Source organism: Curtobacterium sp. MCLR17_040 (assembly GCF_003234735.1).
In the GTDB taxonomy this organism is placed as follows: domain Bacteria; phylum Actinomycetota; class Actinomycetes; order Actinomycetales; family Microbacteriaceae; genus Curtobacterium; species Curtobacterium flaccumfaciens.
In genome coordinates, this window is the sequence record NZ_QKTE01000005.1 from 112677 (window position 1) to 169222 (window position 56546).

Consider the following 56546-nt stretch of genomic DNA (forward strand, 5'->3'; position numbering starts at 1 on the left):
AAAGCCCCCGGCCGGACCTGGTGGTCCTGCCGGGGGCTTCGTGGTGGTGGGCGATACTGGGATCGAACCAGTGACCTCTTCCGTGTCAGGGAAGCGCGCTACCGCTGCGCCAATCGCCCAAGTCCCTGCGTGGACCGGAGTCCATCAAGGTCTTGGAGGGTGGATCTGGAGGTGGGGACGGGATTCGAACCCGCGTGGACGGCTTTGCAGGCCGCTGCCTAGCCTCTCGGCCACCCCACCATCGAGGTTCACGTCTCCGTGAGTACCCGAACGGTGGGATACCCTCTGGTGAGTCGCGGGCCTTCGAGAAGACCCACACTCGAGCGGATGACGAGATTCGAACTCGCGACCCTCACCTTGGCAAGGTGATGCGCTACCACTGCGCCACATCCGCACTTGTCGTTCCGCTGTCGCGGCGACGACGTAAACTCTATACGCACCGGGGCACTTCCACCAAAATCCTCCCCGTTCACCGGGCGTGTCCCCCGAGTTCATGCGGATCGGGGCGGTTCGACACCCCCTGCGGGCAGCGCGCCACACCCGGGCCGCGCGACGTGTTCGATGCACCGCCGGACTTCCGCTAGTATCGATCCGCACGAACAGTGCAGGGGGCGATTGGCGCAGTTGGTAGCGCGCTTCGTTCACACCGAAGAGGTCATCAGTTCGAGTCTGGTATCGCCCACACAGCAACACACACCACCGACAAGAGCCCGACGCAGCAGCGTCGGGCTCTTGTCATCTCATCAGGCCGCAGCACGCGGGCCAGACCACCAGCACGATCGGACGAAGGGGCGCATGACCGACGTCGACCTCGAGTTCGCCCGGGTCCGAGCGGTCCTCGACCGTCCGACCCTGCGGCTCATGTCCCGGCCGACCAGCGCCACGGTCCTCGCCGTGTTCCGCACGGTCTTCGACCGCGACGTGCAGTACGTCCCCGCCGACCGCATGCACCTGCAGGTCGAGGAGCACGTCGCGCGCCTGCAGGCGGCGGGTGCCCGCGTGCCCGCCAGCGACCAGGCGGTGCAGGCAGCCAGCGCGCAGACCGACAGCAAGCCGACCGAGGGCGAGCAGGAGGCCCGCCCGAACGGCCGCGCGCTGTGCCGCGAGTGGGTCGGCGCCCAGTGGCTCGTCCGATCCAACTCCCCTGACGGCGACGAGCAGTACTCCCTGACGAGCCACGCGCTCGAGGCGCTGAGCCTCGTCGACGCGCTGTCGGCCGACCGCGCCCTGATCAGTGAGAGCCGCCTGGCGATGATCGTCGACGCCGTGCACCGGTGGGCCGCCCGGGCCGAACCCGACCCCGACGTGCAGATCCGCCGGATCGACGCCCAGATCGCCGAGCTGCAGGCGGAGCGGGAGCGCCTGGAGCACGGCGACGACGTCGTGGCCGTCGACGACGACCGGATGCGCGACGGGTACACGAACATCTCCGACCTGATCCGGCAGCTGCCGAGTGACTTCAAGCGCGTGGAAGAAGCGGTCGCGACGATGCACCGCTCGATCGTCGAGGACTTCCGGCAAGAGGTTCGCCCCATCGGCGAGATCCTCGACGACTACCTGGCGCGCACGGACAACCTGATGGAAGCGACGCCCGAGGGCCGTGCCTTCGAGGGCGCCTTCGAGCTCCTCCGCGACGACGCCCTGCTCCTGCGGCTCCGCGACGACATCGCGACGATCCTGGCGCACCCGTTCGCGCAGGGCCTCGGAGCCGGCGAGCGTCGGGCCTTCCGCAACACCGTGACGATCCTGCGCCAGGGCATCGAGGACGTCCTCGCCCAGCGCCGTCAGCTCACCGCCACGCTCCGCGACCAGATCGTCGCCCACGACGTGGTGCGCGACCGCGAGCTCGACGCGGTGCTCCGCTCGATCAACCGCGGCCTCGCCACCCTGATGGACCAGGGCGGCGCACGCGACCGGATCCCGCTGCCGCTCCTACCGGCGGCCGCCGAGGTCGGCACGCTGCGCGAGCGCTTCTACGACCCGGACGCCGAGTCCGTGCCGCCGCCCATCGAGGAACCCGACGACGACGTCTTCGAGGACCTCGACGTCGAGATGCTCCGCATGCACGGCGGGCCGCTCCTGACCGAGCTGCGCGCGGCACTCCGCTTCGCCGAGGCCGACTCCAGCGTCGACGCGTTCCACGGGCTGCCGCCCGAGCAGCGCCGACCGGTCGAGCTCTTCGGCCTCGCGCACCTGCTGACGGGGCGCGACGACTTCGAGTCCGCCGCGCACGTCGCCGAGCACCGCACGGTCCGCCCCGACGGCACCGCGATCACCTTCCACATGCCCACCGCTGCGCTCGACGACGAGCGCACTCCGGTCGGCGACGCACACGACGAGAACGCACAGGAGGCACGGTGAGCGACACGACGCCGGCACCGGTCGACGACACGGTCCCCTACGACGACCCCGCATCCGTGATGCAGGACGACGAGCGTGACGAGTCCAGCTTCGCCCTCTTCGAGGGCGACGAGGGCCGGCTCGACGAGCACCAGCGACGCGCCCTGGTGGCACTGCTGCGGCACTCGTACGTCAGCTCCCGCACGCACCCCGACGAGTGGCGCGCGGTGCTCGACGCCGAGTACCAGCTGCGGTCCCGCCTGAACGACCTGTTCCTCGAGCTGCACGTCGACCGTGACCGCGAGGTCGCCTGGAAGCGCCAGGCCCGGTCGGAGAGCCAGCGCCGCACGTTCCCGACCCTGCTCCGCGACCTGCCGTACACCCGCGAGGAGACGATCGTCCTCGTCTACCTGCGGATGCGCCTGCGCGCCGACGCCCGACCGGGCCCGGACCAGGTCGTCGTGGACCGCTCCGAGATCCTCGGGCACGTGGCGGGCTTCCGTCCGGCGACCGCGACCGACCGCACCCGCGACGAGGGCCGGGTGGCGAAGGCGATCGAGCGCCTCGTGACCGCACGCATCCTGATCCGCACCTCCGACCCGGACCGCTTCCGCGTGGCGAGCGTCGTCGAGGTGCTGCTCCCCCTGGAGCGCCTGCTCGAACTGGACACCTGGCTGCGGACCACCACCGCGCAGGCTGACGCGACCACCCCGGGCGGCGAGCCGACGGACGGGGACGACCCGGGCCTCCCGACTGACGGCGAAGCCGAGACCGACACCGACGACGAAGGCGAGACGGAAGCGTGACCGACACGTTCGAGATCCCGGCGCTCTTCGACACGGTCGCCCAGTGGCGCGCCGAGTCGATGCAGGTCGTCAACTGGGGTGGGTTCCACGGCCACCGGCAGGTCGAGCTCTCCGGCACGGCGACGCTCATCTCCGGCGCCTCGGGCACCGGCAAGTCCACGCTGATGGACGCCTACCTGGCCGTGATGATGCCGTCCGACGTGCCGTTCAACGGCGCCTCGAACGACGCCACCACCGGCCGCGCCCGCAGCGCCGACCAGCGCAACCTGCTCACGTACCTGCGCGGCAAGGTCGACACCCGGCGCGACCCGGAGACCGGCAGCCTGCGCGACGTGAACCTGCGCGGCGACGACCAGACCACCTGGGGCGCGGCGGCGGTCACGTTCCGGAACGACGACGAGCGGCGCTTCACGGTGCTGCGGGCGTACATCGTGCCGAAGCGTGCCCGCGGGGTCGGTGACATCCAGATGACCATGGCGACGGTGGACGACACCTTCGACCTGCGCCGGCTCGAGGAGTTCGTGCCGTCGCGGTTCCACCACCTCGAGCTGACCGGCCGCGTGCCGGGGCTCGTCATCCGCGACACCTACCAGGAGCTCGCGTACACGCTGCAGACCCGGCTGGGCATCGGTGACTCCGGCGGCGGCAACCGGGCGATGCGCCTGCTCGCCCGGATCCAGGCCGGCCAGCACCTGCCGACCGTCGACGCGTTGTACAAGTCGCTCGTGCTCGAGACGCCGGGCACGTACGAGGCGGCGGACCGGGCCCTCGCGCACTTCTCCGCCCTCGACGAGGCGTACGAGGCGATGGACACCGAGGAGCGCAAGGTCCGCATCCTCTCCCCCATCACCGACCTGCACGACGAGATCTCGCGCGCGACCGAAGCCGCAGCGGCTCTGGACGGCATCGCGACCGGCGCCGAGGTGTCGCCGTTCGCGCACTGGACGGCCTCGCGGAAGCGCGACCTGCTCGACGCCGAGGTCGCGCGCAACGCCCGGGAGCGCACGGCATCGCGCGCCGAGGTCGCCGCGGCGGAGGCCCGGCACGCCGCCGTCGAGATCGAGCTGCGCGACGCCGAGGCCCGGCTCCGCGACCAGGGCGGCAACGCGCTCGCCCAGCTCGAGGACCGCATCGAACGGCTCACCCGTGAGCGCGACGCCGTGGTGCGCACCCGCGCAACGTTCGACGAGCGCACGGCGGTGCTCGGCACGTCGGTCGCGACCGAGGCCGACTTCACCGCCGCGCAGCGTGCCTCGCACGAGTTCCTCGGTTCGTACGCCGACGCGCGCACCGCCCTCGACGAACGCCGCGACGCCCTGACCCGCGAGGAGTACCCGCTCCTCGACCGCGAGCGGTCCCTGCGGCAGGAGCGCCAGTCGCTCGAGCACCGGCAGGGCGCCATGCCGCTGCCGATGCACGAGGCCCGGCTCGCGATGGCCCGCGCCGCCGGCATCGACCCGGCCGAACTGCCCTTCGTGGCGGAACTGCTCGACGTGCTGCCCGGCGAGGAGCGCTGGCGCACGGCCATCGAGTCCGTCCTGGCCCCCGTCGCCCGCACGCTGCTCGTCGACCAGGACCGCCTCGGCGACTTCAGCGAGGCGATCGACGCACTGCGCCTGCCCGTCCGCGTGCAGTTCGAGGGTGTGCCGACCGGCCCGCACCTGGACCTCGACGGCGACCCGGCGATGGTCTCCGGCAAGCTCGCCATCAAGCCGTCGCCGTTCAGCACCTGGGTGCGCGAGCGGATCGAGTCCGACCGCACCGACGCCCGCTGTGTCGCCTCGGCGTCGGACCTCGGCGGAGGTGGCCGCCGGGTCACCGAGTCCGGGCAGCTGCGTGACGGCCGTCGTGGCGCGCACGGTGACCGCCGCCAGTCGAACGTCATCGGCTTCACGAACGAGGCCCGCGTCGCCGCGGTCGAGCAGGAGCTCGCCTCGATCGCGCAGGACCTCGCCACGCTCGAGGCCCGCCGCACCGACGTCGCGCAGGACCTCACCGCGCTCGACGTGCTCCGCGCCGCGCACCAGCACGTGGTCGACGTCACGTGGGCCGCGATCGACGTCGACGGGCTCGGGACGTCCCTCGCCCGGCTCGACGAGGAACGGCAGGCGCTGCTCGCCGCCGACGACGGCCTGCGGACGCTGCGGGCCTCGGTCGCCCGGCTCCGGAAGTCCCTCGACGAGGCGGCCGACCGTCGCTCCGCCGCACGGCTGTCCGTCCAGCGGCTCGAGGAGCGCCACGCGGTGCTCGTCGACGGCCAGGACGCCGCCGCCGAGATCCTCGAGCGCTTCGAGTCCTCGCCCGGTTCGCTGCCGGACGACCAGCAGTCCCGCCTGCTCGAGGAGACCTTCGAGGAGATCGGCGCCCCGGACGGCGTCGACGGGTTCGACGACGCCACTCGACGGCTGAAGCGTCGGCTCGAGGAGCGGCTCACGCAGGCGCTCGACGGTGCCGCGGCGGCCTCGACCTCGTTGACGCTGACGTTCCAGCGGTACCAGGACGCCTGGCCCGACCCGAACCTCGGCACCGGCGTCGCGTCGTACCCGGACTACCACGCGATCCTCGACCAGATCGTGGCGACCGGCCTGCACGCGCGTCGGAGCGAGTGGCGTCGACGCCTGTCGCAGTGGAGCGGCGAGGACCTCGTCCCGCTCGCCGGCGCCTTCGACCGCGCCGTCGTCGAGATCGAGGAGCGCCTCGAACCGGTCAACGAGATCCTGCGGGAGCTGCCGTTCGGTGCGAACCGGGACCGCCTGAAGATCCAGATCCGCCGGGTCACCCGCGAGGACGTCACCGCGTTCCGCCGCGAGCTCCGCGCCCTGTCCGCCTCGGTCGACACCGAGCTGACCGACGACGTGCTCGAGACCCGGTTCAGACGGCTCCGGCGCTTCATGGCGGTCATCCGGCCCGACCCGGACGCCGCCCGGGGCCGCACCACCCAGCGCGACGCGGTGCTCGACGTCCGACGGCACATGGAGATCACGGCCGTCCGGTACGACACCGACGGCAACGACCTCGGCGTGTACTCGTCGCTCGGCGACAAGTCCGGTGGTGAGACGCAGGAGCTCGTGGCGTTCATCGTCGGCGCCGCGCTGCGCTACCAGCTCGGTGACGAGACCCGCCCACGGCCCCGGTTCGCGCCGGTGTTCCTCGACGAGGCGTTCATCAAGGCGGACTCGGAGTTCGCCGGCCGTGCGGTCACCGCGTGGCTCCGGCTCGGGTTCCAGCTCGTCGTGAGTGCGCCGCTCGACAAGGTCACGGCGCTCGAACCGTCGATGGAGCGGCTCCTGTCGATGCGCAAGCACCCCGAGACGGGCCACTCGTCCATCACCGAGATCGCCCGGGTGGAGCCGGCCGCCGTCTGACGCGGGCCGGGGTGGCGGGCGCGGTCGCGGGGCGGTCGGCTGGTCAGGACACCCCGCTCAGGTTCGCCGAGGGGTCACGAACTGTCGGATGGCGGCGCCGCAGCCGACGGTTCGTGACCACTCGACGCGCGGCAGGCGGGGTGTCCTGACCACCCGGCCCGCGCTCTGGACGCGACCGACAGCGGCCTGGAGGCGCGGTGCGGGGCCGCCACGGGCCTCCCGGCCGCCCTTCCGCCGGTCGCAACACCCCGCTCACCTCCGCCGAGCGGTCACGACGCGTCGCCTGGCGGCGCCGCAGCCGACAGTTCGTGACCACTCGACGCGCCGCGGGCGGGGCGTCCTGAGCACCCGGCGGCCGGGCCGTCAGCGTGTCGCCAGGTGCCGCACAGACGTTCCATGACCACTCGCCGCTACGGTGATGGCGTGTTCGGACGCCGCCGCTCCCCCAGTCCCCGCCCCGACGACGCTCCCGGTCTCGGCATCGGTGCCCTCGTGCAGGTCATCGACACCGATCGCGGTGGCGAGCAGTGGGCCGACGAGCCGATCGGGGTGATCGTGGCACCCGGCGGGAGTCAGATCGGCGGGACACAGCGCACGTGGACCGTCGCCTTCGATGAGCCCGCGTACACGAAGGACGGCCGCGGCCCCTTCGAGCGCGCGACCGTCCTGAGTCGTCAGCTGGTGCCGGTCACGACCGACAGCGGCGAGTAGTCCGGGTCAGGGACTCAGTACTCCTCGGAGCCGCTCTTCATCATGGCCGCGACGGCCATGCAGCACCCGACGCCACCGAGGACGCCGACGCCGATGATGATCCCTGCGATGAGTTCGAGCATGGGTGGTGACTCCTTGGTTGCGTCGGCGTGTGGCTCCGCTCAGGTTACCGGATGCCGCGCATGAGCCGCAGCACCGGCTTGGCCAGGAGCAGCAGGACCACGCCCACCACGACGGCGACCAGACCGAGGATCGTGAAGTACGGGGCCTCGTTCGCCGGGTCGTAGTAGCGGGACAGCACCCCGGTGACGGCGGTGCCCAGCGACACCGACAGGAAGAACAGCGCGACCATCTGGGTCTGGAACTTCGGCGGTGCGAGCTTCGTGGCGACGGACTGGCCGACCGGCGAGAGCAGCAGCTCGGCGAGCGTGAAGACCAGCAGGATGCCGACGAGCGCCAGCAGCGGCGTGCCGTTCTCGCCCGAGCCGGTGAACGGCAGGAAGAGCAGGAACGCGAGCCCCATGATCCCGGTGCCGAGGGCGAACTTCGTCGGGGTGGACGGCTGGCGGTCACCGAGCTTGGTCCACAGCGCCGCGAAGACGCCGGACAGCACGATGATGAAGACCGGGTTGATCGACTGCACCCACGACACCGGCATCTCCCAGCCGAACAGCGAGCGGTCGAGACGCTCGTCGGAGTAGACCGTCACGACGGTGAACTGCTGCTGGTACAGCGACCAGAACACGGCACTGCCGATGAACAGCGGGATGAACGCGAAGACCCGCGACCGCTCGTCACGGGTGATGCCGCTCGACAGGATGACCACGAAGTAGCCGATGGTGGCCAGCACGACGACCGCCACCACGACGGTGGGCAGGTTGCCGACGTTGAGCAGGCCGGTCAGCACGGCGACGACGATGACGACGAGCGCGACGACGACGCCGGCTCCGATGAGCGGCAGACGCCGGCGGTCGACGGGGTTCGCCACGTGGCGGACGACCTCGGGCAGCTTCTTCCGCCTGATCGCGTACTGCACCAGGCCCGCCGCCATGCCGACGGCGGCGAGGCCGAAGCCCCAGTGGAAGCCGAGCGAGCTCTGCAGCAGCCCGGTGAGCAGCGGTCCGAAGAACGCCCCGAGGTTCACGCCGAGGTAGTAGAGCGAGAAGCCGGCGTCGCGGCGCGGGTCCTCGCGGCTGTACAAGCCTCCGACGATGGTGGTGGCGGTGGCCTTGAGCCCGCCGGAGCCGAGCGCGATGAGCACGAGGCCGACCCCGACCCCGGCCACGCCGGGGATGAGCGCGAGGGCGATGTGCCCGAGCATCACGACGATCGCGCTGCCGAACAGGGTCCGGTCCGCACCGATCAGCCGGTCGGCGATCCACGCCCCGATGATCGTGAACAGGTAGACCGCGCCGCCGTAGGCACCCATGATGCCGGTGGCGATGCCCTTGTCGATCCCCAGGCCGCCCTGCGTGACCGTGTAGTACATGTAGATGAGGACGATGCCCTGCATCCCGTAGAACGAGAACCGCTCCCAGAGCTCCACGGCGAACGGTGTCGAGAGCTCGAACGGTTGCCCGAAGAAGGTGCGTCCGGGACGGCCTTCGCGGTCCGCGGGGGTGGTACGTGACATGGCGGCCAGTCTGCCCCTGGCGGGGTGGGCACGCCCAATCGTCGAACCCCGCTCATGTCTTTGGAGGGTTCCCACGACCTCGTGACGGCACCGACGACACGGGGTTGTGCGGCCCGCACGGCGTTCCCGCCACTGTCGGCAGGGGTGTCTAGCGTGGACGGTGCAACACGGACACCGCAGTTCAGGAGGACTCCGCCCATGGTCGACACCGCACCCGCCCAGCGCACCACCCCCGCCAGCGGCAGCGACACCGCGCCGGACGTCGACGCGCAGAACGCCTCGCAGCACGCCGCGCCGAACGCCGACGCCGCCGGCGACCCGGCAGCGGGCACCCCGACCGCCGGCACGGACACCGACGTCCGCATCGACGTCGAGCTGGTGCAGGAGCTCCTGCTCGGACGCTGGGCCGAGGACCGCCGGATCTCCCGGCGGCTCGCGCTCGACCCCGCGATGCAGAAGATCGAGGGCCAGCCGATCCCCGAGCACCGGGCACGCGTGCTCGAGCAGCTCCGGACCCTGGTCGACGCCGGGGCGATCCAGCGTCCCTACCCCGCAGAGTTCGGCGGCCAGGACAACCACGGCGGCAACCTGGCGGCGTTCGAGGAACTCGTCGTCGCCGATCCGTCGATGCAGATCAAGGCCGGGGTGCAGTGGGGACTGTTCGGGTCCGCCGTGCACCACCTGGGCACCGAGGCGAACCACCGCGAGTTCCTGCCGGGCATCGTCTCGTTCGAGATCCCCGGCTGCTTCGCGATGACCGAGACCGGCCACGGCTCGGACGTCCAGAGCATCGCCACGACGGCCACGTACGACCCCGCGACCGAGGAGTTCGAGATCCACACGCCGTTCCGCGGTGCGTGGAAGGACTACATCGGCAACGCGGCCCTGCACGGGCACGCCGCCGTCGTGTTCGCGAAGCTCGTGACCGCCGGTGTCGACCACGGCGTGCACGCGTTCTACGTCCCGCTCCGCGACGCCGACGGGGCGTTCCTGCCCGGCGTCAGTGGTGAGGACGACGGCCCCAAGGGCGGACTGAACGGCATCGACAACGGCCGGCTCGCGTTCGACCACGTCCGGGTCCCCCGCACCAACCTGCTGAACCGCTACGGCGACGTCGCCGCGGACGGCACCTACTCGTCACCGATCGCCTCGCCCGGCCGCCGGTTCTTCACGATGCTCGGCACCCTGGTGCAGGGCCGGGTGTCGCTCGACGGCGCCGCGGTCGTCGCCCAGAAGATCGCGCTGCAGATCGCCCTGACCTACGCCATGCAGCGCCGCCAGTTCCCCACCGGTGACGGCACCGAGGGCGTGCTGCTCGACTACGGCCGGCACCAGCGCCGGCTCATCCCGCGCCTGGCGACGGTGTTCGCGCAGTCGTTCGCGCACGAGAAGCTCCTGCGCACCTTCGACGACGTCTTCAGCGGGCGAGAGGACACCCCGGAGCGCCGGGAGGACCTGGAGACCCAGGCCGCGGCGTTCAAGTCGATGTCGACGTGGTCGGCGCTCGACACCCTGCAGGAGGCCCGCGAGGCCTGCGGCGGTGCCGGGTTCCTCGCCGAGAACCGTCTGACCGGGCTCCGCGCCGACCTCGACGTCTACGTGACGTTCGAGGGCGACAACACCGTGCTGCTGCAGCTCGTCGGCAAGCGCCTGCTCACCGAGTTCCGCGCGAAGGCCCCGAAGGACCCGGCGTCCACCGCGAAGTTCGTGGCGGCCGTCGCGGCGTCGAAGCTGGCCGACGCGTCCGGCATCCGCCGCCTCGGCCAGACCGTGGCCGACCGCGGGTCCCTGGCCGCCAGCGTCGCCGACCTGCAGGACCCCCGCACGCAGCGCGAGCTGCTCGCCGGTCGGGTCGACACCATGGTCGCCGAGATCGGCATGCGCCTGGCGTCGGCCGGCAAGGACCGCGCCCGCGCCGCCCGACTGCTGAACCGCTCGCAGCACGAGCTCATCGAGGCGTCGAAGGCACACGCCGAGCTCATGCAGTGGGACGCCTTCACCGAGGCGCTCGACGAGGTCACCGAGGGCGACACCCGCCGCGTGCTCGTCTGGCTGCGCGACCTGTTCGCGCTCGGCCTGCTCGAGCAGCACCTGGACTGGTACCTGCTGCACGGCCGACTGTCGGCGCAGCGGGCCCGTGCGGTGTCCACGTACATCGACCGGCTCGTCGCCCGGGTCCGACCGATCGTGCCGCAGCTGATCGAGACCTTCGGGTACGAGCCCGGTCACGTCCGGGCGCCGATCGCGCTCGGTGCCGAGCAGGCCCGACAGGACGAGGCCCGCGCCTGGTTCGCCGCCGAGGCCGCCGCCGGCCGGCTGCCCGAACAGGAGAAGAAGCCCCGTCCGTGATCGACGAGCAGCCGCGCCCGTGACGGTCGCGCAGCCGCAGCCGCAGCCGTGACGGGCGTGGCTGCGTCGGGCGGCTAGGAGTCGGTCGGTCCCGACGGAGTCGAGCTGTCGGCGGCAGCCCCGCCACGTGCCCCGAGCGCCGCGCGCAGCTGCGCCTCGGCGTCGTCACCGGCAGCGGCGGCCTCGGCGTTCGCCTCGGCGACCGCACGCACGACCTCTTCGCGCTGGATCTTCACACCGCGCGGGGCGTCGATGCCGATCCGGACGCCGTCGCCCCGGGAGTCGAGCACCGTGATGACGATGTCGTCGCCGACGAGGATCCGCTCGCCGACCTTCCGCGTGAGTACCAGCACCCGTTCAGCCTAGCGACACGACGGGGAGCCCCAGCAGGTCCACCGATCCGGGCGTGGCGGTCTCCGCCGCACCGATCGCCACGACACCGACCACGGGCAGCCGCGAGGCCACCGCGGACACCATCGCGGCCGAGTCCTCGGGCTTCCGCCCGACGTCGACCACGACCCACACCTGGTCGGCCTGCAGCGCGTCGCCGGTCGCCCGGTCGTCCCACGCGGCGACGGCGAGCACCGCGTGACCGTCCCGGACACCGTCGGCCCGCGCCAGGATCGCGGCACGGCGGTCGGCGGCGTCCGTCGGGCGGAGCGCGTGCCGCACCGCGAAGAGTCCGGCGGCGGCGTCGACGTCGTTCGGCCGCCCGACCAGGAGCACCAGGTCGCCGTCCGCAGACCGCACGGCCGGTGCAGTGGGCCGGCCCACCGGTGCAGGCGAGGGCGCGTCGAGGACGCGGGACGGGCCTCCCGACCGGGTCTCGACGACCGGCTGCGCGACGGCCACCGCCTGCGTGTCGGCCACCGTCTGCGCGTCGGCGGCGGCCTGGAGGCGCGGGTCGACCCCGGTGGGCGCGTCCGGCTCGGCCGGCGCGCGCGTCGGGCGCGGGGCGCTCGGCGTGATCCCGTCCGCCTGGAACCCGTCGAGCACCGACGCGAAGGCGTCGGCCCGCGTCGTCGCGGTGCCGTCGGTGCCGGCGATGCGGGCCTCGGCCGCCTCGGCGTCGGCGAGCAGCGCGGCGATGCCGACGCGCTGCACGGGCGAGTCGGCGATGACGACCCGGGCGGTGGGCTGGTCCCCCGGTTCCGGCACCTCGACGGTGGCCTCGACGTGCGCCTTGCGGAACAGTCCGCCGAAGCCCGGGGTGGTCACGCGTTCGGCCGCGACGATCCGCGCACCCGCACCGAACTCGGTCCGGACCGCGTCGCGGACGGACTCGAGCGTGGCGCCGCTACGCTGCAATCGGGTCGGCGGCACGGACCACTCCCACGGTCTCGATGGTGGAGCCCGCCGCGGTGGCCTCCTGGTACGACAGCACCGGGAGCCCGTTCGACTGGGCGGCGACCATGCGGTGCACGGCCGGGCGGAGCTGCGGGGCGCAGACCAGGACGGCCGAGAGCCCCTGGTCCTCCACGGAGCGCACGGCGTCGCGGACGGAGCCCAGGACCTGCTCGATGCGGTGCGCGTCGAGCACGATCTGGCTGCCCTGCTCGGACGGCCGGAGCCCCTCGAGCATCGACTGCTCGAGCATCGGGTCGATCATGATGACGCGCAGGGTGCCGGCGTCGGTGTGCCGGGCGGCGAGGGCCGGGCCGAGGGCCGCACGGGCGGACTCGACGAGCCCCTCGGGGTCGGTCGACACCTTGGCGCGGAGCGTGAGGGCCTCGCAGATCCGGCCGAGGTCGTTGATCGGCACGCGCTCGGCGAGCAGGCCCTGCAGCACCCGCTGCAGCTCGGCCATCGAGAGCATGCCGGGGACGAGCTCCTCGACCGCGGCGGGGTTGACCTGCTTGACGCCCTCGGTCAGGACCTTGACGTCCTCGCGGGTGAGCAGGCGCGCGGCGTTGTCGCCGATGACCGCCTGCAGGTGGGTGACGAGCACGGAGACCCGGTCGATCACGGTCGCGCCGGTCATCTCGGCGGCGTGCCGGAGCTCGGCGGGCACCCACTTGCCGGTCAGGCCGAACACCGGCTCGACGGTCGAGGTGCCGGGCAGGCCGTCCAGGTGGTCGCCGAGCGCCAGGACGCTGCGGGCGGGCGCGGTGCCCCGGCCCGCCTCGACGCCGGCGATCCGGATGGCGTAGGTCGACGGCGGCAGGTCGATCGAGTCGCGGGTGCGGACCGGCGGGACGACGATGCCCATGTCGATCGCGATCTTGCGGCGGAGGGCGCGCACCCGGCCGAGCAGGTCGTCGGAGGCGCCGGACACCATGTCGACCAGGTCGGGGGCGAGCAGGATCTCGAGGGCGTGCACGCGCATCTGCTCGAGCAGGTCCTCCGGGGTGTCGCCGGTCGGTGCGGCGGCCGCGAGTGCCTGCTGCTGGGCGGCGTCGGCCTCGGCCCGGGCGGCGTTCCGGCCGATGCGCCAGCCCGTGAAGAGCAGGGTCGCGCCGACGAGCAGGAAGGGCAGGATCGGCATGCCGGGGATGAAGCCCATCGCGATCGCGGCGACACCGGCGATCATCAGGGCGTTCCGCGACTGCGACAGCTGGGTCGCGGCAGAGGACCCCATCTCGGACTCCGCACCGGACCGGGTGACGATCATGCCCGTGGACACCGCCATGAGCAGCGCCGGGATCTGCGTGACCAGGCCGTCACCGATCGTCAGGATGCCGTACTTCGACAGTGCGTCGGTGGCGGACAGTCCGTTCTGCAGCATGCCGATCGCGATGCCGCCGATCAGGTTGATGATGATGATCAGGATGCCGGCGATCGCATCGCCCTTGACGAACTTCGACGCACCGTCCATCGCGCCGTAGAAGTCGGCCTCGGCGGACACCGCGGCGCGGCGCTCCTTGGCTTCCTGGTCGGTGATCAGCCCGGCGTTCAGGTCGGCGTCGATCGCCATCTGCTTGCCCGGCATCGCGTCGAGGGTGAAGCGTGCCCCGACCTCGGCGACGCGCTCGGCACCCTTCGTCACCACGACGAACTGGATGACGATGAGGATGAGGAAGATGACCGCGCCGATGATGATCGACCCGGAGACGGCGACGTGGCCGAACGCCTGGATGACGTCACCGGCGAAGCCCTCGCCGAGCACCAGCCGGGTGGACGCCACGTTGAGGCCGAGCCGGAACAGCGTCGCGACGAGCAGCAGGGACGGGAACACCGAGAAGTCGAGCGGCTTCTTCACGAAGAGCGTCGTGAGCAGGATCACCAGCGCCAGCAGGATGTTGATGATGATCAGGAAGTCGAGCAGGAACGACGGCACCGGCAGGATCAGCAGCAGGATGATGCCGACGATGAACACCGGGACGACGAGCTTCGGCAGGTCCTTGCGGTTCATGCGGGGAGTCCTTCGGTCTGGTTCTCTGCGGTGCGCGGTGTGCGGAGCCTGCGGGGGCGGAGGTCACCGGTCAGGGTGGCGGGGTCGATGACGCTCGCGACCTCGTCCGGGGTGGTCGGCCGTGGCGGCGCGTGCGTGCCGGAGGCGGTGCCGCGGGCCTTGAGCGCCATCACGAAGGACAGGACGCGGGCCACCGGGGTGTACAGGTCGACGGGGATCTCGTGCCCGAGCTCGCACGCGGCGTGCAGCGCCCGGGTGAGCGGGACGTCGCGGACGATCGGCACGCGTTCTTCCTCGGCACGGGCGCGGATCACGTCGGCGACCGGACCGGCCCCCTTCGCCACCACCCGGGGCGCGGACTTCCCCGGCTCGTACTTGATCGCGACGGCGTAGTGGGTCGGGTTCGTCATCACGACGTCCGCGGTGCCGATGGCCTGGATCATCCGGTTGCGGCTCATCGCGAGCTGACGGGAGCGACGCTGCGACTTCACCAGCGGGTCGCCGTCGCTCCGCTTGTTCTCGTCCTTGACCTCGCGCTTGGTCATCATCGTGCGCTTCCGGTTGCGGCGGATCACCACGAACACGTCGAGGGCTGCGAGGACGAGCCCGGCGACGATCGCGGCGCGCAGCAGGGTGCCGGACCCGGCGGCGGCGGCCTCGAGCACGGCCGACAGCGGCAGCGAGCCGCTCGTCATCAGGACCGGCATGAGCCCTTGCACCGCGAACCACAGGACGAGCCCGACGACGGCGGTCTTCAGCAGCGCCTTCGCCCCGTTCCAGAGCGCCTGGGTGCCGAACACGCGCTTCAGCCCGGCGACGGGATCGAAGTGGTCGGGCTGCGGCGTCATCTTGCGGAAGTGCACCCCGCCCTGGGTGACGGCGGCGGCGAGCACCGCGACCGCGACGACCGCGAGCATCGGGCCGAGGGTCGCACCCATCGAACCGAGGGCGTCGGCGAGCAGGGCCTGCACGGCACCGAGCTCGGGGTCCTCGATGACCCGCTGCACGGCGAGCAGCTGGTCCTGTCCGGCGGCCGCGGCGTTGCCGATCGCGGCCGGGATCATGAGCGCCGCGACGGCGATCCCGATCCACGCGCCCAGGTCCTGCGAGCGGCCGATCTGGCCCTTCTCGTGGACCTCGCGCATCCGCTGCTGGGTTGCCTGTTCGGAACGTTCTCCGCTGTCGGACACGTCGTCACCCCCGTCCCGTGATCGCCTCGACGGCGTCGCCGGTCAGCGACGACACCACCGAGGGCAGGGCCATGAAGAGCGCGCCGGCGAACAGGACGGTCAGCCCGATCTTGATCGGGAAGCCCATCTGGAACGCGTTGAGCGCCGGTGCCACGCGGGTCAGCAGCCCGAGGCCGACGTCGGCCAGGAACAGCACGACGACGAGCGGGCCGGCGATCTGCAGGGTGGCGAGGAACATCTGCGACATCGCGGTCACGAGCATCGACGCGAGCCCGTCCACCGCGAAGGTGCCGGTGAGCGGCACGGCGTCGAACGACCGCACCAGGCCACCGACGATGAGCTGGTAGCCGCCCGAGGTGAAGAGCAGCGCGAGCGCGGTCATCTGGAACAGGCGGGTGAACTGGGCGCCGTTGACCTGGGACTGCGGGTCGAACGCCTGCGCGAGCGTGAACCCGCCGAACAGGTCGATGAGCGCACCCGCCGACTGCACGGCGGCGAACACCAGGAACACCAGGAACCCGAGGGACAGCCCGACGACGAGCTGGGTGAGCAGGGCGAGCAGGAACGGCCCCGTGTCGAGCGACTCGTAGCCGACGGCGACGCGCGGGGCGACGCCGATGGCGAGGCCCAGCCCGAGGATCACCTTGACGGTGCCGGGGAACGCCCGGTACGAGAACGGCGGCGCGATGACGAAGAACGCGACGAGCCGGACGCCGGCGAGCATGGTCGCCTCCAGACGGTCGGCGTCGATGCTGAGCTCCATCAACCGGCCCCGAGCAGCTTCGGGATCATGTCGAAGGCGACGTGCGTGAACGCGATCATCTCCGAGATCATCCAGTTGCCGCAGACCACCAGGGCGATCGCGACGGCGACGGCCTTCGGCACGAACGAGAGCGTGACCTCCTGGATCTGCGTCACCGACTGGAACAGCGAGATCGCGAAGCCGACGACGAGCGAGGTGATGAGCACCGGGGCGGCGAGCTTGCCGGACACCAGGAGCGCCTGGAGCACGAGGTCGATGACTGCCTGCTGGTTCATGCGTGCCCCCTAGACAACGTGGTAGCTCTCGATGAGCGACGTGATGATGAGGCCCCAGCCGTCGACCAGCACGAAGAGCAGGATCTTGAACGGCAGCGAGATCATGACCGGCGGGAGCATCATCATGCCCATCGACATCAGGGCCGCGGAGACGACGAGGTCGATCACCAGGAACGGGATGAAGATGACGAACCCGATGATGAACGCGCTGCGGAGCTCCGAGATGATGAACGCCGGGATCACCGTCGTCATCGGCACGTCCGCCATCGACTTCGGGTTGTCGAGCCCGGCGGCGCGGGTGATCAGGGCGACGTCCTCGTCGCGGGTCTGGTGGAGCATGAAGGTCCGCAGGGGCTTCGTGCCGATCTCGACGGCCTGGTTGAAGTCGAGGTGCCCGGCCAGGTAGGGCTGCAGGGCGTCGTCGTTGATGTGCCCGAGCACCGGTGCCATCACGAACAGCGACAGGAACAGCGCCAGTCCGGCGATCACCTGGTTCGGCGGGATGGACTGCAGCCCGAGCGCGTTCCGGGTCATCGCGAGCACGACGAAGATCTTCGTGAACGACGTCATCATGAGCATCAGCGCGGGTGCGACGCTCAGCAGCGTGATGCCGATGAGCGTCACCACGGCCGACGACGGGGTGCCGTCGGGGCCGTTCACGCTGACGCTGAAGTCACCGGTCGCGGGGGCGGTCGGGGTCGCCGGGGCGGTGGGTTCGACGACACCGGCGGCGTGCGCACCGGTCGTCGTGAGCATCAGGAACCCGGCCACGACCGCCAGGCCGAGCAGGACGAGGGCGACGAGTCGACCCGACCGTGCCAGCCGGTGCGGCCCTGCCGCCCTCACCCGGTCCGCCGGTTCCGCAGCGCAGCGGCGGCCTGGCGCCAGGTGTCGACCGACAGGATCGAGCCCTGCAGCTGCTGCGCGCTCGGCACGGCGCGCTGCGGGCGACGGTTGCGCGGGCGCATCGGCAGCGGCGCGACGGCGCTGGTCGCGTCGGTCGTGCGCGTCACGTCGTCCGCGTCTGCCGGGAGGCCCGTGGTGGCGTCCGACTGCTGCGCGAGTTCCCGACCGAACGCGTCGGCCGACGGGGCGGGACGCACCGGCAGCGCCACCGGTCCGGTCACGATGGTGAGTTCCGGCGCGGGCGCCTGCCCGCTGGTGAGCAGGTTGACCCCGTGCTCGGACACGCCGAGCACGAGCCGCTCCCCCTCGACGTCGACCACGACGACGCTCGCCTTGCCGCCGATGCCCTGCCGACCGACGACCTCGACGGTCGCGGCACGGCGGCCCGACGGCTTGCCCGAGAAGCGCTTGCGGCTCGCGCGGTGCAGCACCCACATGAGGGCGAGCACGACGCCGAGCGAGAGCGCGACGCGGAGGGTGACGACGAGGGTGTCCACGCGCGGGTCAGACCGTTTCGGCGACGTCGAGGATGCGGGTGATCCGGACCGCGTAGTCCTGGTCGACGACGACGACCTCGCCGTGCGCGATGAGGCGGCCGTTCAGCAGGACGTCGGCGGGGGCACCGGCACTGCGGTCGAGCTCGACGACGGCGCCGGGCTCCATGCCGAGCACGTCGCGGACCGACATCCGGGTGCGGCCGATCTCGACCGTCAGGGTCATCTCGACGTTGTTGATCCGGCCGAGGTTGCCGGCGGGCAGGTTCGCCACGACGGGCGCCGACACCGTGCCGTTCTCGCGGATCCGGATGCCGAACCACCCGGCGGGCAGGCCACCGGCGGTGAGTTCGAACACGACCGTGTCCGGGTCGGCCAGCAGCGACGCGGCCGACTCGCGGTTCGCCTCGCCGAGCACCCCGACGCCGAGGACCCCGGCCGCGGCCTCGAGCGACGGACGCAGGACGTCCGTGACGGCCACGATGCCGTGGTCGGTGCCTCCGGCGGCCGTGATCGACTCGAGGTCGGTGAGCACGAGCGCCAGGTCGGCCGACAGGCCGCCGACGAACGAGGCGACCACGGCGTCCGTCGCCGCGTCGAGCGCGACCGGTGTCGCGCCTCCAGGCAGGAGCACCGCGGTCAAGGGGGCGGCCGTCGGGAGCTGCGCCGCGAGCGACTCGGCCGCTGCGGTGTGGAGGGTGGTCGTTTCGGTCATCAGTGCTGCTCCGTGCTCGTGGTGGTGACGACGATGCCGGCGAGGCGCGAGCCGTTCGCGCCGACCGCGGCGGTGCCGACGGGTTCGCCGTCGACCGCGATGGTGAGGGGCCGGTGCTGCGGGTGCGGCAGCGGCAGGACGTCGCCGACGGCGAGCCGCAGGACCTGCGTCGGCAGGACCGCGGCCGGGGCGAAGCGCAGGCTGACGCCCACGGGCACGCTCTCGAGCTGCGCGTCGAGCAGGGCTCGGGCGTCGGCGGGCGACACGTGCGCGGCGGCCTCGCCGAGCTGCGGCAGGACGGCCTCGGCCGGCAGGGCCAGCGTGCCGGGCGCGATGCGGTCGCCGACCCGGATCGAGAACGAGGCGACGATCATCAGGTCGCCCTTCTGCGCGGCCTGGGCGAACTGGCTGTTGAACTGGAACCCGCCGACCGTGACGTCCTGCGCGAGCAGCCCGCCGAACGAGTAGCGGAGGTCGTCGAGGGCGTCCTCGACGATCTTGCGGACCAGGGCCTGCTCGATGGGCGTGAAGGTGCGGTCCGGCGTCGGCAGCGGCTTCGAGGCGCCCAGCGCGTGCGACACCCACGTCAGCGCGGCGTCGAGCGGGACCTGCAGCACGCCCTTCGGGGTCAGGCCGGTGATCGGCAGCAGCACCATGCCGGTGAGCGCGGGCAGCGACGCGGCGTACTCGTCGTACGTCGTCATCTCCACCTGCTCGCAGGTGACCTGGCTGACCGCGCGGACCTTCGCCGTCAGCTGCGTGCCCCACTGGCGCGCGAACGTCTCGAAGGCGAGCTCGAGGACCCGGGCGTGCTCACGGGCCAGCGTCGACGGGCGCGCGAAGTCGTACACCTCGGGCGCTGGCAGGGTCTCGGTCACGGGTGCGTCTATCGGTCACCTGTGGGGCACCCGTCAGTGCTGTACCCCGTAGTGGGGCGGTGGCGGCAGCGCTGGTGCGCTCCGCACGCTGCGTGTCTCAGCCCTGCTGTGCTCCGTCCTGCGCCTTGGCCAGCGCTGGCATGAGGGCGCTGACGTCCTGGTCGGCGTTCGACAGGACCACGATGTCGACCCGCCGGTTCAGGGCGAGGTCCCGGTCCGTGCCGCCCTTCGCCAGCGGTCGGCTCGACCCGAACCCGACGCTCTGCACGTGGTCGCCGGGCATCCCGCCCCGCTCGACCAGGTCGCGCAGGACCCCGGTCGCCCGCGCGGCGCTGAGCTCCCAGTTGGTGGCGTACGGCGCGGTCGAGTTCCGCTGGTCGGCGTGCCCCTCGACGCTGACGTCGTGGGCGGAGGTCTTCAGCACCGGCGCGATGGCGTCCATGATCGACCGCGCCTGGTCGGACAGGTCCGCGCTGTTCGTGCCGAAGTACGTCTCGCTGCCGATCAACCGGACGATCAGGCCGCGGGCGTCCACGGTGAACTGGACGTTCTCGGTCTGGCCTGCCTTCGCCAGGTTGCGCTGGATCGCACGCTCGAGCTTCGTCAGGTCGTCGAGCTCGCGCTTCGCCTCGGCGAGGTCCTGCTTGCTCGCCGTCGTCGGCACCACCGTCGACGCGGGGTCGACGTTGGTGTCCTTCGTGCCCGACGACGCGGTCGAGTGGTCGGCCTGGGACTTGTCCGTCGAGTAGCCGGAGCCGTCCTCGACCTGGTCCTTCGTCACGACGGTGCCGCTCGCGGTGTCGATCTTCTGCGAGTCGACCTCGCCGAAACCGGTGGCGAGCGACTGCTTCAGCTGGATGTACTTCTCCTGGTCGACGGTGGACATCGCGAAGAGCACGAGGAACATGCACATCAGCACCGTGATCATGTCCATGTACGACGCCATCCAGCGCTCGTCGGGGTGCTCGGCCTCGTCGTGGGACTTCTTCGCGCGACCGCGGCCGCGGCCCCGGGGGTAGGCGCTCACGGTCAGGCCGCCAGCTGCTGGTCGTCGGCCGCGTCGGCCTTCTTGCCGGCCTTGCCGGCCTTGCCGCCCGTGTCGGCGCGGGCGGCGGGCGGGACCATGGCCTTCAGCCGCTCGCCGAGCAGACGGGGCTGGCTGCCGGCCTGCACCGCGAGCAGCCCCTCCATCAGGAGCGTCTGGCGGTCCGACTCGAGCTGGGCGAGCTTGCGGAGCTTGCCGCCGATCGGCAGCCACATGAAGTTCGCGGTCAGCAGGCCCCACAGGGTGGCGACGAACGCACTGGCGATCAGCGGTCCGAGCTCGTCGGGCTTGCCGAGGTTCGCGAGCACGTGGGTCAGCGAGACCACGGTGCCGATGATGCCGACGGTCGGGGCGAAGCCGCCGAGGCCCATGAAGAACGCACTCGCGCTCCGGGTCGGGGCCGCGTTCGACTCGATCTCGTCCTCGAGCAGGATCCGCAGCTCGTCGCCGTCCGTGCCGTCCGCGATGTTCTGCAGCGCCTTCTTCATGAACGGGTCGTCGTGCTTGTCGGCCTCCTGCTCGAGGGCGAGCAGGCCGTTGGCGCGGGCGGTCTCGGCGAGCCCGACGATGTCGTCGATGACCGACGCCGGCGGGGTGACCTTGCCGGTGAACGCCTTCGGCACGGCCTTGAAGCTGGCGATCGCGTCCTTCAGCGTGGTGCTGGCGATGCCACAGCCGATGGTGGCACCGAACACGAGCAGCATCGGGGCGGGCAGGAAGAGTCCCCCGAGCTCGACGTGCTCCATCTGGACCATGCCGAACAGGGCGCCGAAGGCGAGCAGGATGCCGACGATCGTTGCGATGTCCACGTCAGCGACCCCCGTCCAGCGCGCGGCCGTGCTGCGTGGAGCGGAGCGCGGCGACCGGGGCGAGCGTCGGCTGCGGGCCGGTGTTCGTGCGGGGGGCCTGGTCGGTGCCGTAGGCCATGCCGACGATGCGTGCGCGGTACGCGGCGATCAGGTCGATGACGTCGGCCATCGACTCCCGCACGATGTACTTCGCGCCGTCGACCATGATGAGCGTCGTGTCCGGCGTCTCCTGGATGCGCTCCACGAGATCGGGGTTCACAGCGAATCCGCTGCCGTTCAGTCGTGTGACGACGATCATGGCCCGTCCTGGTTCTCGATCGTCCCGCCGCCGTCCGTGGGGCGGGATGCGGGCCCGTCCGTGGGCCTGCACAGAGGACTATCGGCGCGTGCGACGGGTGCGTTAGCGGCCGTCACTAGCCTGGTTCGGTGATCGATGCCTCGGACCTGCTCGCCCACCCGCGTGGCCGGCGCTTCTGCCTGGAGCTCGTCAGCGGTGTCCAGGACCCCGACGAGCCGGCCGCCGTGCAGCTCGGCCACCTGCTCTTCTGGGCGGAGCACCACCTCGGCGTCGAACGCGGCGACGACCGAACGCTCTTCGGCATCGGTGGTGCGGTCGAACCCGAGCCGGCTCCGGACCTCGCAGCGGTGGCGAGCGCACTCGCGGCGGTGTCCCTGCCGTCCGTGGGCGAGGACGACGTCGTGGTCGCGCTCGAGTCGACTGCGGAGAGCGCGCTGTGGTGGCAGCAACCCGACGCGCTGGACGCGCTCCTCGCTCGGACGGAACTGCAGGCCGCGCTCCGGCGGCTCGCTCGGTGGGCGGTCGGGAGCCCGGTCGTGCGCCGGCTCTTCGACCCGCAGGGCGGAGCATGGACCGTCGAGTTCGACGAGGACGAGCAGCCCCGACGTCCGGGAGCGGCAGAGGCGCTCGCCGACTGGTCCCGGGAGCTGCGCCGCGAGGACGCCGAGGGGAACCCGGGGGTGGCCAGCGGGGTGTGGTGGACGACGCCGCCGTGGCCGCTCGCGCAGCACACGCGAGCGCCGTTCCCGTCCGCCGGGCCGCTGGCGCTCTGGGCGGTCGAGGACTCCTTCGGGCAGGAACGCGCCGTGGTCTCGGCCGTGCCCGCCGATGCCACGGCGCGCGTGTGCACCGTCGACGGTCCCGCCGACTGGGCTGCGCTGTGCCGCCGCTGGCCGCTCGACGTGACGCGGACGACCCGACGGAACGACTGGGCCGTGGCGACCGGACGGCAGGGTGACTGGGTGCTGCCGGACTGGTCCGCGGTGGCCACCGAGTACGACGTCGTGCACCTGACCGTCGCGGGCTGGTTCCGCACTTCCGGGCTCGCCGTGCCGGTCGACGGCCGCCGCGCGAGCGTCGTCGCAGGGTGGACGCCGGACTCCGCGTACCGGCTCACCGACCGGGGAGCCGGGGACGAGGCGGTCACGGGCGATCCGGAGACCTGGTCGCGTCCGGGCAACGCAGGGGTCTGGCGCCGTCTCAGCTGATCCCCAGGAAATCGCTGCATCCGATCGGGGTGCTCCGGCGGTAGTGGGGGTACGACGTCGAGGACGACGTCGTCCGCACCGGCCCGGACAGGCCCGAAGGAGACACGTCATGCGCAAGACACTCGCCACCGGCCTCAGCGCCGGTGTCCTGTTCGCCGCCGCTGCGGCCGTACTGCCCGCGACCGCTGCGACCGCCGCCACCGGTGAGGCGACGCTCTCGGTCCTCCACGCCGTCCCCGACGTCACCGTCGACGTCTACCTCGACGGCGAACGGGCCATCGACGACTTCACCCCGGGCACCCTCGCCGGCCCGATGATGGTGCCGGCCGGTGCACACCAGCTCGCGATCACCGCCTCGGACGCCACCGACGCGTCGAAGCCGATCATCGGCCCGGCGGACGTCTCGTTCGACGCCGGCGGCAACTACACCGCCGTCGCCCACGACGCCGCGGACGGGTCACCCACCGCCACGGTGTTCACCAACGACACCTCGGCCGTCGCGGCCGGCCAGGGACGCCTGGTCGTCCGGCACGTCGCCGCCGCACCGGCCGTCGACGTCCTCGCTGGCGGCAAGGCCGTCGTGTCGAACCTGTCGAACCCCGACGAGCAGGCACTCGAACTGCCGGCCGGCACCGTGTCGGCGACCGTCGCCGCCACCGGGACCACCGACCCCGTGATCGGCCCGGCGGACGTCGCGGTCACCGCGGGCTCGTCGACCATCGTCTACGCCTGGGGCAGCCTGGACGACGACAACCTCGCCCTCGCCACGCAGACGATCGCGGACCTCGGTGGCACGCCGAACGGCGTCCCCGCCGGGAACGCCGGTCTCGTGGCCACGAACGACCAGGACCCCCTGCCCCTGGTCGGCGCAGCGGCGGCCGCACTGGCCGCCGCTGCCGCGATCGGGGCCGTGGTGCTCCGCCGCCGGCACGCAGCGACCCGCCGCTGAACGTGCCACGCCCCGTGCGGTCCGCCACGGTGACGCTCGTCGTCGCCGTGGCGGCCGCCGCCCTGACCGGGTGCTCGTCGGCCGGGACCACCCCCGGCGGGCAGCCGTCCGTCCTGCCGACCACCACCCCCTCACCGGTCCCGTCGGCGTTCTCGACCGAGGTCCCGCAGCAGGCCGCCACGATCCCCCCGGTCCGGGACGCCCCCGCCCCCACCACCATCACGGTCGACCACGCCGGCATCCGCGCGCCGATCCGCCCCGAGGGGGTCGACGAGGACGGCGCCATGGCGCTCCCGCCCGACCCGGCCACCGCGGGTTGGTACCGGTTCGGTGCCGCACCGTCGTCCACCGAGGGCACCGTCGTCATCGCGGCCCACGTCGACGCGGTCGGCTACGGCATCGGCCCGTTCTCCCGGCTCGGCGACGCCCCGACCGGCACCCGGGTCACCCTGACCGACGCGGACGGTGCCGAGACCGCGTGGCGGATCGACTCCGTCAGCATGCTCGAGAAGCAGGGACTCCCCTGGGGCGAGGTGTTCCGTGACGACGGACCACGACGGCTCGTCCTGGTGACCTGCGGTGGGACGTTCGACGCAGCCACCGGACACTACGAGAGCAACCTCGTCGTCACCGCGGTCCCGGCCTGACCGTGGCGACGATCCGCCCCCTACGATCGGATCGTGGTCGACGACGACCGCGCCAGCGACAGGAAGACGTGACGACCATCCTCCCGGACGACAGCGAGCTCTCGGACGCGTTCCGCGCCGGGGGCGAGCACGCCCTGCGAGCCGTCTACGAACGGTGGTCGTCGCTCGTGTACTCGCTGGCCCTGCGCGCCCTGGCCGACCCGGCCGCCGCGGAGGACGTCACGCAGCAGGTCTTCGTGAAGGCCTGGCAGCGCAGCACGAGCTACGACCCCGGCCGCGCCCCGCTCGGCGCGTGGCTGGTCGGCATCACCCGGAACTGCATCGCCGACGCGCAGAACGAGCGTCGCCGGCACGCCAGCGCCGCCGACCCGGACGTGGTCGAGGAGACCACCCCGGCGCCGGAACCGGCCTTCGACCTGGCCGAACGCGCCCTGGTCGCCGGCGAGCTCGAGCGGCTCGACGAGGTCCCACGGCGCGTGATGCGACTGGCGTTCTACGACGACCTCAGCCATCGTGAGATCGCCGAACGGCTCGAACTGCCGCTGGGCACCGTCAAGAGCCACATCCACCGAAGTCTGGCTCGGCTCCGAACACGTCTGGAGGTGATCGAATGAAGCACGTCGACGACGAGACGCTGGCGATGCTCGCGGTCTCCGACCAGGTCGCCGCGGACGACGTCGCCGAGCACCTGGCGTCCTGCGACCGGTGCCGCGACGAGGTCGCCGCGCTGCAGCGGGTCGCCGCGGTGACCCGGGCGTCCGAGGACGTCACGCTGGCCGCGCCCCCGGAGCACGTGTGGGACCGGATCGCGGCCGAGGTCGCCCGGACGCCGCAGCAGGCTGCGGCGCCGGCGACCGACCCCGGACGAGCGGCCGAACGCGCATCCGTCGCCACGCCGTCCGACGCGCAGCACCTCGCCGCGGCCCGCCGACCCCGATCCCGTCCGCGTCGTCGCCGTGTCCTGGCGCTGGTGATCGCCGGCGTCGGCGTGCTCGCCGTCGTCCTCGGCATCGGTGTGGCGTCGGGGGTCGTCCCCGGACTCCCCCGCGGCGACACCGAGACCGTCCTGGCGAACACCGAGCTCGCAGCGCTGCCCGGTTGGTCGGGGACGACCGGCCGCGCCGAACTCGAACGTGACCAGGACGGCCGGGTGACCCTGCTCGTCGACCTGCACGGAGAGCGCGGTCGCTCCGGCACCGGTCCGCTGCGCGAGGTCTGGATGATGCGGTCGGACCTCGGCGGACTGGTGAGCGTCGGTTACCTCGACGGCGACCAGGGCCGCTTCACGGTGCCCGACGGCGTCGACACCGCGGAGTTCCCCGTTGTGGACGTCTCGGCCGAGGCCGACGACGGCGATCCGGCGCACTCCGGTGACTCGATCGTCCGGGGCACCCTGACCGATCCCTGAGCCGTGCGGGGCACTGGTGTCCGCGAGCGGGACAACGGTGCGCGCGGCCACGCGGAATCGTACGGGTGGGACTGCTCAACAGACGGCGTTGATTGGTGCCCCGCCTGTCGTGCAGCGCAGGCAGAAGGCCGATGGCCACTTGACGTCGCAGATCGCACTGCCTTGGGGTACTTCATCGCGTTGCAAGCAACCCGGACACAGGTGAACCGAAGAACGGCAGACTCGCTCGCTGCTTTCGCCGCACGGCTTGAGATTGGCTTCGGGGGACGAGATCGGTTCAAGGCTCGGCTCGAGCACGACGGAAGGACCGTCCCCGAGGAGAAAGTGCAACAGCTGTGGGATGAAGCAATGCGCCCCGAGGGGCCGCCCGTACAAGTCAGTCATGGGGAGTTCGCCGAACAGATGCTGAAGACCGCCGACGGCCTTCTGAAATACGTGATCGGACGACCTTGGACGCTGGTCCGATTCGATCGCAGGTCGCTAGTCACCTCCGACTCCCCGGTGAGCTTGGTCGCACAGCCCGACGCTAACGAGTGGGAAGGGGTCGGATACATGACCGCTTGGGGCATCGCGATGCCCTTGACTCGGAAGCTTGGACTCATCATGGGAGACCCGACGCCGTTCCAAGGCCTGGTCCCCGTCGAGGAGGTGCACCAGGGCCTGCGAGACACACTCGTCCCTGTAGGCACGACCGCCTACGAGCGCTTCTTCAACGAGCACACGATCGGCCACGCAAGCCGATGGCTCTACTGCCACCCCAGCGATGAGCACCGCATCCCGGACGACCTACCCGAGCCCCATCTCGTGAACATGCGCATCCAGAACGACCCTTGGGAGTTCAACGGCGAACCGAACGGTGTTGTCTAACCGCTCGCCGATGCCGAGCACGCCGCGAATCCGGCCCACGCGGACCGTCTCGATAGCCGATCGGCTACCGGACGAGATCAGCGGAAGAGCTCGGCGTTTTCCGCGACCCAGTCCGGGATCGAGCGGGCAGGCCGGCCCAGCAGATCTTCCACAGTGGACGTCTTTTCGGTGCTGGCGCCAGACGCAAGGGCTTCGACGTCGATGCTCACGAGGAGGCCCACGACCATCTCCGGCAGTCCGAGTGACAGCAGCAGGGCTCGCTGTTCGTCAGGGGTTCGGTGCGTGTAGGTCACGGTGCGCCCGATTGCTTCCGAGATGAGCTCTGCAATGGCGTCCATGTTCAGTCCGTCGGGTCCGGTGAGGTGGTAGGCCCTGCGGACCGAGCCGCTCGCTGCACCGCTCAGGATCAGGCGTGTCGCGACGTCTCCGACGTCGCGCACGTCGATGAGGTTCGCGGGAAGCGTGCCGGCAGCGCCTCCCCACAGGTCGCTCTTGATGAGTCCGGCCTGACCTCCGATGACGGCGCTGAAGGTCATGGGGCGCAGCACGCTGTAACCGATGTCGACCGCGCCGAGATGGCCCTCCACCTGCAGATGCCAGTCGATTGGGTGCATGCGGGAGGGCCAGCTCCACGAGCTGACCTTGACGACGTGTTCGACCCCGGCGCGAGCGGCCGCGTCGATGAGGGCGATTTCCTGGTGGGCTTGGTCGTCGGAGCTGCCGAGGCTGATGACCAGCACGTCGGCGCCGTTGACAGCGGACGCGATCGACTCGGGGTCCGCGTAGTCGATGTGGACGCTCGTGGTCTGGGTGCCAGCGTTTTGCGCTGCGGGTGTCCGGCTGAGTGCACGTACCGCGGTGCCGGCAGCGGAGAGCCCGTCGGTGATCACCCTGCCGACACGCCCCGTCGCGCCTGCGATGGCAACGAGCCCCGGTCCTGATACTTCGGTCATGTCGATGTCTGCCTTCTCTTGGTGACTGCGGCTCGGGCGGGCGCTTCGCGCTCCTGGGCGCCCGGGATGAGCGGTGGTCGAGGTGCGGTTCAGCCGTTCGCTCGGACTGAGAACTCCTTCGAGGACTCCCACTCCGCCAGTCGGGCGGCGTAGACCTGGGGGACGACAACGGTGGGTGCGGCGCCGAAGAAGACGCGGAGCGGCGGGGTCGGGTTGTCGACGAGCTCCAACATGGCTGCGCCGACGGCCTCGGGCTTGCCCAGCCACTCGACCGGTCGGTTGCTTTCGGCCGCCTCGGCTGCGCGGTGGGCGTCCTCGTACGCCGAGTTCGGGGTGGCGTTGACAGCGCTCGACCCTGCCCAGTCGGTGCCGTACTGCCCCGGTTCGACCAGGGTGACGTTGATCCCGAACGGGGCTACTTCCTGGGCGAGGGCGTCCGAGAGGCCCTCGAGTGCCCACTTGGAGGCGTTGTACCCGCCGAGGCCGGGGAACGCGATGACCCCGCCGATGGTGGAGATCTGCACGATGTGGCCGCTTCCCTGAGCGCGCAGGACGGGCAGCGCCGCCCGCGTGACGTTGAACGCGCCGAAGAAGTTGACGTCGAACTGCTGGCGGAGTTCGGTTTCGCTGAGTTCCTCGACCATCCCGAACAGGCCGTACCCGGCGTTGTTCACGACGACGTCGAGCGTGCCGAAGCGTTCGGCCGCCGCATCGACCGCCGCGTGGACGGCGGCGGCGTCGGTGACGTCGAGTGCGATGGCGAAGAGGCGGTCGCCGTGGGTGGCGGCGAGGTCGTTGAGTGCGGCGAGGTCCCGAGCGGTCGCTGCGACGCGGTCGCCGCGTTCGAGGGCGGCAACCGTGAACTGCCGGCCGAAGCCGCGGCCGGCGCCAGTGATGAACCAGGTCTTGGAGGTCATGCGTTTGTTCCGATCTGCTGTGTCTGCGGAGTTGTGTTGCGGGGTGTCAAGTTGGAGCGGACTCAACTGGTTGACGAGTTCGTGTCGGTTCGGCTGATGGTCCTGTCTCGGTGTGCACGGACGCGGGCCGCGTTGCCGCAGCGGGCCGACGAGTGCCACTTGGCGGCCCCGTTCTTGGACTGATCGAAGAACGCGACCTGGCAGTCCGGGTTCGCGCACAACTTGAGCCGCGAGAGCGCACCCGTGGCGCGCCCTTCGAGCAGCGCGACTGCGACCTTCGCCTCGATGAAGTCACCGCCGTCGTGCGGCACGGTGATGCCGTCGTCGTCGAGGCGCAGGCGGAGGGCGAGATCCACTGGCTGATGGTGTTCCGCGGGCCCGTCACCGAGCAGTCGCCTGAGGGCTGTCCGTAGGCGACGCAGGCGTTCGAGGGAGTCAACGTCGACGCCGGCCCCGGTGCCGATCGACGCCAGCCAGGTCGTTGCGCTGTCGGTGGATCCCAGGAGGTCAGCCCCGGGGCCGACGCTGACGGTGTTGACGAGGTCCTGCAGGAGCGCGAGGTCACCCGGTGCGGGGTTCGCCTCGTACCGGGTCGTCGCGGTGCCCTCGAGCATCAAGCCCCTCCCCCCAGGAGAGTGAGACCACCGAACCAGACAGGGCTGAGATTGAGGTGGTGGGGGTAGCGGGTGGTCATCTCCTGCAGGAACCGCTCCGGGGTGACACCGTCATCGAGCAGCGCCATGACGTCGCGCAGGTACGTCCGGGTTTCGGCGATGGTTTCGGGGCTGTCCGCCAGTGCCCGGTTCTTGTGGCCTGCCACGACGTGATGGGCTCCGAGTGCTTCGATGACGTCGAGCGCTGCGAGCCAGTGCTCGAAGCCGCCACCAGGCCCCTCCAGGAGGTACTGGTGCACCCCGTTGTAGACGCTGTCGCCAGCGACGACGAGGTCCAAGTCCGGGACGTGGAGCACTGTGGTGCCGTCGGTGTCGGTGTGTCCGACCTCGATGGGGAGCAGCCGATGACCTTCGAGGTCGAACCCGTCGGGGCCAACCTCTTCCGCGATGACAGGTGCCTCAGGGATCAGCCCCGGGAAGATCTGGTCCCACAGCTGTTCGCGGCCCGTTGTCGCCTCCTGGTGCATCATCGCGATCGTCTGCTTCGTCGCGAGCACCGTCGCCGACGGGAACCGCTCCACCAGGGCGTGTCCACCGAACCAGTGGTCACCGTGGCCGTGGGTTGCGTAGATGTGCGTCAGTGTCTTGCCGGACGCTTCGACCCAGTCACCGACCGCCTTGATCTGCTCGTGGGTGAACGGTGCGTCAACGAGCACCGCGTGCTCCGCCCCGGAGATCAGGATCGTGCTGCCTGGGTTCCACACCAGAGGGCGGCCGTCAGGCAGCCGTGCGTCACCAGCCCACTCCGGTCCGTCGGTCACGAGAACGTCGTAGCTCAATTCACTCATGCGACTCACTGTAACGTACAAAAAGGTTTTGCACGTTACAGAACCTCAAGGAGTTCGATGCTGCCGTTCGGCTCGGCTCGGCACGCACCCGCCCGCGCACCCCATCGGTCAGGCTGATCACGGGGCTGCCACAACAGGCCTCACTCACTGAGCATGCCCTCATCGAGCAGGACCCACTTTTCGACATACGGTCGTATGGCGTGATGCGACCGCAGGACCGCGGTCATGCGACCGCGGGCGCTTCGGAACCGAGCGCCGTCAAGACACGACTCGCCGGCGAGGAGCCCCGTGAACCTGTACTTCCGACTTCTTCTTGTGCTCTTCGGACAGCGCTTCCGACGAGACTTCGACATCCACGGAACCGACAACGCAATCTTCCGTGTGACTGTCGGTGACATCGATGTGTACGGCCACATGAACAACGGCCGCTACCTCACGATCATGGATCTCGGAAGACTGCGGTGGCTTCGACGCACCGGGATCTTCGATCGGACCCGAGCCGAAGGCTGGGCAGCGGTCGTGGCGCAGCAAACGGTGACCTACCGGAGGCCCCTCCGAGTCGGCCAGCGCTTCGAACTCCGCACGAGGTACCTCGGTTCCGACGATCACGGCAGCTACACCGAGCAGATCTTCGTTCGACGCGGAAACCTGCACGCGCACGCCGTCGTGCGGACGAAGTTCTTGACGCGACACGACGGCCCCGTCGTGACCGACGATCTCCGCGCTCTCCTCGACGGGGACGATCTCGTTGTGCCCGGCTGGGTCGCTGACTGGTCCGCTTCCGCTCGCAGCGCCGCGGCCGATTCGCCGTCGTGAGCCCGGCGGCCGCGTGACACAGATCCCGCTCAGGACCGCGGGGTGTCAGTCGCCGGAAGGCCGATCGACGATGGCGTCGGCGTGCTCGACTATCCAGTCCATGAGGGGAACGAGTCGAGCTGCCAGTTCGCTACCGCTGTCGGTGAGCGAGTAGTCCACTCGAGGCGGGATCGTGGGCTGCGCGACCCGGTTCACGATCCCGTCGTGCTCCAGTGTCCGCAGGGTCGAGGCGAGCATCTTCTCGCTGATCCCCTCGATGGTGCGTCGAAGTTCCCCCCAGCGCATGCTGCCCGGCTCGAGCGCGAGGAGCACGAGGACACCCCACCGACTCGTGACGTGGGTGAGCACAACTCGCGTAGGACACGCCGCTGGGAAGCGCGCGAACGCATCCGGATCCTGCACGGGCGGTGCAGGGGCTTCCACGATTCCGACATCCATGTAAGTACCTTACAAAAAGGTGCGTACCTTCGTACAGGAGAGTTTCCTGCGATGCTGCGATCACCCGCTGAAGATCGCAGAAGGAGACCTCGTGTCCATCATCGTCACCGCCGCTTCCGGCCAGCTCGGCCGCCTCGTCGTCGAAGCTCTCATCGAACGCGGGGCCGACCCCGAGTCGGTCATCGCGACCTCACGCAACATCACTCGCCTCGCAGACCTCGCGACACTGGGCGTCCGGACCGCCGTGCTCGACTACACCCGTCCGAGCACGATCGCTGACGTCATCGGTGCCGGCGACGTCGTCGTCCTGATCTCGAGCGATGCCGTCGGGCAGCGCGTCGCACAGCACACCGCGGTGATCGACGCCTCCGCAGCGGCCGGCGCCAGCAGGATCATCTACACGAGCGTCCTGGACGCTGGTCGCTCGGAGTTGATCCTCGCTCCCGAGCACAAGGCCACGGAGGAGGCCATCGCCGCATCCGGCGTCCCCGCCACCATCCTCCGCAACGGTTGGTACACCGAGAACTACGCGACCACGCTCGACATCGCACGGCAGTCGGGTGTGATCACGGCGAGTGTCGGAGACGGCCGCGTCGCCAGCGCCAGCCGACGCGACTTCGCTGAAGCAGCCGCGGTCGTCGCGCTCGATGACGAAACCGCCGGGCGTGTGTTCGAACTCTCCGGCGATTACGCATGGACCCATGCCGAGCTCGCCGATGCCCTCACCGACGTGATCGGTTCACCGGTGCACTACCAGGCCCTCAGCACGGACGAACACGCTGTCTCCCTCCGGGGAGCGGGGCTCGACGAGGGCACAGTCGCGTTCTTGGTGGCCCTCGACGCGGGCATCCGCGACGGTCTCCTCGCCCACACCAGCGGGGAACTCAAGGCTCTCATCGGCCGACCGACCACCCCGCTCGCCGAGGGCCTCGCAGCCATCGCGGCGCAGTGACCCGCATCCAGTCCCGTCAACCACACACGAGCAGGAGCACAACCATGACCAACGACCTGATCACGCGCACACGAAGCAGCCGCATCGCCCGCGGCGCGGCGGCCATCGCCGGAGCCGCCCTCCTCACCGGTCTCGTCGTGTCCACGCCGGCAGCGGCCGCTCCCGCAACCCAACCGAAGCCGACCGTGACGGTCGCCGGGAACCGGCAGAACACCAACACCGAACACCGCAACGCCTGCATCGTCCGGACGCTCATCACCCGGACCTTCACCGATCCTGACAGCAGATCCTCCCGGCAGGTCGCGGCACGGTTCGTGTCCCCGAGCGCAGTCACGCACGGCGCAGCAACCACTGCCGGACCGAAGGGTGTCCTTGCCCAGTTCTCGGCGGACCGTACCCGCATCCCTGGTGCTCGAGCAGTGATCAAGCGCACCGCAGCAGACGGCAACCTCGTCGCCGTGCACTGGCAGATCGCACCAGACCCGCGCAACGAACGACGCGGTGATGCCGCCGTCGACCTGTTCCGCCTCCAGCACGGACGGATCGTCGAGCACTGGTCGCTCGAGCAGCCCATCCCGACGGGCACCCCCGCAAGCGGGAACACGAACACCATGTTCAGCGACCTGTACCGGCCGGCACGTCCGACCACCGCGCCGTCGGAACGTCAGGAAGAACGCAACCGCGTCCTCGCGGTGTCGGCGTACAACACACTCTTCCGAGACCACGATGCGTCCGTCCTCGACCGCGCCTTCGACCCCGCGTACTTGCAGCACAACACCGTCGCTCCGAACGGGACAGCAGCCCTCAAGCAACTGTTCGGGAGCGGCGCCCAGTTCCCGGCGCAGCAGTCCGTCATCTCGCTCTCCGACGGTGACATCGTCTGGACCTTCTCCCGCGCGGTCGGGGCGAAGCCCGGCGACCCGCTCCTCGCTGCCGACCTGTTCCGCGTCGACGGTGGCCTCATCCGAGAGCACTGGGATGTCGTCCCCACCAGCTGACCACCGCCCGGGAGGCAGAACCTGCCACCGCGACGAGTTGTCTATGACGACTGCAACCAGTCGGCAAGACGGGGTCTCATCAGCCGATCGCCTACCGGGACAGCGGAGCTAAGGGTGATTCGCTGAGTGCCGTGACGGCCCCCGAAGTGATCCTCGTTCACGGCTTCTACCACCAGCGGCAGCACATGCAGCCACTCCGGGCAGCTCTCGAAGAGCAGGGCGCGATCGTGCACATTCCTCGCCTGCACCGAGGGTCTCTCATCAGCTCCGTCAGCGCAGGACGCCGAGCGCCCGGGCCTCGGACACCGCGGCGGTCCGGGATCCGACGCCGAGCTTGGAGAACACGTGGACCAGGTGTGACTTCACGGTGGCGTCGGTGATGTGCAGGCGTGCTGCCACGTCGACGTTCGAGGCGCCCTCGGCGACGAGCCGGAGGACTTCGATCTCACGAGCGGACAGGCTGACCCGTGGCGCACGCATCCTTGCCATCAGGCGGCTCGCGACCGCCGGCGCGAGGGCGCTCTCACCGGCGGCTGCGGCACGGACCGCGGCGAGCAGTTCGTCGGGCGGCGTGTCCTTGAGCAGGTACCCGCTGGCCCCCGCTTCGACAGCGCCCAGGATGTCGCCGTCGCTGTCGTAGTTGGTGAGGACGAGGACGTACGGCGCGGCGTCGGTCGACCGGATCTGCCGGGTGGCGTCGGCACCGGTGCGGTCCTGCCCGAACTGCAGGTCCATCAGCACGAGGTCGGGGTCCAGGGACGCCACGAGCGCGGCGGCTTCGTCGGGTGTCGCGGCCTCCCCGACGACGTCGATGTCGACCGCCCCGTCGAGGAGTGCGCGCAGGCCGGCGCGGACGACGGGGTGGTCATCCGCGATGACGAGTCGGATCACGGGCGACCGACCTCCACGGTCGCGGTGATGGTCGTGCCGTCCCCGGGTGCGCTGTCGATGGTGAGACGGCCACCCAGCTGGTCGACACGTTCACCCATCGCGCGGAGCCCGAACGCGTCGGACGTGCCGGAGCGGGTGCCGACACGGTCGGGGTCGAAGCCGGAGCCGTCGTCCTGCACCCGCAGGGACGCGTGCGTCGCGGTGACGTCGAGGGTGATGTCGACGGTCGTGGCGCCGGCGTGCTGGGCGACGTTCGCGAGGGCCCCTTGGGCGATGCGCAGCAGAGCGGTCTGCACGTCCATCGTCAACTCCGACGCTTCGGGTGCGGCCGTCACGGTGATGCCGAGCCCCTCGCGGTGCCACTGGTCGCTGAGGCGGCGCAGTGCCGCGGGGAGGCCGGCGTCGAGGGACGGCGGTGCGAGTTCCCGGATGAACCGCCGGGTATCGGCGAGGCCGTCGGCCGCTGTGGCGCGTGCGAGGCGGATGTGCTCGATGCCCGGCCGGCCGCCGTCGGCTGCTTCGGCGGCGTGGAGGAGCATCTGGATGCTCGAGAGGTCCTGCGCGACGGTGTCGTGGATCTCGCGTGCCAGTCGGGCGCGTTCGGTGAGGACCCCCTGCTGCCGTTCGGTCGCGGCGAGTCGGTCGCGGGTGGCGAGGAGTTCCGCCAGCAGCGCCTCCCGCTCGACGGACTCGCGGGCGAGCGCCCGGTAGCCGAGGCCGATGAGCAGCGCGACCCCGGCACCGACGAGGGGCCCGATCACCCCGCCCACGGTGAAGCCGCCGTGCAGGCCCAGGGCGACGACCGCGATCAGGGTCGCTGCGACCACGGCGGCCGGCCCGACGATCCGGGGCAGGACGTGCAGGTAGAGGAAGAACAACGGGAACACCAGGTACGCCGCTTCCGGCACCAGGACGAGCAACGCCACCCACACGGCGGTCAAGGCGGTGATCCAGGCCGCTCCCACCACGGCTCGGCGTGCCTCCGGCGCGGCGGTGACACCGGCGCCGAGCAGGTACAGGACGGCGAACCCGACCACCAGGGCGATCGCCGCCCACATGGTCGGGTCACGGACGACGAGGACCCGGACGACGACGAGTGCCACGAGCGCGGCGAACAGCGCGTGCAGTCCGGTGCGGAGCCCGACGAACACGGGCGTGAGGGTGCTGTGTGCCATGTCCGTTGCAGCGTACGGCGGCCACGACCTACCGGACATCAACCAGAAGTCGGACGACAGCAGTCAACCTCCCGGCGATGGCACCGGGACCCGCGACGGCGAGGCTCGTCTGGACGGCAGGGAGCGTCCCCGCCGTCGGGAAGGAACCATCGTGTTCGTCGCTTGGCGCGACCTCCGATCCGCCCGTGGCAGGTTCGTGCTCATCGGGTCCGTGGTGTCGTTGATCACCCTCCTGGTCGGCTTCCTCGCCGGCCTGACCGGCGGCCTCGCCGCGCAGAACGTGTCCGCGGTCCTCGGCCTCCCCGGGAACCGGCTCGTCCTGCAGGAGCCCTCGATCGGGCAACCATCGTTCTCGCAGTCGACGATCGACGCCGCGACGGTGTCCGCGTGGCGGGAGTCCTCCGGCGTCGAGCACGTCACGCCGATCGGGATCGCACAGGGGCGCGCCGCCGTGCACGCCGAAGCCGCACCAGCGGTCGCCGTCGCCCTGTTCGGCGTCCCACGGGGAGCCCCCACGTCGACGGTGACCGACCTTGCTCCGAGGTCCGACGACACGGTGGGCCTGTCCGCCGGCGCAGCGAAGGACCTCGACGTCGCCGTCGGGGACGCCGTCACGATCACCGGGACGACCTACCGGGTCGCCACCGTCGGCGGAGACGCCTGGTACAGCCACACCCCCGTCGTCGCGCTCTCCCCGACGGCGTGGGCGTCGACCGACCGGCGCCTCGGCGGGGACGGCGAAGCGACCGTGCTCGCCGTCTCCGGTTCGCCGGACTGGGGCAGCACGGCGGACCGCACGCACACCGTCGCCGCGTCACCGCTCGCCAGCCTCACCGCGCTCGAGACGTTCAAGTCGGAGGTGGGGTCCCTCGGACTCATGATCGTGATGCTCTTCGGAGTCTCCGCGCTCGTCGTCGGGGCGTTCTTCACCGTGTGGACGCTGCAGCGTGCCGACGACATCGCCGTCCTGAAGGCCCTCGGCGCCTCCGACGCGTCGCTCGTGGCCGATGCCCTCGGCCAGGCACTCGTCGTCCTGGCCGCCGGCGTCGGGGTCGGGATCGGTCTCGTGTCGGTCCTGGGGACGCTCGCGAACGGTGTCCTACCGTTCCTGCTCAGCCCGCTCACCACCCTGCTGCCGGCCGCCGTGATGGTCGTCCTCGGCCTCGCCGGTGCCGCCGTCGCACTCCGCACCGTCACCAGGGCCGACCCCCTCACCGCACTCGGGAGCAACCGATGATCACCCTCGACGACGTCACCCTCACCTTCCCCGACGGCGACTCCCGCATCACGGCGGTGGACCGCGTTTCCTTGACCGCTCCGAGCGGGGTCGTCACGGGCATCACCGGGCCCTCCGGCTCCGGGAAGTCCTCACTGCTCGCGGTCGCGGCGACCCTGATCCGCCCGGACTCCGGGCACGTGTGGATCAACGACGTCGACGCGGCGACCCTGAGCCGGAACGAGGCGACGACGCTCCGCCGCGACCAGGTCGGCATCGTGTTCCAGCAGTCGAACCTCATCGAGTCGCTCACCGCTCGGGAGCAGCTGCTCGTCATGGCGGAGCTCGGCGGCGGCCACCGTGACCGGACCGCGGTGCGCACCCGTGCCGATGCGCTGCTGGCAGCGGTCGGTCTCGCCGAGCACCGCGGCAAGCGACCCGCGCAGCTCTCCGGCGGCCAGCGGCAACGGGTCGCCATCGCCCGCGCCCTGGTGAACACCCCGTCCGTCCTGCTCGTCGACGAACCCACCAGCGCGCTCGACCAGGAGCGAGGCTCCGAGATCATGGCGCTGATCGAGCGCCTCACGCACGAGCAGGGCACGGCGACGATGCTCGTCACGCACGATCTCGTCCACCGCGACGCGCTCGACCGCCTGGTCACCGTCGTCGACGGCCGCCTGACCGATGCCTGAGCGTTCGTCCCCCGAAATTCCCAACTGTGACGTATTCGAGACCTCGGGACGCGCGACGGGTGTCGATCTTCCACCGCTTTATCTCATGAGCGTGTTAGCGTGGCGCGCATGACCGACACCACCACCGTCGTCTCGCCGGCATCTCCGGCGACCGCAGCACCCCTCCGTGAGGTCGGCGCCCTGATCCGGGGCGCCCGCAAGGGCCGCAGCATGACGCAGGCCCAGCTCGCCGAACGCGTCGGCACCAGCCAGAGCGCGATCAACCGCATCGAGCAGGGCGGGCAGAACCTGTCCCTCGAGATGCTCACCCGCATCAGCGACGCCCTCGACCAGCAGATCGTCTCGATCGGCGGCGCCCCGCAGCGTGCCCACCTGCGCGTGCAGGGCGGCCGGAAGCTCAGCGGCTCCATCGCGGTGAACTCGAGCAAGAACGCCGCCGTGGCACTGCTCTGCGCCTCGCTGCTCAACCGCGGCGTGACCCGGCTGCACAAGGTCGCCCGGATCGTCGAGGTCGACCGCATCATCGACGTGCTCCGCAGCCTCGGTGCGAGCGTCACTTGGTCGGAGGACGGCGAGACCCTCGAGATCGTCGCCCCCGACGACCTGCACCTCGACGCGATCGACGCCGACGCCGCCCGCCGCACCCGCAGCGTGCTCATGTTCCTCGGCCCGCTCAGCGGCCGGTACGAGTCCTTCCGCCTGCCCTACGCCGGCGGCTGCGATCTCGGCACCCGCACGGTCGAGCCGCACCTCATCGCGCTCCGTCCGTTCGGCGTGGACGTCGAGGCGACCTCCGGTTGGTACGAGGTCGACGTCGCGAACCAGGCCGTCCCCACCAAGTCGGTCGTGCTCACCGAGCGCGGCGACACCGTGACCGAGAACGCGATCCTGGCCGCCGCGGCCCGCGACAGCGAGACCGTCATCCGGAACGCCAGCCCCAACTACATGGTGCAGGACCTCTGCTTCTTCCTCGAGCTGCTCGGGGTGCAGATCGAGGGCATCGGCACCACCACGCTCCGCATCACCGGCAAGAGCAAGATCGACGAGGTCGTGGACTACTGGCCGAGCGAGGACCCGGTCGAGGCGATGAGCCTGCTGACCGCGGGCATCGTCACCGCGTCGACCCTCACCGTGACCCGTGCACCGATCGAGTTCCTCGAGATCGAGCTCGCGACCCTGGCCGAGATGGGCCTGCGCTTCGACGTCACCGAGGAGTACGCCGCCGCCAACGGCCGCACCCGCCTCGTCGACATCACGGTGTACCCATCCGAACTGCACGCGCCGATCGACAAGATCCACGCGATGCCGTTCCCCGGCCTGAACATCGACAACCTGCCGTTCTTCGTCGTCATCGCGGCCATGGCCGAGGGCACCACGCTCGTGCACGACTGGGTCTACGAGGGCCGGGCGATCCACCTGCTCGACCTCACGCGCCTCGGTGCGAGCGTCACCCTGCGTGACCCGCACCGCCTCGACGTGACCGGTCCGACGCACTTCTCGGGTGCCGAGATCAGCTGCCCGCCGGCGCTGCGGCCCGCCGTGGTGATCCTGCTGGCGATGCTCGCGGCGAAGGGCGAGAGCGTCCTGCGCAACGTCGGCATCATCGCCCGTGGCTACGAGCAGCTGCAGGAGCGCCTCAACTCGCTCGGCGCGTCCATCGAGACGTTCCACGACTGACGCTGAACCCCCGCAAGACACCGGTGTTCGCCGGTTGAACACGCGCAGACCGCGGTTCAGCACGCGAACACCGGTGTTTTGCGTTTCCCCTGACCGGCCCGTCCCCGCAAGTGGGGACGGGCCGTCACCCGTCTGACGGGGTCCCCACGGGCCTCCAGGCCGATGCCCAGGAGCGCTCCATGCGCCGCCCAGGCCGACCGTGCTGGATGGGCAGATGGCCACGAGATCACTCCTGACCGTCCCCCTGCTCATCACCGTCGCGGCCGCCGCGGCGGCCTGGCTGGTGCTCGGCCCCGCCGCAGCGCTCGCCTTCGTGGCCCTCGCGTTCCTCGAGATCGCGATGGCCGCGGACTCGTCCGTGCCGATGGCCGGCATCGCCGGCCGGCTGCACTCCCCCGCCCGGCGGCTGTTCCTGTCGCTCGGCATCGTCGCGGGCGTGCTCGCGATGCGCCTGCTCCTGCCGCCGGCCGCCGTCGCGGTCGGTGACGCGACCGATCCGGCCAGCTCGGTGGAGGAAGCCGTCTTCGCGCCCGGCTCGTTCTCCGCGCACCTGGCCGAGGTGCGTCCCGCCCTCGCCGCCTTCGGCGCCGCGTTCATCTGGCAGGTCTTCGCCGAGTACCTGTTCAACACCGACCGCGCGTCCCGCAGGTCGTGGCTGGGCAGCCTGGAGGCGCGGCTCGCCTCCGTCGCGCGACCCCGCGTCTGGTCGCTGGTCACCGCTGCGACGGGGGTCGTGGTGACCTCCGTGCTCGTCGGGTCGCGTTCCGGGTGGGCCGCCGGTGCGCTGCTGCCGGTCGCGCTCGGCGGGGTGGCCGGCATCGCCGCGTACCTCGTGTCGAAGCGGACCGCGGCATGCGCGCTGCGCAGCGGCCCCGGCGGCGGCGGGTCGGACACGGCGTCGATCGGGGTCGGCCGCGGAGCCTGGCGCATCCACCTGTACGCGTCGACGGTCGTGTTCGAGCGGGGGCTCGTCGTGTTCATGCTGTTCGAGATCCTCGACGGCGTGTACAGCCTGTCGGGGTCCGGGCCGCTCGGGTCGGACGGGCTCGGGGCGCTCGAGCAGGCCGCGGTCGCCATCGGGGCGATCGGGGTGGGCGCGGTGTTCCTGGCCCGCCTGACCTCGCGGGTCGACCAGGCTGCGGGGCTCAAGCGGCTGCGGTACCTGAAGGCCGGGGCGGCGTACGTCCTCGGGGTGCTGTCGGTGCTGCTGTGGGCGAGTCTGCTCGTGCCGATCCCGGGCGTCGTCGTGGGGTGGTTCGGGACCGTCGTGATCGGGTCGGCGCTGGTGAGCTCCCTGCCGTGGCGCGCGTGGTGGCGGCGGGTGGTGCGGCGGCCGCGGGCGGTGTGAGCGGGCGCTCGTGACGCGTCGTGCGCTGTGGTGCGGCGCGTCGTTCGGCTGTGCGCGGCCTGTCGTCCGGCTGTGCGCGGCGCGTCGTCCGGCTGTGTGCGGCGCGTCGTCCGGCTGTTCTGGAAGGATCCACCGTGGATCGGCGTTGACTGGCGGGTCGGACGACGATCGGAGTGCACGTGCTGGGACCGGAACTGGTGGTCGTGCTCGGCCTCGCCATCGCACTGACGGCGGCCGTGGCCGACCGGATCCGGATCGCACCACCCGTGCTGCTCCTGGTCTTCGGCGCGCTGCTCGGGCTCGTGCCGGAGTTCGCGGACGTCGAGCTCCCCGCCGAGGCCGTGCTGCTGCTGTTCCTGCCGGCGCTGCTCTACTGGGAGAGCCTGACGACGTCGCTCCGCGAGATCCGGAAGAACCTGCGCGGCATCGTCCTGATGGGCACCCTGCTCGTCGTGGTGACCGCCGGTGCCGTCGCCGTCCTGCTGCACCTGCTCGGGATGCCGTGGGGACCGGCCTGGGTGCTCGGCGCCGCGGTCGCCCCGACCGACGCGACCGCGGTCGGCGTGCTCACGAAGATGCTGCCCCGGCGGAACGTCACCGTGCTCCGCGCCGAGAGCCTGGTGAACGACGGCACCACCCTCGTCGTCTACGGCATCGCGGTGGCCGTCACCGTCGGGACGCAGGAACTCACGTTCTGGGGCGTGTCCGGCATGCTCGTCCTGTCGTACATCGGCGGGGTCGCCGCCGGGCTCGCCGCCGCCTGGATCGGGACGATGGTGCTGCGGCGCGTCGACACCGTCGTGCTCGAGAACCTCGTCACCCTGCTCGTGCCCTTCGCAGCCTTCCTGGCCGCCGAGGCCATCGGCGCCTCCGGCGTGCTCGCCGTCGTGGCCGCCGGCATCGTCGTCAGCCAGGTCGGTCCCAAGCTCGACCGTGCCGAGACCCGTCAGCAGGTGCGCGCGTTCTGGTCGTTCCTGACCTTCCTGCTCAACGGCGCGCTGTTCGTCCTGGTCGGCATCGAGGCGATGGTCGCCGCACGTGCACTCGACCCCGCCGACCTGCTGCGCGGGACCGGGATCGTCTTCGCGGTCGCGGTGCTGCTCGTCATCGTGCGGTTCGCGTTCCTGAACGCCGCGGGCGGGACCATCTGGCTCGTCACCCGACGCACCGGCGGAGAACCCCGCGAGGGGCACCGCGACCGGCTGGTCAGCGGGTTCGCCGGCTTCCGGGGCGCGGTGTCGCTCGCGATGGCCGTCGCCGTGCCGCGCACCCTCGAGTCCGGTGGCGGCTTCCCCGAGCGGGACCTCATCGTCTTCGTCACCGCCGGCGTGGTCATCGTCACGATCGTCGGCCAGGCCCTCGTGCTGCCGGCCGTCCTGCGTCGCGCCGCGCTGCCCGAGGACGAGTCCGTCAGCGAGGAACGTCGCTACGCCGAACGCACCGCGATCGAGGAGGCACTCGATGCGCTCCCCCGCCTCGCACGGTCGACCGGAGCCGATCGTGCGACCGTCGATCGCCTGCGGAAGGAGTACGAGGCGCACCTCGACGTGATCGAGGCCCGCGAAGGGGACGACGACGACCACCCCGCGCTGCAGCGGCACGACAACGCGGTCGCCCTCGAGCTCGCACTCGTCCAGCACAAGGCGAACACCCTGTTGCGCCTGCGGGACGCCGACGAGATCGACGACCTGGTGCTGCGTCAGGTGCGTGCCGGGTACGACGCGGAAGAGGCGCGGCTGGACGGCATCGAATCGGTAGCGTCACCGCCCACGTCGTCGTAGGGCGACTCCGGGCGCACCTGGTCGAACCGGGCGTACCCGGTCGGTCGTTCCGATCAGGTATGCCCGTTCCGCGTTCCCATCGCACCGGGAACGCTAGCCTGGCCGCAGTGATCCTCCGTCTCTCTCGGTGACCCACCGGCCACCCAGCACCACCGGTTCGCCCCGCCGACGCGCGGGGGTGGTCTCGTGCGCCCGGACGGGGAACTCCACCAGGAGTTCCCCCGCACCCGGCACACCATCCAGACCACCAGAGGAAGACCACTCCATGACGACCACCGACCGGTCCGCCCTGCGCGCGGACTGCGGCAACTGCTTCGCGCTCTGCTGCACCGCCTTCGGGTTCCAGCGCTCCGCCGACTTCCCGATCGACAAACCCGCCGGCACCCCCTGCGGCAACCTCGCTGACGACTTCTCCTGCACCATCCACCAGGCGCTGCGGCCGCGCGGGTTCCGGGGCTGCACCGTCTTCGACTGCTCCGGTGCTGGCCAGTACGTGTCCCAGACCCTCTACGACGGGGTCAGTTGGCATGACCACCCTGACTCCCGCGCGGAGATGTTCCGGGTGTTCCCGATCGTCCGCAGGTTGCACGAGATGCTCTGGCACCTCGCCGAGGCACAGGACCGTGCGGTGACCCCGGACTCAGCAGACGACGCTGCCCTGCTCGCGCAGGAGATCCGGCGAAGCCTCGACGCCGGTCGGCCGACGCTCCTCGCGCTGGACGTCGAGCCGCTGCACGCTCGAGTGCGCGACGTCCTGATCGAGGTGAGCGCCGAGGTCCGAGGCCGGTACAACGCCGGGGCGGACGACGCTCCGGACGGCCTGTTGCGACCGGGGGCGGACCTCGCCGGTCGCGACCTCCGCGCAAGGTCGCTGCGCGGGGCCGACCTGCGGGGAGCCGCGATGATCGCGGCAGACCTGCGCGGTGTCGACCTGTCCGGTGTCGACCTTCTCGGCGCGGACCTCCGGGATGCGCGGGTCGACGGAGCCGACCTGTCCACAGCGGTGTTCCTCACACAGGCGCAGGTGAACGCGGCGCGCGGAGACGGCACCACGGCGCTGCCCCGTGGTGTCGATCGACCGACACACTGGCCGTCGACGGCCGCCCCGGTTTCGCCCACGGCGCCGCGCTGAGACCGCGGATCGGCCGGTCAAGGCCTCGCGTCGAACCGTCGGCGGTAGCTCGAGGGTGTGCTGCCGAACGCCACGGCGAAGTTCTGCCGCAGCGTGACCGGGTTGCCGAACCCGCACGCTGCGGCGATCCGGTCGACGGGCAGGTCGGTGGTCTCGAGCAGCCGACGGGCCTCGTCCAGACGGCGACTCCGTACCCAGGCCGCCGGGGTGGTGCCGGTCGACGCCTTGAAGGCCCGGACGAAGCTGCGGCGGCTCATGTGGGCCGCCGCAGCGAGTCGGTCGACGCCGAGCTCCTCGTCCAGGTGCTCCACCGCCCAGGCCGATGCCGTCGCCACCGGGTCGTCGCCCCGACGCTGCACGACCGGCCGCTCGATGTACTGAGCCTGCCCGCCTTCGCGGTGCGGCGCGACGACCAGGCTGCGCGCGACCCGGTTCGCCGCCTCGGCGCCCAGCCGCGTCCGCACGACGTGCAGGCACGCGTCCAGCCCGGACGCCGTGCCCGCCGAGGTCAGCACGTCACCGTGGTCGACGTAGAGCACGTCGGCGTCCACGGTGACGTCGGGGTGTGCGGCGGCGAGCCGGTCGACCTCGCGCCAGTGCGTGACGGCGCTGCGTCCCGCGAGGAGCCCGGCACCGGCGACCGCGATCGACCCGAGGCACAGACCGACCACGACCGATCCCCGCGCGTGCGCGTCGACGACCGCCCGTTCCGTCGGTGCCGGCAGTCGGGTGCCGTCGTCGGTCCAGGACGGCACCACGACCAGGTCGGCGTCCGCCGTGGCGTCGAGCCCCTGCACGGGACCGAGCGTCAGCCCCTCGGCGGTCCGGACCGAACCGCGCCGGTCGGAGAAGACGACGGTCTCCCAGTCGGCGAGCCCGAGCCGGGTGACCTCGTCGAACACCATCTGCGGGACCGACAGGTGGAACATCGTGATGCCGTCGAAGGCGTAGATGGCGATCCGCACGCGGGACTCCTCCGGTTTGGCCTGGATCCATCGTACCGACGCACGCGTGCCAATCGCACCGAGGGTGTCGGCGGACGAGGATCGTCGAGTACGCCTACCGACCCAAGGAGCTCCCGTGTCCGATCCCCAGCGCGCCCTCGTCCTCGTCGACATCCAGCTGGAGTACTTCAGCGGTCCACTCGAGGTCCGGTTCCCGCCCGTCCGCGACGCGCTCGCGCAGATCACGACCGCGATCGACGCCGCGACCGCTGCCGGCACGCCGATCGTCGTCGTCCAGCACACCGCCGGTGACGCTGCGCCGGTGTTCAACCCGACGACGGAGGCGTTCGCCCTGCACCCCGAGATCGAGCGACGACGGACGCCCCAGTGGCATCAGGTCACGAAGCGGTTCAGCTCCATCTTCGCCCACACGGACCTGCTCGCCTGGTTGCAGGAGCGGTCGATCGACACGGTCACCCTGGTCGGCTTCATGACGAACAACTGCATCATCGCCTCGGCAGCCGAGGCGGAGGCGCTCGGCGTCTCGGTCGAGGTGCTGTCCGACGCGACCGGCGCGATCAACATCGTCAACGCCGGCGGGGCCGTGTCCGCCGAGACGGTGCACCGCACGCTGATGGCGTTGTTGCAGTCGAACCTCGCCGCGGTCGCACCGACCGCGGAGTGGACGTCGGCACTCACCGCCGGAGTCGCGATCCCCGGGGACGCGCTGCCGACCTCGGCCGTCGCGGGAACCCAGCGGTTCCCGGGCTGACATCCGTTCTCATCTATAAATGTATTGCTACTTCTGCATATGTGATCTACGCTGAGGGCATCCCAACCGACGATCAGCAGGAGGTCACCATGGCCGAGCACGAGAACAGCGCAGAGCACACCGTCGCCGAGCACACCCACCAGGACGGCTGCGGCCACGAGACGGTCCAGCACGAGGACCACGTCGACTTCGTCCACGACGGCCACAAGCACGCCCAGCACGGCGACCACTACGACGAGCACTGATCTCCTGATCAGCGCAGGCCCGTGATCAGCACCGATCGACGGACCTGCACGACGGCCCCGACGCACCGCGCCGGGGCCGTCGTGTTGCATGCACGTATGCGCGTGCGCTTACATGAGTCCATGTCAGACGGGATCGAAGCAGCAGCCGAACTCTTCAAGGCGCTGTCCTCGCCCGCCCGACTCCGGATCCTGTCGGCGTTGATCTCCCAGCCTTCCGACGTCGGCTCCCTCGCCGACGCGACCGAGCTGTCGCAGCCCCTGGTGTCCCAGCACCTCCGCACGCTGCGGCTCGCGGGCATCGTGCAGGTCGAGCGCATCGGGCGGAACGCCGTCTACTCGCTGCACGACGAGCACATCGCGCACATCGTCGGTGACGCGGTGAGCCACGTCAGCGAGTCCGAAGCCGACTGAACCGCCGACCGCGGGCAGAGTCCGTTCAGCAGCAGTCGCAGCCGTCGCCCTCGCGCTCCCCCGTCAGCGCCGACACCGGCTGCTTGCACGCGTCGCCGCGCCAGGCTTCGAGCCCCTCGCGCACGGCGAACACGACCACGACGAGTCCGGCGAGCGGGTCCGCCCACCACCAGCCGAACAGGCTGTTCGCCAGCAGGCCGAGCAGCACCGCCGCCGACAGGTAGCTGCAGATCAGCGTCTGCTTCGAGTCGGCGATCGACGACGCCGAACCGAGTTCGCGTCCGGTCCGCCGTTCGAGGAGGCTCAGGAACGGCATGACCGCCAGGCTCACCGCGGCCAGCACGATGCCGACCGGACTGTGCTCCGGCGACCGGACACCCGTGAAGGTCAGGACGGCATCGACACTGACCACGACGGCGAGCCCGAAGAACGAGACCGCGATCACCCGCAGTGCCGTTCGTTCCCGGGCCTCCGGGTCACGCCCGGCGAACTGCCACGCGACGGCCGCTGCCGACAGGACCTCGACGATCGAGTCGAGCCCGAAGCCGATCAACGCGGTGGACGAGGCAACCGAACCGGCGGCGATCGCCACGACGGCCTCGATCACGTTGTAGGCGATGGTCGCCGCGACGATCCACCTGATCCGTCTCCGGAGCACGCCGACACGAGCCGGTGCGAGCGACACCGCGGTCGTGGTCACCGCTCGACCTCGCATCCGTCGTCGTCGGTGACGTCCACCGCCAACACCACGTCGACCAGGGACTCGAGCGCGCGGGTGAGGTTGCGGTCGGCGATCTCGTAGCGGGTCCGACGCCCCTCGGGCACGGCGACGACGATCCCGCAGCCGCGCAGGCACGCCAGGTGGTTCGACACGTTCGTCCGCGTCAACTCGAGTTCCTGGGCGAGCCGCGCTGGGTAGCCGGGTCCGTCGAGCAACCGGAGCAGGATCCGCGCACGCGTGGGGTCGGAGAGCGCCCGCCCGAGACGGTTCAACACGTCGTGCCGCGAGGCAATGGTCAGCATGCGCTGACCATACATCGGGCCACGCCCAGACCGCCACCGATCCGGACGACGCGTCGCGCTCCCGGGCAGCGTTCGGGCTCAGACCTCCCTGAGCCGACGCCCGGTCAACCCGTCGTTCCAGTTCGTGCGGGTGCCGCCAGCGCCCGATGCGTGGGGACCCGGATGGCCGTCCGGACGCTCACACCGCCAGCGGTCGAAGACGCTGCAGCATCGGTGGTCGGACTGGTGGTCGGTGTCGGGGTTCTCGCGCATCGCACCGATGAGACGTCGCGACGCGCCGATTCGTCACGGACCGGCGTCGAACTCCCTGCACCACGAACGACGGTGAGCAGGAACGGTCGAGTCCCCCTTCAGCACCCGACCGTTCCTGCTCACCAAGCGCCCGCGACCCGAGACGCGAGCGCAGCACCCGCGACCCGAGCCCCCGCGCCTAGCGCTTCAGGTTCGTGAGCTCCTGCAGCACCTCGTCCGAGGTGGTGATGATGCGGGCGTTCGCCTGGAACCCTCGCTGCGCCACGATCAGGTTCGTGAACTCCTGCGACAGGTCAACGTTCGACATCTCGAGCGTCCCCGCCGCGAGCGAACCGACGCCCGCCGAGCCGGGGCCGCCGACCGTCGCCCCGCCCGAGTTCGCCGTGGCGCGGTAGCCCGACGCCCCGGTCTTCTCGAGGCCGGCCGGGTTGGCGAACGTGGCGAGCGCGATGCGGCCGAGCGCGAGCGACGCGCCGTTCGAGAACGTGCCGGTGACGGTGCCGTCCTTCGAGATCGAGTAGCCCTGCAGCGCGCCGGCCTCGCGGCCGTTCTGCGAGCCGATCGCCGCGGTGTTGAGCGAGGCGAACCCGGTCAGGTCGCCCATGTCGACCCGGATGCCCCCGACGGCGAGGGTGCCGCCGGCGGTCAGCTTGCCGTCGGTGCCGAAGGTCAGCGAGGTCGTCGCCGTGGTGCCCTGGCCGTTGCGCCCGGTGACGTCCCAGCCGTCGGCGGTGCGCGTGTAGGCGAGCGACATCGTGTGCTTGGCACCCGAGGCGTCGTACACGGTGGCCTCGCGGGTGATGGTCTGGCCGACGGCGGTCTCGGACGGCAGGTTGCCGGCGACGGTGGCGGCGGTGGTGCGGACCGCCGGGGCCGCTGCTTCGAGCGGCAGCGTGATGTCGGACAGCTGGCCGTTCTCGTTGACGACGCCGTTCGTGGCCGGGTAGCCCTGCACGATCTTGCCGTCGGCGGTGACCAGGCGGCCGTTGGCGTCGAAGTCGAACGCCCCGGCACGGGTGTAGACGGTGTCGTTGCCCAGGCGGGTGACGAAGAACCCGTCGCCCGAGATCATCAGGTCGGTGGCCTTGCCGGTGGCCTGCGCCGAGCCCTGCGAGAAGTTCGTGGAGACTCCGGCGACCTGCACGCCGAGGCCGATCTGGGCGGGGTTCGTGCCGCCGATGCCGGTCTGCGGTCCGCCGGCACCCTGGGTCATCTGCGACAGGGTGTCCTGGAACACGGTCGTCGACGACTTGAAGCCGACGGTGTTCACGTTGGCGATGTTGTTGCCGGTGACGTCGAGCATCTGCTGGTGGGAGCGGAGGCCGGAGATCCCGGAGTAGAGCGAGCGGAGCATGGTGCGTCCTTTCGGAGAGGCAGGAAGAGCGAGGAAGTACGAGGAAGAGCGAGGAAGAACAGAGAAGGAAACAGCGGGCGTCAGGACGCCGGAGCGGTGGTGGTGATGCCGGAGATCACGTCGAGAGCGACCTCCTTCCCGTTCACGGTGACCGTGGGGACGCTGTTCGCGTACGACACGGCCGAGGCGGTCCCGGTGACGGACTTGCCCGAGTCGGCGTCGGTGTAGCTGACCTGCTTGCCGACGAGGTTCGCTGCGGCGATGCGCATCTGGAGCGAGAAGTTCTCGTTCCCCGTCGTGGTCTGGTTGGTGATCTGCTCCATCATCGCGAGCTGCGTCTGCTGGCCGATCATCTGGTTGGTGTCCATCGGCGACGACGGGTCCTGGTTGCGCAGCTGCGTGACGAGCAGCTTCATGAAGACCTCGGAGTCCATCGTCTGGGACTTCTGGGCGGTGGAGTTCGCGGCGAGGGCCGCGGCCTGCGCGGTCGGGTCCACGCTGCCGGTGATGCCGTCGATGGGCATGGTGCGTTCCTGTTCGTGAGCCGGATCAGGCGAGGACGTCGAGTCCCGCGGTGCGGATGGAGGGCGTGTGGGCGGTGGGCTGCGGACGCGGGGTGACCCGCGCCTCCAGGCCGGGGTCACCAGGCAGCGCACGCGCGGCCGGACGCTCGTCGCGACCCGGCGCATCCTGCGGCTGGTTCTGCGACGACAGGTCGAGCGTGGTGCTCACACCGGTGCCGGCCGCATCCCGCCGCAGGTCCGGCAGGACCTGGCGGACGGCCTCGCGGCCGGCGTCCGACGCGGCGAACAGCTCGACGTGCATGCCGTGCGCGGTGACGTGCGCGCGGACCGTGACCGGGCCGAGGCTGTCCGGCACGACCTGCACGGTGACGACGTGCTCGCCGGGGCCGGCCTGTGCGAGCGAGAACACCGGTCGCGCCAGCTGCTGGGCGAGCGGTGCCGGGGCCGGCGCAGTCGCCGCGGCGGGCGCGGCGGTCGGCGTCGTCGACATGACGAACGGCGTCTCACCACCGCGGCTGGGGGCGACGGCCGGGAGGCCCGGATCACCCGGCGTCGACGCCTGCTGCTCCGTCCCGTGGCCGGCTCGGGAGCCGGTGCCGGTTGCCGGGGCGGCGGCCGCAACGACCGGCGCCTGCGCAGGGGTCACGGTGGCGGTGTCGCCGTCGGCGGTGCGGGAGGCGGCGGGGGCCGCGATCGCGGCAGCGGCCGTCGGGGCGGCGGTCGCCGGGGCGGTCGTGGCCGTGGTCGTCGACGCAGCGGTCGTCGTGGGGGTTGCGCCGGCGACGGTCGTCGCGGCAGCGACCGGAGACGCGGTGCCGGCGGGGGTCACGGCGGGGGGCGTCGCGGCGGTGGTCGCCGTGCCCGTCGTCGCTGCGGCAGCGGTTCCCCGTGCCGCGCCCGACGCCGGTGCCTGCTGCGGGGTCGCCATTGTGGGAGCGGTGGTCGGCGCCGGGGTCGACGGGACCGGCGTCGAGGCGTCCCCCTCCACCGACGGCGGTGTCGTGGTCGTGGTGTTGGTCGTTCCGGCGGTCACCCCTGCGGCCACGGCGGCGTGTGGGTCGCGGGCGGGCGTCTCGGCGGCGCGGCTGGCAGGAGCGATCGGTGCGGTCACGGCCACGAGTCCAGCGGCGAGCAGCGCCTGCGCGTCGACGGGCGCTGCCTCGGTCGCGGGCACCGACTGGTCCGACGCGGACGTAGACGTGGACGCGGACGCAGACGGCGTAACGGCGGTGCTCGGCGTCGCAGCCGAGCCGTCCGCCGTGCGGCCGTCGGCGTCGTCCCGCCCGGCAGCACCGTCTCCGGGGTGCCGCTCGGTCGCGACGGCGGCGGTCAGTGCCGCACCGAAGGACCCGGCAGCAGCGGGGTCGGACGATGCACCCCGGCTGGAGCCCGGAGCGGTGGGCACGGACGGCTGGGTGGCGATGGTCAGGCTCATGCGGCGCTCCCGGACTGCATCATGGACAGCAGCGCGGCGGTCTGCAGGTCGGTCGCGGAACGCGCAGCCGAGGCGGTCGGCGCGGCGACGGTCGCCGGAGCCGCCTGGGCGGGGACGATCCGGCGGATGGTCGCGATGTCGGCGTCGGAGTACCAGTTGTCGACGATCCGGACGTCCTTGCCGGGGCGCGGCGCGTGCAGCACCTTGCCGTCGCCGACGTAGATGACGACGTGGCCCTCGCCCTTCGGGATGATCAGGTCGCCGGGCTGCGCGTCCTTCAGTGAGCCGACCTCGACGCCCATCTTCGCCTGGTCCGGCACGACCCGGGGCATCGTGACCCCGAGGTCCTTGAAGACCGTCTGCACCAGGCCCGAGCAGTCCATGCCCGCGGTCGTCTCCCCGCCGAACACGTACGGCACGCCGAGGTACTTCTTCGCGTCGGCCACCACATCGGCGCCGGTCGCACCGCTGCCGGTGGCGAGGGTGCCGGCACCGGCGTCGACCGAGGTCGCCGGGGCACGGGTGGCCGTCGGGGTCGCTGCGGCCGTCGCACCGGCAGCGCTCGCGGCGCCGGTCGTGCCGTCGGCGGTCGCGAGGGCATCGGCGAAGGCCGACGATCCCGCGGCACCGCTGGTGGCGGAGGCGCTCGGGGCAGCCGTGGCCGTCCCGCCGCGCAGCGTGTCGATCTGGGACCGGATCTCCGAGATCCGGGAGAGCACCGCTTCGACGCTCATCGGGCACCACCTTCCGTGCGGCGTCGTGCCGCGATCTCGTCGAGGGCGTTCTGTTCGGTCCGGAGTTCCTCGGCCGCCTGCTGCTCGGTGTGCTTGCCCTCGAGCTTCTCGAGGCCGACGGCGGCGCGACGCGCGGCGGTGTAGTCCTGCTGCGCCCGGTCGGCGTCGGCACGGCGGTTCTGCACCACGGCGTCGAGCTCCTCGAGCATCCCGCGGGTCGCGGCACGGGCTGCGGCGACGGCGCTCAGGGTGGCGGCGTCCTGGATCGGCTGGGCGTCCTCGCTGTCGGCGAGGCTCCGGCGTGCGGCGATCCGGGCGTCGGCAGCGTCACGGACGCGCTCGTTCGCGGTGGCCAGTGTGGCGGCGGCACGGTCCTGTTCGGTGTGACGCAGGCGCAGGAGGCCGGCGAGCGGGAAACGGCGGGCCATCACGACACCCCCAGCTGCTGCACGAGGCCGCCGAGGCGCTGCCAGGACGCATCAGCCGTGGCCCGCTCGTCCATGCCCTGGCGCAGGAACGCGTCGATCGATCCCTGGTGGTCGACGGCGGCGTCCACGAGCGGGTTCGACCCGCGCTGGTACGCACCGACGTCGAGCAGGTCCTGGGCCCCGGCTCGGGCGGCCATCACCTTCCGCAGCACGGTGGCGGCGGCACGCTGCTCGGGTCGGGTGACCTTCGAGGCGACGCGGGACACCGAGCCGAGGGCGTCGACCGACGGGAAGTGCCCGGTGATCGCGAGCCTGCGGTCGAGCACGACGTGGCCGTCCAGGATGCTGCGAGCGGCGTCGGCGATCGGCTCGTTGTGGTCGTCGCCGTCGACGAGCACGGTGTACATGCCCGTGATGCTGCCGACGCGGTCGGTCCCCGCACGCTCGAGCAGTCCGGCGAGCACCGAGAACGTCGACGGCGGGTAGCCCCGGGTGGCCGGCGGTTCCCCCACCGACAGGCCGATCTCACGCTGCGCCATCGCGACGCGGGTGAGCGAGTCCATCATGAGCACGACGTCCTGCCCGGCATCGCGGAACGACTCGGCGATGCGGGTGGCGACGAACGCGGCACGCAGGCGCATGAGCGCCGGCTCGTCGGAGGTCGACACCACGACGATCGAGCGGGCGAGCCCCTCGGGTCCCAGGTCGTCCTCCAGGAACTCGCGCACCTCACGGCCGCGCTCCCCCACCAGGGCGATGACGTTGACGGCCGCGTCGCTCCCGCGCGCGATCATCGACAGCAGCGACGACTTGCCCACGCCGGACCCGGCGAACAGGCCCATGCGCTGCCCGCGGCCGACGGTGGTCAGGGTGTCGAGCACGCGGACGCCCAGCTGCATCGGGGTGTCGATGCGGGTCCGGGCCATCGCGCTCGGGGTGTCGTGGTCGAGCGGGACCCAGGTGACCGGTTCGCCGCCGGGACCCTCGAGCGGGCCGCGGTCGTCGATCGGTCGGCCGAGTCCGTCGAGCACGCGGCCGAACAGACCGGATCCGGTCGGCACGAGCACCGGGCGGCCGGTCGGACGCGCCGGGGTGCCCGCGGTCACGCCGGTCAGGCGGCCGAGCGGCATGCAGCGGACGCCCGAGGCATCGGTGGCGACGACCTCGACCGCGGTCTGCTCGCCGTCCTCGGCGCCGACCGTGACGACCTCGCCGACGCGGGCGTCGAGCCCGGCGATCGTCAGCCCCAGGCCGACGGCGCTCGTGACGACACCGACCCGCTGGGGCGCGGCCCGCAGGAGCGCCTCGTCGAGACCGCGCGGACGGAGCAGCGTGGCGGTCACCGGTCGGCTCCCGTCGCGTCGACACGGAGGGCGGTGCGGGCGCGGTCGAGCGCCGTGGCGATGCGCGCGTCGAGCATGCCGTCCGGCAGGTCGACGACGGCGTCGCCGTCGCGCAGGGCGCCGTCGGCGACGACCGGCACCGGCAGGTCGAGGCCGGCGACGCGCGCGGCGTCCGCCGGGCTGAGCCGGACGGCCACTGGGACCGTGCGGTCGACGGACGCGAGCGCCCGCCGGACGGTGGCCTCGGCGCCGGACGCGATCCGGGCCTCCCGGCTGCCCGGTCCGTCCGGACCGTCGGCGACGGTCGCGTCGTGTGCGGGCCTGGAGGCGCGGACCACGTTGCCGACGATCGCCTCGGCCAGGTCGACTGCCGCACTCGCGACCGACGCCTCGGCGTCCCCCAGGACGGGTGCGACCGTGGACAGCATGGCGTTCGTGGCGGCGTCGAGGACCGCGATCCGGCGGGCCGTGTCGGCCTGCAGCGCGGTGATCCGCGCGGCGTGCTCGGCCTCGAGCCGGGCACGCAGGGCGTCGGTCTCGGCCTGCGCGGCCCGCAGGCCGGCGGTGTAGCCGGCCGCGTGCCCGCGGACGTCCGCGCTCGACGCGCGCTCGCGTCCGGCGGGGTCGGCGAGCACCGGGAAGGCGACGCGGTGCACGACGGTGTCAGTCAACGAGCTCGTCCTCCTCGGCGCGGTGCACGGTGACGACGCCCTGGGCCTCGAGCTCGCGCACGGAGCGGACGACCTCGGCACGGGCTTCCTCGACCTGCGAGACGCGGACCGGCCCCATGGCCTGCAGTTCGTCGTCGAGCAGTTCGCGGTTGCGCTCGGACACGTTCGCGCGGATGGTCTCGACGACCGGCCCGGCTGCGCCCTTCATGGCGGTCGCGAGGATCTTCGAGTCGATGCCGCGCAGCACCTGCTGGATGTCGCGGGACTCGAGCTTCACGATGTCCTCGAAGGTCAGCATGCGGGAGCGGATGTCCTCGGCGAGCTCCGGGTCGCGGGCTTCGAGTCCCTCGAGCACGGCCTTCTCGGTGGCGACGTCCGAGCGGTTGATGATGTCGACCAGGGGCGCGATGCCACCGACGACCTCGACGCTCTCACGCGGCGACACGACGGCCCCGGCGCGCTGGCGCAGCACACCGGCGACGATGCCGACGGCCTCGGGGGTCGCGCTGCCCATGGTGGCGAAGGCCTGGGCGACGTCGGTGCGGACACGCTCGTCGATCCCGGCGAGCACGGCACTGGCCTGCCCGGGGCCCAGGTGGGCGAGCACGAGGGCGATCGTCTGCGGCAGCTCGCCCTCGAGCAGGGAGATGACCTGGCCGGGTTCGGCGTCGTCGAGGAAGTCGAACGACTGGCCGGCGAGGTTCGAGGCCAGACGGTCCATCACGCCGGCGGCCCGCTCGGCGCCGAACGACGCCTCGAGCAGCCCGAGGGCGGTCTCCTTGCCGCCGCGCTTCTGCAGCCGACCGCTCATCGTGATCCGGTGGAACTCCGACAGCGTCTGGTCGACGACGGTGTCCTCGACGCGGCGCATCCGGACGATCTCGGCGGAGATCTCCTCGGCCTCCATCTCGGTGAACTGCTTCATCACCTCGGCGGCGCGGTCGGTCTCCATCTGCATGAGGATGAGCGCGACCTTCTGCGCACCGGTCAGCGCACGGTCGCTCGGACCGGAACCGCCGCCGGGGCTCGGCATCAGCGCGCTCACACCGGTGCCCGGTCGTCGAGGAGCCCGCGCAGGAGCTCGGCGGTGCGCTTCGGGTCGCGCTCGGCCAGGGCGGAGATGTCCTGACGGCGGCGCTCGGCGGTGATCTCCTCGGTCGTGAGCACCTCGGTGGGGGCGTCGCCGGCGGGCATCGCCGACAGCACGGCGGTCGGGGCGTCACCGGCACCGAGCGTCGCCCGGTCGTCGACGCCGTCCATCGCGAGGGGCAGCTGGAACGTCTCACCGGCGAAGGCGTCGAGCTCGCCGAGGTCGACGGCCTCGCGCTCCTGCTTCCGGTTGCGGCGGGCGACGAAGAACATGATCGCGATGACGGCGAGGACGATGCCGATCACGATGCCGGCGGTGCGGATCGACGACCACAGTGCTTCCTGCTGGTCGGCCTTCTGCTGGGCCTCCAGGGCCTTGGCGGCCTGGTCGGAAGCGCTGGTGTCGAAGTCCATCATCGCGACCTTGACCTGGTCGCCACGGTTCTGGTCGACACCCGCGGCGGCGGACACCAGGTCGTTGATGCTCTGCAGGTTCGCGTTCTGCACGGCGTCGGCCTTCGAGTTCAGCGCGACCGAGATGGTCTGCCGGTCGAGCCCGCCCGAGGGGATCTGCGTGGTCTCGGTGGTGTGGTCGACGGCGTTGTTCTTCGTCGCCGACTCGTTCTTGTACCCGTCGTCACCGGTGCCGCTCGTCGCGGTGCCGTTCGGGACGGCGATGTTGTCCGGACCGAGGACCCCCGTCGCGCCGCTCCCCGCGCCGGAGCCGGCGCCGTACTCCTCGGTGGTGCTCGACTCGTTCAGTGCGACCGGGCCCGAGGTCGGGCTCGTGTAGCTCTCGGACGTCCGGGTGCCGGACTCCTGGTTCATCGTCCCGGATACCACGACGGTCGCGTTGCCGACGCCGAGCGTCGTGTCGAGCAGGTCCTGGATCTTCTTGCTCGTCGCCGCGTCGTAGTCGGCGGCCTGGTCCGCGCCGCTTCCGGTCGCACCGGTGCCGACGGCGGACAGGGTCTGGCCCTTCGCGTCGACGACCGAGACGTCGGTGGGCTGCATGCCCTCGACCGAGGCGCTCGTCAGGTGCACGATGGCCTGCACCTGGTCGGTGCTGAGCTGCGTGCCGTTGTCGGTCGCGATGAACACCGACGCGGTCGGGTCCTTCTCCTCGGAGACGAACACCGACTTCTCCGGGATCGCGAGCTGCACGGTGGCGGTCTGCACGCCGTCCATCGCACCGATGGTCTTGGCGAGCTCGCCCTCCATCGCACGCTTGTAGGTGACGTCCTGCTGGAACTCCGAGCTCGTCACGCCCATCTTGTCGAGCAGCGAGTAGCCGCCCTCGTTCGACGACGGCAGGCCGTTCGACGCCGCCTTGAGCCGCTCCGAGTACACCTGCGCCTGCGGCACGAGGATCGTCGCGCCGCCGTCGGTGAGCTGGAACGGCACACCGTCGGTCTGCAGCTGGTCCGTGATGGAGCTCGCGTCGGCCGCGGCGAGCCCGGTGAAGAGCGGCGCGTAGGACGCCTTGCCGAGCCAGGACGCGAGGGCGATCCCACCGAGCACGAGCGCCGCGATCGCCAGGATCGCGATGGTGCGCTGGGCGGCGGAGAAGCCCTTCACGTAGGCGCTGAGGCGCGCGAAGACGTTCTTGAACGCGACGGGCATCAGGCCTGCATCCTCATGATCTCGTTGAAGGCGTCGACGCCCTTGTTGCGGACCGCGGAGACGAGCTCGAGCGTGACCTGTGCGCGGGTGGCGGCGATCGTGGCGTCGTGGATGTCGTCGAGGTTGCCGGTCACGGCCTTGAGCGCGAGGGTCTTCGAGTCGCTCTGCAGCGACTGCAGCCCGTCGACGGCGTTGCCGAGGCTCGCGGCGAACCCGCTGCCGTCGGTCGTCGCGCCGGCGGC

57 protein-coding genes and 4 tRNA genes (1 of these 61 only partly in view) are annotated in these 56546 nt (G+C 71.4%); 24 read left to right on the forward strand and 37 right to left on the reverse strand.

From position 1 onward, the window contains the following. Positions 1–44: 44 nt before the first annotated feature. The 3 genes from DEJ01_RS06745 to DEJ01_RS06755 all read right to left on the reverse strand — a co-directional run bounded on the left by DEJ01_RS06745 (position 45) and on the right by DEJ01_RS06755 (position 394). A tRNA-Val gene (locus DEJ01_RS06745) sits at positions 45–119 on the reverse strand. Between the two features lie 47 nt (positions 120–166). Next, positions 167–240, reverse strand: a tRNA-Cys gene (locus tag DEJ01_RS06750). An 82-nt stretch (positions 241–322) separates the two neighbouring features. Beyond that, positions 323–394, reverse strand: a tRNA-Gly gene (locus DEJ01_RS06755). A gap of 215 nt (positions 395–609) precedes the next feature. Here DEJ01_RS06755 and DEJ01_RS06760 point away from each other — a divergent pair. From DEJ01_RS06760 to DEJ01_RS06780, 5 genes are all read left to right on the forward strand, one after another. Then, positions 610–682: transfer RNA gene (locus DEJ01_RS06760), tRNA-Val, on the forward strand. A 113-nt stretch (positions 683–795) separates the two neighbouring features. Next, on the forward strand, positions 796–2361 hold the full coding sequence (locus DEJ01_RS06765; protein WP_111092565.1) for a DUF3375 family protein: 1566 nt from the start codon (positions 796–798) through the stop codon (positions 2359–2361). Then, on the forward strand, positions 2358–3146 hold the full coding sequence (locus DEJ01_RS06770; protein WP_111092566.1) for a DUF4194 domain-containing protein: 789 nt from the start codon (positions 2358–2360) through the stop codon (positions 3144–3146). Before DEJ01_RS06765 ends, DEJ01_RS06770 begins: the two co-directional genes overlap by 4 nt. After that, complete coding sequence (locus tag DEJ01_RS06775; protein WP_111092567.1) at positions 3143–6511, forward strand: ATP-binding protein; 3369 nt, start codon at positions 3143–3145, stop codon at positions 6509–6511. Before DEJ01_RS06770 ends, DEJ01_RS06775 begins: the two co-directional genes overlap by 4 nt. Before the next feature lie 396 nt (positions 6512–6907). Continuing rightward, complete coding sequence (locus DEJ01_RS06780) at positions 6908–7222, forward strand: hypothetical protein (protein ID WP_111022856.1); 315 nt, start codon at positions 6908–6910, stop codon at positions 7220–7222. 166 nt (positions 7223–7388) lie between these two features. Here DEJ01_RS06780 and DEJ01_RS06785 read toward each other — a convergent pair whose 3' ends face one another. After that, positions 7389–8855, reverse strand: a complete 1467-nt coding sequence (locus DEJ01_RS06785) for a peptide MFS transporter (RefSeq protein WP_181433121.1) — start codon at positions 8853–8855, stop codon at positions 7389–7391. 198 nt (positions 8856–9053) lie between these two features. Here DEJ01_RS06785 and DEJ01_RS06790 point away from each other — a divergent pair, with 198 nt between their 5' ends. Beyond that, positions 9054–11204, forward strand: a complete 2151-nt coding sequence (locus tag DEJ01_RS06790) for an acyl-CoA dehydrogenase (protein ID WP_111092568.1) — start codon at positions 9054–9056, stop codon at positions 11202–11204. Positions 11205–11278: 74 nt separating this feature from the next. On the opposite strand, the gene csrA is transcribed toward DEJ01_RS06790, so the two are convergent. The 13 genes from csrA to DEJ01_RS06855 form a co-directional block, all read right to left on the reverse strand. Further along, complete coding sequence (gene csrA, locus DEJ01_RS06795; RefSeq protein ID WP_111092569.1) at positions 11279–11557, reverse strand: carbon storage regulator CsrA; 279 nt, start codon at positions 11555–11557, stop codon at positions 11279–11281. 4 nt (positions 11558–11561) lie between these two features. Continuing rightward, positions 11562–12527 (reverse strand): hypothetical protein, encoded by a 966-nt coding sequence (locus DEJ01_RS06800; protein WP_111092570.1) that lies wholly within the window; start codon positions 12525–12527, stop codon positions 11562–11564. Then, entirely contained in the window at positions 12502–14556 is a 2055-nt protein-coding gene (locus tag DEJ01_RS06805) for a flagellar biosynthesis protein FlhA (RefSeq protein ID WP_027465543.1), read from the reverse strand. Before DEJ01_RS06805 ends, DEJ01_RS06800 begins: the two co-directional genes overlap by 26 nt. Then, the gene (locus tag DEJ01_RS06810) at positions 14553–15746 is read right to left on the reverse strand and encodes a flagellar biosynthesis protein FlhB (protein WP_111092571.1); all 1194 of its coding nucleotides are present in this window, start codon (positions 15744–15746) and stop codon (positions 14553–14555) included. Before DEJ01_RS06810 ends, DEJ01_RS06805 begins: the two co-directional genes overlap by 4 nt. Before the next feature lie 4 nt (positions 15747–15750). Next, positions 15751–16509 carry a flagellar biosynthetic protein FliR gene (locus tag DEJ01_RS06815; protein WP_071403902.1) on the reverse strand — a complete coding sequence of 253 codons (759 nt, stop codon included), beginning with the start codon at positions 16507–16509 and terminating at the stop codon, positions 15751–15753. Beyond that, positions 16509–16784, reverse strand: coding sequence for a flagellar biosynthetic protein FliQ (locus DEJ01_RS06820; protein WP_027465541.1), 276 nt, complete (start codon positions 16782–16784; stop codon positions 16509–16511). The genes DEJ01_RS06815 and DEJ01_RS06820 overlap by 1 nt, the downstream gene beginning before the upstream one ends. Before the next feature lie 9 nt (positions 16785–16793). Next, complete coding sequence (gene fliP / locus DEJ01_RS06825) at positions 16794–17630, reverse strand: flagellar type III secretion system pore protein FliP (RefSeq protein ID WP_071244631.1); 837 nt, start codon at positions 17628–17630, stop codon at positions 16794–16796. Next, positions 17627–18187 (reverse strand): flagellar biosynthetic protein FliO, encoded by a 561-nt coding sequence (locus DEJ01_RS06830; RefSeq protein ID WP_111092572.1) that lies wholly within the window; start codon positions 18185–18187, stop codon positions 17627–17629. The genes fliP and DEJ01_RS06830 overlap by 4 nt, the downstream gene beginning before the upstream one ends. Positions 18188–18194: 7 nt before the next feature. Beyond that, a complete protein-coding gene (gene fliN, locus DEJ01_RS06835) occupies positions 18195–18899 on the reverse strand; it encodes a flagellar motor switch protein FliN (RefSeq protein ID WP_111092573.1) in 705 nt (234 codons plus the stop codon). Further along, entirely contained in the window at positions 18899–19777 is an 879-nt protein-coding gene (locus tag DEJ01_RS06840; protein WP_084740413.1) for a flagellar motor switch protein FliM, read from the reverse strand. The genes fliN and DEJ01_RS06840 overlap by 1 nt, the downstream gene beginning before the upstream one ends. Before the next feature lie 97 nt (positions 19778–19874). Next, positions 19875–20804: a flagellar motor protein MotB gene (locus DEJ01_RS06845; RefSeq protein WP_111092574.1), complete on the reverse strand. Its 930-nt coding sequence runs from the start codon at positions 20802–20804 to the stop codon at positions 19875–19877. Between the two features lie 2 nt (positions 20805–20806). Beyond that, positions 20807–21631 carry a motility protein A gene (locus DEJ01_RS06850; RefSeq protein WP_111092575.1) on the reverse strand — a complete coding sequence of 275 codons (825 nt, stop codon included), beginning with the start codon at positions 21629–21631 and terminating at the stop codon, positions 20807–20809. Position 21632: 1 nt separating this feature from the next. After that, positions 21633–21929 carry a flagellar FlbD family protein gene (locus DEJ01_RS06855; RefSeq protein WP_027465534.1) on the reverse strand — a complete coding sequence of 99 codons (297 nt, stop codon included), beginning with the start codon at positions 21927–21929 and terminating at the stop codon, positions 21633–21635. 128 nt (positions 21930–22057) lie between these two features. Between DEJ01_RS06855 and DEJ01_RS06860 the strand changes: the two genes are divergently transcribed. The 6 genes from DEJ01_RS06860 (at position 22058) to DEJ01_RS06885 (ending at position 27008) form a co-directional block, all read left to right on the forward strand. Continuing rightward, complete coding sequence (locus tag DEJ01_RS06860; protein ID WP_111092576.1) at positions 22058–23137, forward strand: hypothetical protein; 1080 nt, start codon at positions 22058–22060, stop codon at positions 23135–23137. Between the two features lie 109 nt (positions 23138–23246). Next, complete coding sequence (locus DEJ01_RS06865) at positions 23247–24086, forward strand: DUF4397 domain-containing protein (protein ID WP_111092577.1); 840 nt, start codon at positions 23247–23249, stop codon at positions 24084–24086. A gap of 14 nt (positions 24087–24100) precedes the next feature. Then, positions 24101–24733 carry a class F sortase gene (locus DEJ01_RS06870; protein WP_181438376.1) on the forward strand — a complete coding sequence of 211 codons (633 nt, stop codon included), beginning with the start codon at positions 24101–24103 and terminating at the stop codon, positions 24731–24733. A 68-nt stretch (positions 24734–24801) separates the two neighbouring features. Then, complete coding sequence (locus tag DEJ01_RS06875) at positions 24802–25347, forward strand: RNA polymerase sigma factor (RefSeq protein WP_071244624.1); 546 nt, start codon at positions 24802–24804, stop codon at positions 25345–25347. Then, a complete protein-coding gene (locus tag DEJ01_RS06880; protein ID WP_111092579.1) occupies positions 25344–26141 on the forward strand; it encodes an anti-sigma factor domain-containing protein in 798 nt (265 codons plus the stop codon). Before DEJ01_RS06875 ends, DEJ01_RS06880 begins: the two co-directional genes overlap by 4 nt. Before the next feature lie 3 nt (positions 26142–26144). Then, positions 26145–27008 (forward strand): DUF4238 domain-containing protein, encoded by an 864-nt coding sequence (locus tag DEJ01_RS06885; RefSeq protein ID WP_111092580.1) that lies wholly within the window; start codon positions 26145–26147, stop codon positions 27006–27008. Positions 27009–27085: 77 nt separating this feature from the next. On the opposite strand, the gene DEJ01_RS06890 is transcribed toward DEJ01_RS06885, so the two are convergent. From DEJ01_RS06890 to DEJ01_RS06905, 4 genes are all read right to left on the reverse strand, one after another. Next, positions 27086–27961, reverse strand: coding sequence for an NAD(P)H-binding protein (locus tag DEJ01_RS06890; RefSeq protein ID WP_111092581.1), 876 nt, complete (start codon positions 27959–27961; stop codon positions 27086–27088). A gap of 89 nt (positions 27962–28050) precedes the next feature. Beyond that, entirely contained in the window at positions 28051–28878 is an 828-nt protein-coding gene (locus DEJ01_RS06895; protein ID WP_111046118.1) for an SDR family NAD(P)-dependent oxidoreductase, read from the reverse strand. A gap of 62 nt (positions 28879–28940) precedes the next feature. Then, on the reverse strand, positions 28941–29492 hold the full coding sequence (locus DEJ01_RS06900) for a CGNR zinc finger domain-containing protein (protein WP_111092582.1): 552 nt from the start codon (positions 29490–29492) through the stop codon (positions 28941–28943). Continuing rightward, on the reverse strand, positions 29492–30313 hold the full coding sequence (locus DEJ01_RS06905) for an MBL fold metallo-hydrolase (RefSeq protein ID WP_220038667.1): 822 nt from the start codon (positions 30311–30313) through the stop codon (positions 29492–29494). Before DEJ01_RS06905 ends, DEJ01_RS06900 begins: the two co-directional genes overlap by 1 nt. A gap of 315 nt (positions 30314–30628) precedes the next feature. Between DEJ01_RS06905 and DEJ01_RS06910 the strand changes: the two genes are divergently transcribed. Then, positions 30629–31156 (forward strand): thioesterase family protein, encoded by a 528-nt coding sequence (locus tag DEJ01_RS06910; RefSeq protein ID WP_071244617.1) that lies wholly within the window; start codon positions 30629–30631, stop codon positions 31154–31156. Positions 31157–31201: 45 nt separating this feature from the next. Here the strand turns inward: DEJ01_RS06910 and DEJ01_RS06915 are convergent, their stop codons facing one another. After that, a complete protein-coding gene (locus DEJ01_RS06915; protein ID WP_083404110.1) occupies positions 31202–31594 on the reverse strand; it encodes a helix-turn-helix domain-containing protein in 393 nt (130 codons plus the stop codon). A 91-nt stretch (positions 31595–31685) separates the two neighbouring features. On the opposite strand from DEJ01_RS06915, the gene DEJ01_RS06920 reads away from it, so the two are divergent. Both DEJ01_RS06920 and DEJ01_RS06925 read left to right on the forward strand, forming a co-directional pair. Then, positions 31686–32546, forward strand: coding sequence for an SDR family oxidoreductase (locus tag DEJ01_RS06920; RefSeq protein WP_111030032.1), 861 nt, complete (start codon positions 31686–31688; stop codon positions 32544–32546). 44 nt (positions 32547–32590) lie between these two features. After that, entirely contained in the window at positions 32591–33544 is a 954-nt protein-coding gene (locus DEJ01_RS06925) for a nuclear transport factor 2 family protein (RefSeq protein WP_111092584.1), read from the forward strand. A 270-nt stretch (positions 33545–33814) separates the two neighbouring features. On the opposite strand, the gene DEJ01_RS06930 is transcribed toward DEJ01_RS06925, so the two are convergent. Together DEJ01_RS06930 and DEJ01_RS06935 are read right to left on the reverse strand one after the other, a co-directional pair. After that, positions 33815–34435: a response regulator transcription factor gene (locus DEJ01_RS06930; RefSeq protein ID WP_111030030.1), complete on the reverse strand. Its 621-nt coding sequence runs from the start codon at positions 34433–34435 to the stop codon at positions 33815–33817. Next, on the reverse strand, positions 34432–35610 hold the full coding sequence (locus DEJ01_RS06935) for a sensor histidine kinase (RefSeq protein WP_111092585.1): 1179 nt from the start codon (positions 35608–35610) through the stop codon (positions 34432–34434). Before DEJ01_RS06935 ends, DEJ01_RS06930 begins: the two co-directional genes overlap by 4 nt. A gap of 151 nt (positions 35611–35761) precedes the next feature. Here DEJ01_RS06935 and DEJ01_RS06940 point away from each other — a divergent pair, with 151 nt between their 5' ends. The 6 genes from DEJ01_RS06940 to DEJ01_RS06965 all read left to right on the forward strand — a co-directional run bounded on the left by DEJ01_RS06940 (position 35762) and on the right by DEJ01_RS06965 (position 43456). Further along, positions 35762–36847 (forward strand): ABC transporter permease, encoded by a 1086-nt coding sequence (locus DEJ01_RS06940; protein ID WP_111092586.1) that lies wholly within the window; start codon positions 35762–35764, stop codon positions 36845–36847. Then, positions 36844–37518, forward strand: a complete 675-nt coding sequence (locus DEJ01_RS06945; RefSeq protein WP_111092587.1) for an ABC transporter ATP-binding protein — start codon at positions 36844–36846, stop codon at positions 37516–37518. Before DEJ01_RS06940 ends, DEJ01_RS06945 begins: the two co-directional genes overlap by 4 nt. A gap of 108 nt (positions 37519–37626) precedes the next feature. Continuing rightward, on the forward strand, positions 37627–39195 hold the full coding sequence (locus DEJ01_RS06950) for a UDP-N-acetylglucosamine 1-carboxyvinyltransferase (protein WP_181438377.1): 1569 nt from the start codon (positions 37627–37629) through the stop codon (positions 39193–39195). Positions 39196–39409: 214 nt separating this feature from the next. Then, on the forward strand, positions 39410–40543 hold the full coding sequence (locus tag DEJ01_RS06955) for a DUF475 domain-containing protein (RefSeq protein ID WP_111092588.1): 1134 nt from the start codon (positions 39410–39412) through the stop codon (positions 40541–40543). Positions 40544–40722: 179 nt separating this feature from the next. Continuing rightward, on the forward strand, positions 40723–42324 hold the full coding sequence (locus DEJ01_RS06960) for a Na+/H+ antiporter (RefSeq protein ID WP_111092610.1): 1602 nt from the start codon (positions 40723–40725) through the stop codon (positions 42322–42324). 265 nt (positions 42325–42589) lie between these two features. Next, positions 42590–43456, forward strand: a complete 867-nt coding sequence (locus DEJ01_RS06965) for a pentapeptide repeat-containing protein (protein WP_111092589.1) — start codon at positions 42590–42592, stop codon at positions 43454–43456. Between the two features lie 17 nt (positions 43457–43473). On the opposite strand, the gene DEJ01_RS06970 is transcribed toward DEJ01_RS06965, so the two are convergent. Next, positions 43474–44421: a GlxA family transcriptional regulator gene (locus DEJ01_RS06970; RefSeq protein WP_111092590.1), complete on the reverse strand. Its 948-nt coding sequence runs from the start codon at positions 44419–44421 to the stop codon at positions 43474–43476. 115 nt (positions 44422–44536) lie between these two features. Here DEJ01_RS06970 and DEJ01_RS06975 point away from each other — a divergent pair, with 115 nt between their 5' ends. The 3 genes from DEJ01_RS06975 to DEJ01_RS06985 all read left to right on the forward strand — a co-directional run bounded on the left by DEJ01_RS06975 (position 44537) and on the right by DEJ01_RS06985 (position 45828). Continuing rightward, positions 44537–45172, forward strand: a complete 636-nt coding sequence (locus DEJ01_RS06975) for an isochorismatase family protein (protein ID WP_111092591.1) — start codon at positions 44537–44539, stop codon at positions 45170–45172. Between the two features lie 89 nt (positions 45173–45261). Then, a complete protein-coding gene (locus tag DEJ01_RS06980; protein ID WP_017887460.1) occupies positions 45262–45417 on the forward strand; it encodes a hypothetical protein in 156 nt (51 codons plus the stop codon). A gap of 120 nt (positions 45418–45537) precedes the next feature. Continuing rightward, positions 45538–45828: a helix-turn-helix transcriptional regulator gene (locus DEJ01_RS06985; RefSeq protein WP_111054161.1), complete on the forward strand. Its 291-nt coding sequence runs from the start codon at positions 45538–45540 to the stop codon at positions 45826–45828. 25 nt (positions 45829–45853) lie between these two features. Here DEJ01_RS06985 and DEJ01_RS06990 read toward each other — a convergent pair whose 3' ends face one another. The 12 genes from DEJ01_RS06990 to fliE form a co-directional block, all read right to left on the reverse strand. Continuing rightward, positions 45854–46543 carry a cation diffusion facilitator family transporter gene (locus DEJ01_RS06990; protein ID WP_111092592.1) on the reverse strand — a complete coding sequence of 230 codons (690 nt, stop codon included), beginning with the start codon at positions 46541–46543 and terminating at the stop codon, positions 45854–45856. After that, positions 46525–46851, reverse strand: a complete 327-nt coding sequence (locus tag DEJ01_RS06995) for a helix-turn-helix transcriptional regulator (protein WP_111054159.1) — start codon at positions 46849–46851, stop codon at positions 46525–46527. The genes DEJ01_RS06990 and DEJ01_RS06995 overlap by 19 nt, the downstream gene beginning before the upstream one ends. 430 nt (positions 46852–47281) lie before the next feature. Further along, positions 47282–48457 carry a flagellar hook protein FlgE gene (locus DEJ01_RS07000; RefSeq protein WP_110863826.1) on the reverse strand — a complete coding sequence of 392 codons (1176 nt, stop codon included), beginning with the start codon at positions 48455–48457 and terminating at the stop codon, positions 47282–47284. A gap of 80 nt (positions 48458–48537) precedes the next feature. Next, a complete protein-coding gene (locus tag DEJ01_RS07005) occupies positions 48538–48981 on the reverse strand; it encodes a flagellar hook assembly protein FlgD (protein WP_071403921.1) in 444 nt (147 codons plus the stop codon). 25 nt (positions 48982–49006) lie between these two features. Further along, a complete protein-coding gene (locus DEJ01_RS07010) occupies positions 49007–50416 on the reverse strand; it encodes a flagellar hook-length control protein FliK (protein ID WP_181438379.1) in 1410 nt (469 codons plus the stop codon). Further along, positions 50413–51150, reverse strand: a complete 738-nt coding sequence (locus DEJ01_RS07020) for a C40 family peptidase (RefSeq protein WP_111092594.1) — start codon at positions 51148–51150, stop codon at positions 50413–50415. The genes DEJ01_RS07010 and DEJ01_RS07020 overlap by 4 nt, the downstream gene beginning before the upstream one ends. Next, positions 51147–51578 (reverse strand): flagellar FliJ family protein, encoded by a 432-nt coding sequence (locus DEJ01_RS07025; protein ID WP_071403924.1) that lies wholly within the window; start codon positions 51576–51578, stop codon positions 51147–51149. The genes DEJ01_RS07020 and DEJ01_RS07025 overlap by 4 nt, the downstream gene beginning before the upstream one ends. After that, a complete protein-coding gene (locus tag DEJ01_RS07030; protein ID WP_071403925.1) occupies positions 51578–52921 on the reverse strand; it encodes a FliI/YscN family ATPase in 1344 nt (447 codons plus the stop codon). Before DEJ01_RS07030 ends, DEJ01_RS07025 begins: the two co-directional genes overlap by 1 nt. After that, complete coding sequence (locus tag DEJ01_RS07035; protein WP_111092595.1) at positions 52918–53592, reverse strand: hypothetical protein; 675 nt, start codon at positions 53590–53592, stop codon at positions 52918–52920. Before DEJ01_RS07035 ends, DEJ01_RS07030 begins: the two co-directional genes overlap by 4 nt. Beyond that, positions 53585–54625 (reverse strand): flagellar motor switch protein FliG, encoded by a 1041-nt coding sequence (gene fliG / locus DEJ01_RS07040; protein WP_071244891.1) that lies wholly within the window; start codon positions 54623–54625, stop codon positions 53585–53587. The genes DEJ01_RS07035 and fliG overlap by 8 nt, the downstream gene beginning before the upstream one ends. Positions 54626–54633: 8 nt before the next feature. Continuing rightward, complete coding sequence (fliF, locus tag DEJ01_RS07045) at positions 54634–56304, reverse strand: flagellar basal-body MS-ring/collar protein FliF (RefSeq protein WP_111092596.1); 1671 nt, start codon at positions 56302–56304, stop codon at positions 54634–54636. Beyond that, on the reverse strand, positions 56304–56546 hold the 3' portion of the coding sequence (gene fliE, locus DEJ01_RS07050; RefSeq protein ID WP_027465513.1) for a flagellar hook-basal body complex protein FliE. It continues 99 nt past the right edge of the window; 243 of the gene's 342 nt are visible here — the last part of the coding sequence; the start codon falls outside the window, past its right edge; it ends in the stop codon at positions 56304–56306. The genes fliF and fliE overlap by 1 nt, the downstream gene beginning before the upstream one ends.

Excerpts from the sequence above, each read along its gene's own strand:
- DEJ01_RS06805 (WP_027465543.1), bottom strand. The coding sequence starts at position 14,556 with ATGAACCGCAAGGACCTGCCGAAGCTCGTCGTCCCGGTGTTCATCGTC.
- DEJ01_RS06900 (WP_111092582.1), bottom strand. The coding sequence starts at position 29,492 with ATGCTCGAGGGCACCGCGACGACCCGGTACGAGGCGAACCCCGCACCG.
- DEJ01_RS06790 (WP_111092568.1), top strand. The coding sequence starts at position 9,054 with ATGGTCGACACCGCACCCGCCCAGCGCACCACCCCCGCCAGCGGCAGC.
- DEJ01_RS07000 (WP_110863826.1), bottom strand. The coding sequence starts at position 48,457 with ATGCTCCGCTCGCTCTACTCCGGGATCTCCGGCCTCCGCTCCCACCAG.
- DEJ01_RS06945 (WP_111092587.1), top strand. The coding sequence starts at position 36,844 with ATGATCACCCTCGACGACGTCACCCTCACCTTCCCCGACGGCGACTCC.
- DEJ01_RS06890 (WP_111092581.1), bottom strand. The coding sequence starts at position 27,961 with ATGACCGAAGTATCAGGACCGGGGCTCGTTGCCATCGCAGGCGCGACG.
- DEJ01_RS06865 (WP_111092577.1), top strand. The coding sequence starts at position 23,247 with ATGCGCAAGACACTCGCCACCGGCCTCAGCGCCGGTGTCCTGTTCGCC.
- DEJ01_RS07025 (WP_071403924.1), bottom strand. The coding sequence starts at position 51,578 with ATGGCCCGCCGTTTCCCGCTCGCCGGCCTCCTGCGCCTGCGTCACACC.
- DEJ01_RS06965 (WP_111092589.1), top strand. The coding sequence starts at position 42,590 with ATGACGACCACCGACCGGTCCGCCCTGCGCGCGGACTGCGGCAACTGC.
- DEJ01_RS06955 (WP_111092588.1), top strand. The coding sequence starts at position 39,410 with ATGGCCACGAGATCACTCCTGACCGTCCCCCTGCTCATCACCGTCGCG.
- DEJ01_RS06895 (WP_111046118.1), bottom strand. The coding sequence starts at position 28,878 with ATGACCTCCAAGACCTGGTTCATCACTGGCGCCGGCCGCGGCTTCGGC.
- fliF (WP_111092596.1), bottom strand. The coding sequence starts at position 56,304 with ATGCCCGTCGCGTTCAAGAACGTCTTCGCGCGCCTCAGCGCCTACGTG.
- DEJ01_RS06765 (WP_111092565.1), top strand. The coding sequence starts at position 796 with ATGACCGACGTCGACCTCGAGTTCGCCCGGGTCCGAGCGGTCCTCGAC.
- DEJ01_RS06820 (WP_027465541.1), bottom strand. The coding sequence starts at position 16,784 with ATGAACCAGCAGGCAGTCATCGACCTCGTGCTCCAGGCGCTCCTGGTG.
- DEJ01_RS06855 (WP_027465534.1), bottom strand. The coding sequence starts at position 21,929 with ATGATCGTCGTCACACGACTGAACGGCAGCGGATTCGCTGTGAACCCC.
- DEJ01_RS06780 (WP_111022856.1), top strand. The coding sequence starts at position 6,908 with ATGACCACTCGCCGCTACGGTGATGGCGTGTTCGGACGCCGCCGCTCC.
- DEJ01_RS07005 (WP_071403921.1), bottom strand. The coding sequence starts at position 48,981 with ATGCCCATCGACGGCATCACCGGCAGCGTGGACCCGACCGCGCAGGCC.
- DEJ01_RS07020 (WP_111092594.1), bottom strand. The coding sequence starts at position 51,150 with ATGAGCGTCGAAGCGGTGCTCTCCCGGATCTCGGAGATCCGGTCCCAG.
- DEJ01_RS06815 (WP_071403902.1), bottom strand. The coding sequence starts at position 16,509 with ATGGAGCTCAGCATCGACGCCGACCGTCTGGAGGCGACCATGCTCGCC.
- DEJ01_RS06995 (WP_111054159.1), bottom strand. The coding sequence starts at position 46,851 with ATGCTGACCATTGCCTCGCGGCACGACGTGTTGAACCGTCTCGGGCGG.
- DEJ01_RS06985 (WP_111054161.1), top strand. The coding sequence starts at position 45,538 with ATGTCAGACGGGATCGAAGCAGCAGCCGAACTCTTCAAGGCGCTGTCC.
- DEJ01_RS06915 (WP_083404110.1), bottom strand. The coding sequence starts at position 31,594 with ATGGATGTCGGAATCGTGGAAGCCCCTGCACCGCCCGTGCAGGATCCG.
- DEJ01_RS07010 (WP_181438379.1), bottom strand. The coding sequence starts at position 50,416 with ATGAGCCTGACCATCGCCACCCAGCCGTCCGTGCCCACCGCTCCGGGC.
- fliN (WP_111092573.1), bottom strand. The coding sequence starts at position 18,899 with ATGACCGAAACGACCACCCTCCACACCGCAGCGGCCGAGTCGCTCGCG.
- DEJ01_RS06880 (WP_111092579.1), top strand. The coding sequence starts at position 25,344 with ATGAAGCACGTCGACGACGAGACGCTGGCGATGCTCGCGGTCTCCGAC.
- DEJ01_RS06990 (WP_111092592.1), bottom strand. The coding sequence starts at position 46,543 with ATGCGAGGTCGAGCGGTGACCACGACCGCGGTGTCGCTCGCACCGGCT.
- fliG (WP_071244891.1), bottom strand. The coding sequence starts at position 54,625 with ATGCCGAGCCCCGGCGGCGGTTCCGGTCCGAGCGACCGTGCGCTGACC.
- DEJ01_RS06950 (WP_181438377.1), top strand. The coding sequence starts at position 37,627 with ATGACCGACACCACCACCGTCGTCTCGCCGGCATCTCCGGCGACCGCA.
- DEJ01_RS06935 (WP_111092585.1), bottom strand. The coding sequence starts at position 35,610 with ATGGCACACAGCACCCTCACGCCCGTGTTCGTCGGGCTCCGCACCGGA.
- DEJ01_RS06785 (WP_181433121.1), bottom strand. The coding sequence starts at position 8,855 with ATGTCACGTACCACCCCCGCGGACCGCGAAGGCCGTCCCGGACGCACC.
- DEJ01_RS06980 (WP_017887460.1), top strand. The coding sequence starts at position 45,262 with ATGGCCGAGCACGAGAACAGCGCAGAGCACACCGTCGCCGAGCACACC.
- DEJ01_RS06925 (WP_111092584.1), top strand. The coding sequence starts at position 32,591 with ATGACCAACGACCTGATCACGCGCACACGAAGCAGCCGCATCGCCCGC.